At 58.6% G+C, this 57320-nt stretch carries 53 protein-coding genes and 1 tRNA gene (2 of these 54 cut by a window edge); 27 read left to right on the forward strand and 27 right to left on the reverse strand.

The annotated features are described in order from the left end of the window. Window positions 1–258, forward strand: partial view of a YoaK family protein gene (locus HNR55_RS04530; protein WP_166111934.1) — the 3' end only. It extends 417 nt beyond the left edge of the window; only the last 258 of its 675 coding nucleotides appear in the window; its start codon lies off the left edge, out of view; the stop codon is at window positions 256–258. A 584-nt stretch (window positions 259–842) separates the two neighbouring features. Continuing rightward, window positions 843–1019: a hypothetical protein gene (locus HNR55_RS04535; RefSeq protein ID WP_166111937.1), complete on the forward strand. Its 177-nt coding sequence runs from the start codon at window positions 843–845 to the stop codon at window positions 1017–1019. A gap of 71 nt (window positions 1020–1090) precedes the next feature. Here the strand turns inward: HNR55_RS04535 and HNR55_RS04540 are convergent, their stop codons facing one another. Further along, window positions 1091–1393 carry a YggT family protein gene (locus HNR55_RS04540; protein ID WP_253545796.1) on the reverse strand — a complete coding sequence of 101 codons (303 nt, stop codon included), beginning with the start codon at window positions 1391–1393 and terminating at the stop codon, window positions 1091–1093. Window positions 1394–1514: 121 nt separating this feature from the next. On the opposite strand from HNR55_RS04540, the gene HNR55_RS04545 reads away from it, so the two are divergent. Continuing rightward, window positions 1515–1590: transfer RNA gene (locus HNR55_RS04545), tRNA-Ala, on the forward strand. A gap of 123 nt (window positions 1591–1713) precedes the next feature. On the opposite strand, the gene HNR55_RS04550 is transcribed toward HNR55_RS04545, so the two are convergent. After that, window positions 1714–2103 (reverse strand): hypothetical protein, encoded by a 390-nt coding sequence (locus HNR55_RS04550; protein WP_166111940.1) that lies wholly within the window; start codon window positions 2101–2103, stop codon window positions 1714–1716. A 269-nt stretch (window positions 2104–2372) separates the two neighbouring features. Here HNR55_RS04550 and HNR55_RS04555 point away from each other — a divergent pair, with 269 nt between their 5' ends. Genes HNR55_RS04555 through HNR55_RS04565 form a run of 3 tightly spaced genes read left to right on the forward strand, consistent with a single transcriptional unit; the run spans window position 2373 to window position 6351 of the window. Beyond that, complete coding sequence (locus HNR55_RS04555) at window positions 2373–2834, forward strand: (2Fe-2S)-binding protein (protein ID WP_166111942.1); 462 nt, start codon at window positions 2373–2375, stop codon at window positions 2832–2834. Further along, entirely contained in the window at window positions 2831–5041 is a 2211-nt protein-coding gene (locus tag HNR55_RS04560; protein ID WP_166111945.1) for a xanthine dehydrogenase family protein molybdopterin-binding subunit, read from the forward strand. Before HNR55_RS04555 ends, HNR55_RS04560 begins: the two co-directional genes overlap by 4 nt. Further along, window positions 5041–6351 (forward strand): cytochrome c, encoded by a 1311-nt coding sequence (locus HNR55_RS04565; protein ID WP_242005433.1) that lies wholly within the window; start codon window positions 5041–5043, stop codon window positions 6349–6351. The genes HNR55_RS04560 and HNR55_RS04565 overlap by 1 nt, the downstream gene beginning before the upstream one ends. 298 nt (window positions 6352–6649) lie before the next feature. On the opposite strand, the gene HNR55_RS04570 is transcribed toward HNR55_RS04565, so the two are convergent. Beyond that, on the reverse strand, window positions 6650–7813 hold the full coding sequence (locus HNR55_RS04570) for a helix-turn-helix transcriptional regulator (RefSeq protein WP_166111948.1): 1164 nt from the start codon (window positions 7811–7813) through the stop codon (window positions 6650–6652). Between the two features lie 323 nt (window positions 7814–8136). Continuing rightward, a complete protein-coding gene (locus HNR55_RS04575) occupies window positions 8137–8391 on the reverse strand; it encodes a hypothetical protein (protein ID WP_166111951.1) in 255 nt (84 codons plus the stop codon). 37 nt (window positions 8392–8428) lie between these two features. On the opposite strand from HNR55_RS04575, the gene HNR55_RS04580 reads away from it, so the two are divergent. Continuing rightward, window positions 8429–12592: an autotransporter outer membrane beta-barrel domain-containing protein gene (locus tag HNR55_RS04580; RefSeq protein ID WP_166111955.1), complete on the forward strand. Its 4164-nt coding sequence runs from the start codon at window positions 8429–8431 to the stop codon at window positions 12590–12592. A gap of 103 nt (window positions 12593–12695) precedes the next feature. Here HNR55_RS04580 and HNR55_RS04585 read toward each other — a convergent pair whose 3' ends face one another. From HNR55_RS04585 to HNR55_RS04625, 9 genes are all read right to left on the reverse strand, one after another. Then, window positions 12696–13532: an aldo/keto reductase gene (locus HNR55_RS04585; protein WP_166111958.1), complete on the reverse strand. Its 837-nt coding sequence runs from the start codon at window positions 13530–13532 to the stop codon at window positions 12696–12698. 169 nt (window positions 13533–13701) lie between these two features. Further along, window positions 13702–14316 (reverse strand): thioredoxin domain-containing protein, encoded by a 615-nt coding sequence (locus HNR55_RS04590; protein WP_242005434.1) that lies wholly within the window; start codon window positions 14314–14316, stop codon window positions 13702–13704. Window positions 14317–14346: 30 nt separating this feature from the next. After that, the gene (locus HNR55_RS04595) at window positions 14347–15708 is read right to left on the reverse strand and encodes an outer membrane beta-barrel protein (protein ID WP_166111962.1); all 1362 of its coding nucleotides are present in this window, start codon (window positions 15706–15708) and stop codon (window positions 14347–14349) included. 192 nt (window positions 15709–15900) lie between these two features. Further along, the gene (locus HNR55_RS04600; protein WP_166111965.1) at window positions 15901–16398 is read right to left on the reverse strand and encodes a c-type cytochrome; all 498 of its coding nucleotides are present in this window, start codon (window positions 16396–16398) and stop codon (window positions 15901–15903) included. 2 nt (window positions 16399–16400) lie between these two features. Beyond that, entirely contained in the window at window positions 16401–16991 is a 591-nt protein-coding gene (gene mauA, locus HNR55_RS04605) for a methylamine dehydrogenase (amicyanin) small subunit (protein WP_166111968.1), read from the reverse strand. Continuing rightward, entirely contained in the window at window positions 16978–17583 is a 606-nt protein-coding gene (locus tag HNR55_RS04610) for a redoxin family protein (RefSeq protein WP_166111971.1), read from the reverse strand. Before HNR55_RS04610 ends, mauA begins: the two co-directional genes overlap by 14 nt. Beyond that, window positions 17580–18170 (reverse strand): MauE/DoxX family redox-associated membrane protein, encoded by a 591-nt coding sequence (locus HNR55_RS04615; RefSeq protein ID WP_166111974.1) that lies wholly within the window; start codon window positions 18168–18170, stop codon window positions 17580–17582. Before HNR55_RS04615 ends, HNR55_RS04610 begins: the two co-directional genes overlap by 4 nt. After that, entirely contained in the window at window positions 18167–19363 is a 1197-nt protein-coding gene (locus HNR55_RS04620; RefSeq protein WP_166111977.1) for an amine dehydrogenase large subunit, read from the reverse strand. Before HNR55_RS04620 ends, HNR55_RS04615 begins: the two co-directional genes overlap by 4 nt. Window positions 19364–19503: 140 nt before the next feature. Then, entirely contained in the window at window positions 19504–20391 is an 888-nt protein-coding gene (locus HNR55_RS04625; RefSeq protein ID WP_166111980.1) for a LysR family transcriptional regulator, read from the reverse strand. Window positions 20392–20452: 61 nt separating this feature from the next. Between HNR55_RS04625 and HNR55_RS04630 the strand changes: the two genes are divergently transcribed. The 3 genes from HNR55_RS04630 to HNR55_RS04640 all read left to right on the forward strand — a co-directional run bounded on the left by HNR55_RS04630 (window position 20453) and on the right by HNR55_RS04640 (window position 22644). Next, window positions 20453–20971, forward strand: coding sequence for a PACE efflux transporter (locus tag HNR55_RS04630; protein ID WP_242005435.1), 519 nt, complete (start codon window positions 20453–20455; stop codon window positions 20969–20971). Window positions 20972–21280: 309 nt separating this feature from the next. Further along, the gene (locus tag HNR55_RS04635) at window positions 21281–21856 is read left to right on the forward strand and encodes an acyl-homoserine-lactone synthase (protein WP_166111983.1); all 576 of its coding nucleotides are present in this window, start codon (window positions 21281–21283) and stop codon (window positions 21854–21856) included. 8 nt (window positions 21857–21864) lie between these two features. Continuing rightward, window positions 21865–22644 carry a LuxR family transcriptional regulator gene (locus HNR55_RS04640; RefSeq protein ID WP_166111986.1) on the forward strand — a complete coding sequence of 260 codons (780 nt, stop codon included), beginning with the start codon at window positions 21865–21867 and terminating at the stop codon, window positions 22642–22644. Here HNR55_RS04640 and HNR55_RS04645 read toward each other — a convergent pair. Continuing rightward, entirely contained in the window at window positions 22625–23269 is a 645-nt protein-coding gene (locus HNR55_RS04645) for a hypothetical protein (RefSeq protein ID WP_166111991.1), read from the reverse strand. The genes HNR55_RS04640 and HNR55_RS04645 overlap by 20 nt on opposite strands. Window positions 23270–23888: 619 nt before the next feature. Here HNR55_RS04645 and HNR55_RS04650 point away from each other — a divergent pair. From HNR55_RS04650 to HNR55_RS04665, 4 genes are all read left to right on the forward strand, one after another. Further along, entirely contained in the window at window positions 23889–24416 is a 528-nt protein-coding gene (locus HNR55_RS04650) for an immunity 42 family protein (RefSeq protein WP_264814042.1), read from the forward strand. Window positions 24417–25138: 722 nt separating this feature from the next. Then, on the forward strand, window positions 25139–25375 hold the full coding sequence (locus tag HNR55_RS04655; RefSeq protein WP_086646664.1) for a (2Fe-2S)-binding protein: 237 nt from the start codon (window positions 25139–25141) through the stop codon (window positions 25373–25375). Between the two features lie 76 nt (window positions 25376–25451). Next, complete coding sequence (locus HNR55_RS04660; protein ID WP_166111994.1) at window positions 25452–26414, forward strand: NAD(P)H-dependent glycerol-3-phosphate dehydrogenase; 963 nt, start codon at window positions 25452–25454, stop codon at window positions 26412–26414. Between the two features lie 270 nt (window positions 26415–26684). Further along, a complete protein-coding gene (locus HNR55_RS04665; RefSeq protein WP_166111997.1) occupies window positions 26685–27218 on the forward strand; it encodes a Dps family protein in 534 nt (177 codons plus the stop codon). A 109-nt stretch (window positions 27219–27327) separates the two neighbouring features. On the opposite strand, the gene HNR55_RS04670 is transcribed toward HNR55_RS04665, so the two are convergent. After that, window positions 27328–28968, reverse strand: coding sequence for a bifunctional aspartate transaminase/aspartate 4-decarboxylase (locus HNR55_RS04670; RefSeq protein WP_166112000.1), 1641 nt, complete (start codon window positions 28966–28968; stop codon window positions 27328–27330). 134 nt (window positions 28969–29102) lie between these two features. Further along, entirely contained in the window at window positions 29103–30311 is a 1209-nt protein-coding gene (locus HNR55_RS04675; protein ID WP_253545804.1) for an AI-2E family transporter, read from the reverse strand. A 215-nt stretch (window positions 30312–30526) separates the two neighbouring features. On the opposite strand from HNR55_RS04675, the gene HNR55_RS04680 reads away from it, so the two are divergent. Beyond that, on the forward strand, window positions 30527–31288 hold the full coding sequence (locus HNR55_RS04680) for a TetR/AcrR family transcriptional regulator (protein WP_166112003.1): 762 nt from the start codon (window positions 30527–30529) through the stop codon (window positions 31286–31288). A gap of 42 nt (window positions 31289–31330) precedes the next feature. Here the strand turns inward: HNR55_RS04680 and msrB are convergent, their stop codons facing one another. Beyond that, complete coding sequence (gene msrB, locus HNR55_RS04685; protein WP_166112006.1) at window positions 31331–31741, reverse strand: peptide-methionine (R)-S-oxide reductase MsrB; 411 nt, start codon at window positions 31739–31741, stop codon at window positions 31331–31333. A gap of 285 nt (window positions 31742–32026) precedes the next feature. Between msrB and HNR55_RS04690 the strand changes: the two genes are divergently transcribed. Genes HNR55_RS04690 through HNR55_RS04705 form a run of 4 tightly spaced genes read left to right on the forward strand, consistent with a single transcriptional unit; the run spans window position 32027 to window position 37771 of the window. Then, on the forward strand, window positions 32027–33523 hold the full coding sequence (locus HNR55_RS04690) for a sodium:solute symporter (RefSeq protein WP_166112151.1): 1497 nt from the start codon (window positions 32027–32029) through the stop codon (window positions 33521–33523). Further along, a complete protein-coding gene (locus HNR55_RS04695; RefSeq protein ID WP_166112009.1) occupies window positions 33520–34497 on the forward strand; it encodes an N-acetylmuramic acid 6-phosphate etherase in 978 nt (325 codons plus the stop codon). The genes HNR55_RS04690 and HNR55_RS04695 overlap by 4 nt, the downstream gene beginning before the upstream one ends. Further along, window positions 34497–35513 carry an N-acetylglucosamine kinase gene (locus tag HNR55_RS04700; protein WP_166112012.1) on the forward strand — a complete coding sequence of 339 codons (1017 nt, stop codon included), beginning with the start codon at window positions 34497–34499 and terminating at the stop codon, window positions 35511–35513. Before HNR55_RS04695 ends, HNR55_RS04700 begins: the two co-directional genes overlap by 1 nt. Continuing rightward, window positions 35510–37771 (forward strand): beta-N-acetylhexosaminidase, encoded by a 2262-nt coding sequence (locus HNR55_RS04705; protein ID WP_242005437.1) that lies wholly within the window; start codon window positions 35510–35512, stop codon window positions 37769–37771. The genes HNR55_RS04700 and HNR55_RS04705 overlap by 4 nt, the downstream gene beginning before the upstream one ends. A gap of 33 nt (window positions 37772–37804) precedes the next feature. Here the strand turns inward: HNR55_RS04705 and HNR55_RS04710 are convergent, their stop codons facing one another. Together HNR55_RS04710 and HNR55_RS04715 are read right to left on the reverse strand one after the other, a co-directional pair. Continuing rightward, window positions 37805–39502 carry a Na+/H+ antiporter gene (locus HNR55_RS04710; RefSeq protein ID WP_166112015.1) on the reverse strand — a complete coding sequence of 566 codons (1698 nt, stop codon included), beginning with the start codon at window positions 39500–39502 and terminating at the stop codon, window positions 37805–37807. A 93-nt stretch (window positions 39503–39595) separates the two neighbouring features. Next, window positions 39596–40141 carry a DUF4142 domain-containing protein gene (locus HNR55_RS04715; RefSeq protein WP_166112020.1) on the reverse strand — a complete coding sequence of 182 codons (546 nt, stop codon included), beginning with the start codon at window positions 40139–40141 and terminating at the stop codon, window positions 39596–39598. 496 nt (window positions 40142–40637) lie between these two features. Between HNR55_RS04715 and HNR55_RS04720 the strand changes: the two genes are divergently transcribed. Next, a complete protein-coding gene (locus HNR55_RS04720) occupies window positions 40638–41135 on the forward strand; it encodes a hypothetical protein (protein WP_166112156.1) in 498 nt (165 codons plus the stop codon). Window positions 41136–41167: 32 nt separating this feature from the next. On the opposite strand, the gene HNR55_RS04725 is transcribed toward HNR55_RS04720, so the two are convergent. After that, complete coding sequence (locus HNR55_RS04725) at window positions 41168–42073, reverse strand: LysR family transcriptional regulator (protein WP_166112023.1); 906 nt, start codon at window positions 42071–42073, stop codon at window positions 41168–41170. Window positions 42074–42224: 151 nt separating this feature from the next. Between HNR55_RS04725 and HNR55_RS04730 the strand changes: the two genes are divergently transcribed. Next, a complete protein-coding gene (locus HNR55_RS04730; RefSeq protein ID WP_166112026.1) occupies window positions 42225–42998 on the forward strand; it encodes an SDR family oxidoreductase in 774 nt (257 codons plus the stop codon). Between the two features lie 237 nt (window positions 42999–43235). Next, window positions 43236–45530, forward strand: a complete 2295-nt coding sequence (locus HNR55_RS04735) for a TonB-dependent receptor (protein ID WP_166112029.1) — start codon at window positions 43236–43238, stop codon at window positions 45528–45530. A 28-nt stretch (window positions 45531–45558) separates the two neighbouring features. Here HNR55_RS04735 and HNR55_RS04740 read toward each other — a convergent pair whose 3' ends face one another. Beyond that, entirely contained in the window at window positions 45559–46698 is a 1140-nt protein-coding gene (locus HNR55_RS04740; protein ID WP_166112031.1) for an MFS transporter, read from the reverse strand. Between the two features lie 200 nt (window positions 46699–46898). Beyond that, a complete protein-coding gene (locus HNR55_RS04745) occupies window positions 46899–47438 on the reverse strand; it encodes a DUF1269 domain-containing protein (protein WP_166112034.1) in 540 nt (179 codons plus the stop codon). A gap of 201 nt (window positions 47439–47639) precedes the next feature. Here HNR55_RS04745 and HNR55_RS04750 point away from each other — a divergent pair, with 201 nt between their 5' ends. Then, entirely contained in the window at window positions 47640–48038 is a 399-nt protein-coding gene (locus HNR55_RS04750; RefSeq protein WP_166112037.1) for a hypothetical protein, read from the forward strand. Between the two features lie 138 nt (window positions 48039–48176). Here HNR55_RS04750 and HNR55_RS04755 read toward each other — a convergent pair whose 3' ends face one another. Together HNR55_RS04755 and HNR55_RS04760 are read right to left on the reverse strand one after the other, a co-directional pair. After that, window positions 48177–48773 (reverse strand): histidine phosphatase family protein, encoded by a 597-nt coding sequence (locus tag HNR55_RS04755; RefSeq protein ID WP_166112040.1) that lies wholly within the window; start codon window positions 48771–48773, stop codon window positions 48177–48179. A 7-nt stretch (window positions 48774–48780) separates the two neighbouring features. Beyond that, window positions 48781–49713: a ribose-phosphate pyrophosphokinase gene (locus HNR55_RS04760; protein WP_086647231.1), complete on the reverse strand. Its 933-nt coding sequence runs from the start codon at window positions 49711–49713 to the stop codon at window positions 48781–48783. A 694-nt stretch (window positions 49714–50407) separates the two neighbouring features. On the opposite strand from HNR55_RS04760, the gene HNR55_RS04765 reads away from it, so the two are divergent. From HNR55_RS04765 to HNR55_RS04780, 4 genes are all read left to right on the forward strand, one after another. Next, a complete protein-coding gene (locus HNR55_RS04765) occupies window positions 50408–51871 on the forward strand; it encodes an MATE family efflux transporter (RefSeq protein WP_242005438.1) in 1464 nt (487 codons plus the stop codon). A 22-nt stretch (window positions 51872–51893) separates the two neighbouring features. Further along, window positions 51894–52103 carry a hypothetical protein gene (locus HNR55_RS04770; protein WP_086647229.1) on the forward strand — a complete coding sequence of 70 codons (210 nt, stop codon included), beginning with the start codon at window positions 51894–51896 and terminating at the stop codon, window positions 52101–52103. A 9-nt stretch (window positions 52104–52112) separates the two neighbouring features. Next, window positions 52113–52691 carry a YqaA family protein gene (locus HNR55_RS04775; protein ID WP_166112043.1) on the forward strand — a complete coding sequence of 193 codons (579 nt, stop codon included), beginning with the start codon at window positions 52113–52115 and terminating at the stop codon, window positions 52689–52691. Window positions 52692–52844: 153 nt separating this feature from the next. Next, entirely contained in the window at window positions 52845–53852 is a 1008-nt protein-coding gene (locus tag HNR55_RS04780; protein WP_166112046.1) for an SDR family oxidoreductase, read from the forward strand. A gap of 128 nt (window positions 53853–53980) precedes the next feature. Here the strand turns inward: HNR55_RS04780 and HNR55_RS04785 are convergent, their stop codons facing one another. The 3 genes from HNR55_RS04785 to HNR55_RS04795 all read right to left on the reverse strand — a co-directional run. Further along, window positions 53981–55861 (reverse strand): Hint domain-containing protein, encoded by a 1881-nt coding sequence (locus HNR55_RS04785; protein WP_166112049.1) that lies wholly within the window; start codon window positions 55859–55861, stop codon window positions 53981–53983. A gap of 122 nt (window positions 55862–55983) precedes the next feature. Next, window positions 55984–56889 carry a 4-(cytidine 5'-diphospho)-2-C-methyl-D-erythritol kinase gene (locus HNR55_RS04790; RefSeq protein WP_166112052.1) on the reverse strand — a complete coding sequence of 302 codons (906 nt, stop codon included), beginning with the start codon at window positions 56887–56889 and terminating at the stop codon, window positions 55984–55986. Beyond that, window positions 56886–57320: the final stretch of a tetratricopeptide repeat protein gene (locus HNR55_RS04795; RefSeq protein WP_242005439.1), read on the reverse strand. It continues 1416 nt past the right edge of the window; only the last 435 of its 1851 coding nucleotides appear in the window; the start codon falls outside the window, past its right edge; the stop codon is at window positions 56886–56888. Before HNR55_RS04795 ends, HNR55_RS04790 begins: the two co-directional genes overlap by 4 nt.

Raw genomic sequence — 57320 nt, forward strand, 5'->3', positions numbered from 1 at the left:
GTGGTCATCACCAGCAACATACTCAAATGCGCATCAGCTCTGGCCAGCACTCTGGCCATGCGCTGCGGGACCAGTCGGGGACCGGCATTGCCTGCGGGGGCCATTCTGCTGCCCGGTCTTTCCTGGGTCGGATTTGCCAGCGGGGCCATGCTTGGCGCACTGGCATTGCTATGGCATGCCCCCCTGCCTTTTTTGTGGCCCCTGCCATGGCTTGCCATTCTGTATGGTGATATTGCCTCTGCAAAACCGGATAGCTGAAGCATAAACCTGCCCGCTACCGGCGATTCGGCGTCCCCTGCCGACACACTGCACAACCTGAACCAGACGCCCCTTGTCTAGGACGAGCCCCCCTGTGTTGCGTCCTCCCGGCTCATGGATGACAGGATAACAGGCATGCATTCCTGCGGTAACAACGCCCCGAGGGATGACAGCGTTGGTGTGCGCATCCCCCTTATCATGAGAGGGGTCTGAACACCCCAGACCTTCCGCGCGCCAAGATGTCGGGGACGACTTCTGGTCCGGCTTGCGCCTGCCATGCGCTTGATATTGACGGTTTTACCCATCCCCTGCATCGCACGGGCTTCACCACGCCTGAGGTGCGGATGGCCCGCACTCACGGCCCGAATCTCCTGTTCCGCCCCCACCCTCCCAGTACCCCGGCAGGCAGGCCCCGCCCGAAAATGCCACAACGCCATGCGACAGATAGCAGTTGACCCCCAAAACCAAAGGAGTAGTGTGACGCTGTCAGATTTGTGAATGAATCCGGCAGGTTCTGCACAGTAGGCATTCCGCGCCAGAACACCAGCAGCTCCTGCCTTACAGGCTACAAAAGGGTTTTTGGAATGGGCATTTATCTGTGCGTAACACTTCTGGGTCTTGACCTGATCGCTTACCTGCTCGGCGGTAACACCGCTGTCATCGGCGTTGCGCTCGTGGCGTTCCTGGTGCCGGTTGTCATTATGAGCAGCTACACGCTGACCCACATTGAAAAAGACGGCACTCCGAGCGCTCATCACTGAGCTTTGGTGGATTATCCGTTAAAAAAAACCGCCAGCCTGAACGGTCTGGCGGTTTTTTTGTATCCACTCGCCTAGTGCATGATCAGTGCGCTGAACACATCGGCCAGCAAGGGCTGAATAACGTACTGAATACCCAGCAGCACCACCATGGGGCTAAAATCGATCCCGCCCGGTGTTGGCAGCACCCGTCGGACGGGAGCCAGAACCGGCTCGGTCAACCGTTCCAGGAACATGCCAATCTTCCAGACAAGCTGGTTGCGGCTGTCCAGTATGCCAAACGCATACAGATTGACAAAAATACAGGATATAAGGAGAATCCAGCAATAAATCTCCAGTATCCGCGTCAGCACCATGAAGAGCGAAAACACAAACACGATATAAAACCAGCTCCTTAAGATTGCAGGCCCGGCAGGGGTACCCTGTGGTTATAGCCCCTACAATACAACTTGACAGAAAAATCGTAAGCCCTGTAAACCACTGCCTGACAGATCAGGCGGGGCTGTAGCTCAGATGGGAGAGCGCCTCGTTCGCAATGAGGAGGTCAGGGGTTCGATCCCCCTCAGCTCCACCAACCGCCTGAACATACTGTTGTTTTCCTCAAAAATCTTTGCTTGTTGTACATTCCCGGCTCCCGTGTTGAGACGAAGGGCGCGGCCATCGACATCATGTGGCGATCACACGCTTCCCTGGCGCATTAACCTGCCGTCAGCGCGCCCGGCTCCACAGGGCTTTCCATGCCAATGCTGCGCACACCCGCAGTTGTCGCCGTGCCTAGCAGAGCGCTTTTCAGGCTTTCCACGGCATCCCTGACGAGTTGCACAACCGCATCCCGGCCCTGATACCCCCCAAGCTCAAGTGCATTCTGGTACAAGCTCCAGACCGTGGACCAGATAATGCCCGGTGTAAGGTAGAGTGACCATTCATTATCCGCAGGCAATGCGCTTTTGATCTCCTGCAGAATCTGCGCGATTTCTTTCAGATCGAAGGAAATCGCCGTATCTTCACAGGCCTTGTTTTCAACATCCGCGGCAAGACGTGCCAGCTTCCACAAAAGTGCATCCGGTGTGCCGGGGGTGGTGTTCATGGGGAATCGCCCTCCTGATTGCTGTCTATTCGCACATGATGAACGCAGGAACAGGCTTGTAGCAACACACCACATCCCGGCGTGGTGGTCTTTCCCGCACGCTGCAAGGCGCTCTCATCCCTGCATCGGGTCTGCGCGGAGATGCTAATATATTCTTTTGTATACAGATAACTTTTCAAAAAAACCGAACACATTCTTCATCCCTCCCATTTCGGAAACAAACCAGTTCCATTACATTACAAGACCCAGACCCACCCCAAGGAGCGACCATGCTGAGCCTGAACATAAACGGACAATCCCATCAGGTGGATGTCGATCCAGACACCCCCCTCCTGTGGGTTCTGCGCGATGTTCTGGGCATGAACGCCACCAAGTTCGGCTGCGGCATAGCCCAGTGCGGTGCCTGCACCGTGCATATGGATGGCCGGGCCGTGCGGGCGTGTAACCTGCCGGTGGGGCTGATCGGGGAGCAGCACATCAGCACGCTGGAAGGGCTGAACCCCGCAGACCCCGTAACCAAAGCCGTGCAGGATGCATGGGTGGCTCTGGATGTGGTACAGTGCGGTTACTGCCAGCCGGGGCAGATCATGGCGGCCATTGCACTCCTGCGTGCAGTCCCTCACCCCACGGATGAGCAGATAGACAGCGCCATGTCGGCCAATCTGTGCCGTTGCGGCACGTATGTGCGTATTCGCGCAGCCATTCACCATGCGGCGGGAGCACTGGCATGAGCACACCAGCACCACGCCCCACACTGGCCAGCCGCAGGCAGATGCTGGGGGCCGGGGGCGCCCTTCTGCTGGCTACGTTCTGGCCCACGCCACGCCAGAGCCGGGCGCAGGGCGCGTCCGTGCCCGCAGGCATGGCCCCCGAACAGGGTCTGCTGGTAGAAAACGCACAGGGAGCCTTTGCCCCCAACGCCTATATCCGCATAGCAACGGACAACCGCATCACCCTTATTCTGCCCAATGTGGAAATGGGACAGGGCATTTACACATCCTCCGTCATGCTGATTGCCGAAGAACTGGGCATAGACATGGCGCAGGTGGAAATTGAAGCCGCTCCCCCCGGTGGCGGGGCCGAAATTACGGGCGGCTCCACCTCGGTCATGACCGAGTGGCTCCCGCTCCGGCAGGCCGGAGCCGCGGCGCGCAGCATGCTGGTACAGGCCGCAGCCACCCACTGGCAGGTGCCGGTGGCGGAGTGCACAACCCGCTCGGCCACAATTATCCACGTGCCTACAGGGCGTTCCCTGCCCTTTGGTGCGGTTGCCGCTCAGGCAGCCACGCTGCCCGTGCCACAAAAAACCACACTCAAGGACCCTGCCACCTACACCCTTCTGGGCAGGCCCCAGCACCGCATAGATAGCGCGGTCAAGGTGCAGGGCCACGCCATTTTTGGCATGGACGTACAGGTGCCGGGGCAAAAAATCGGCACCGTGGCCGCCTGCCCGGTGGTCGGTGGCACGCTTGCGGGCATGAACAAGGCCGCAGCCCTTGCCATACGGGGTGTACAGGCCGTGCTGGTCAACACGACCAACACCACCGTGTGCGTTGTAGCCGACCATTACTGGGCTGCGCGCAAGGGCCTGCGCGCGCTCAAGCCCCAATGGCACGATGGCCCCAACGCCCATGTGACGACCCAGACCATCTATGACCAGTTGCATGATGGCCTGAATGGCCCCGCCATTGTGGCCAACACAAAGGGCGATGCCCCAGCCGTTATTGCCCACGCAGCGGCCACGCATACCGCCACCTACCAGCAGCCCCTGCTGGCCCATGCCACCATGGAACCCATAAACTGCACCGCCCATGTACGCCCCGATGGATGCGACATATGGACCGGCACACAAATTGCCGACCGCGCGCGCGACACGGCGATAGAACTGACCGGCCTGCCCAAAGACAAGGTTCATGTGCACTGCCAGTATATTGGCGGGGGTTTTGGCCGCAGGCTGGAGCATGAATACGTTACCCAGTGCGTAGAGTTCGCCCGGCAGGTGCCCTACCCTCTCAAGATCATATGGAGCCGCGAGGAGGACCTGACGCACGACCGCTACCGCCCCGCCTACGTGGACCAGATGACCGCCGCACTGGACAGCAAGGGCTTTATAACCGCGCTGACCCACCGCATTGTCGGCCCCGCCGTGGTTGCCCGCTGGGACCCGCCGGAACTGACCAAGGACGGGTATGACGAAGATCTTTCCGTCGCTACCGTTATTACGCCTTACACCTACCCCGCCTACCGGCTGGAATTTGCCCGGCGTGAAGCCCCCGGCGTTGTTACCGCATGGTGGCGCGGTGTAGGCGGCACACGCGGCCTGTTTGTGGTGGAAGGTTTTATTGACGAGCTGGCCCACCGCGCAGGCGCGGACCCCGTAGCCTACCGGCGCGCCATGCTGGCCCAGAACCCCCGCGCTCTGGCCGTGCTGGACAAGGCCGCACAGGCCGCAGGCTGGAACACCCCCCTGCCACCGGGCCGCGCACGCGGTGTGGCCGTGCAGTTTGCCTTTGGCTCCTACATGGCCAGCATTGCAGAGGTGGAAATGCCCGAGCCCGATAACGTGATTATCCACCGCGTAACCGCAGTGGTGGATTGCGGGCGGGTACTCAACCCCGATCAGGTCATCTCGCAGATCGAAGGGGGGCTGATCTTTGGCTTTAGCGCGGCCCTTTATAACGAAATCACGCTCGAAGGGGGCCGTGTGCAGCAAAGCAACTTCAACACATGGCGCGTCATGCGCATGAACGAAGCGCCTTGCAAAATTGATGTCCTGCTCATGCCCAGCACGGAAGACCCCGGCGGCATTGGCGAGGTTGGCACCGCAGCCGCAGCCCCCGTTCTGGCCAACGCCATGGCAGCGGCACAGGGGCGGCGCTACCGCACATTACCACTCCTTTCCCCCCGCAATGGGGCAGACCACAAGGAGCAGGGCTGATGCGTAACCCCATGTCCTTCCCCTTTATTTCCACCTGTGTGCAGGGCACACGGGTAAAGTTCTCCCGGGTGGGTGGCGTCCTGTCTGGCGTGGTCCTTGGCGGGGCAGCCCTGCTGGCCACCACAGCACATGCCCATGCAGCGGCCTCTGCCCCCAGTGTGGAAAACGGACGCTATCTGGCCCGCGCGGCCGACTGCGAGGTCTGCCACACAGCCGAAGGCGGAACACCCTATGCAGGCGGGCGGGCCTTCAGCCTGCCGGGGGTGGGGGTTATGTACGCCCCCAACATTACGCCGGACAAAACCGCAGGTATTGGCGCATGGACCGACCAGCAGTTTGTAGATGCCGTGCGCAAAGGTATATCCCCCCACTGGAAGCACCTTTACCCCGCCATGCCCTACCCTGCCTATGCCCGCATGAGCGACGCAGAAGTGCGGGACATACGCGCCTATCTGGCGACCCTTCCACCATCTGCGCAGAAAACACCTGAAAACTCGGTCAAATTTCCGTTCTCCATCCGCGGCCTCATGGTTTTCTGGAACATGCTCAACGGCCCTGCCGCCAGCTATGCCGATGACCCGGACAAACCAGCGGAATGGAACCGTGGCCGCTATCTGGTGGAAGGTCCGGGCCATTGTGCGGACTGTCACTCCCCGCGCACACGAACCTTCGGGCTTGATAACAGCCGCGCACTGGGCGGCAATGTGGTCAATGGCTGGCGTGCATATAACCTGACATCGGACAAACAGAGCGGGCTTGGCGCGTGGAGTGATGAGGCCCTCGCCCAGTACCTTTCCACCGGCCATGCCGATGGCCATGGCACAGCGGCAGGAGACATGGCCGATGTTATTGGCCATAGCCTGCGCTACCTGAGCGCACCCGACATCCATGCCATGGTTGTGTATTTGCGCAGCATTGCCCCCCTGCACACGGCGGAAGATACGGTGGACGCCCGAACCCCCGCAGCGGGTGATGCCAGCCTGCCCCAGAGCACACGCGGCGCACGCCTGTATGCATCTGCCTGTGCCGGGTGCCACATGCCCGATGGCACGGGCCGCCAGTCCAGCTTTGGCACCATTACAGGCGCGCGCTCCCTTGGGGCGGATAATGGGCGCAACCTTGTGCAACTGCTGGTGCAGGGGAGCGGCATGCAAACCACGACAGGTGTGCAGATCATGCCGCATTTTGCCGGTGGCGGGCTGAGCGAGCGGGACCTGGCCGACATTGCCAGTTTTGTCATGACCCACTTTACCACAGCCACCCCGCACAACATGGAACAGGCAGTGCATGATGCCAGACAGGCTGAATAAACCCACATCTCCATAAAATATCCTGACAGAACAGGGTTTATACGAAAAAGACAAAAGGCTGCGGAACGTTCTGGTTCCGCAGCCTTTGCTTTAACACCCGCTCCGCAGATGGGCTTTTAGTCCATGCGCCCCTCTTCCACCCCGCCTAAACCACCACTCCCCTATCCGCGGCTGGCAGGACCACCAGAACGCCAGAACCAGAGCACTGGAAAGAGAGTTCGTCTACCAGACAGGATTTCGAAAAGACCTTTCCTCACGGACATACGGCAAAGCTACAAGGGCTGTTTTGTTACATCCTCTAGCCATCACACATTGGTGGACCCTGTGTTTTCTGGGTTGACCCGATGACGGAGAGCGTCCCGACATAGGTTGCAAGCTGGCTCTGACTATTGACATTCAGTTTACGGAATATCTCCTTGAGCTTGGTTCTTGCATATTGTTCCGATATTCCGGTTAATTCCGCCGCCGTTTTGGGAGGAGTACCCGTACCAACATATCCGGCAAAACGTGCTTCTGATCGTGTAAGATTACAATTAAGCAGTGCCTGAGAGACATCGAAGGCAACCTCACCGGGCTTGCACGCCAGAAGAAGAAGGGCAGACTGCCTGTTCAAGGCTGATCCCTTTGTATCTATTTTTGGCAGCCTTATAATTTTTACAATAATTTTTTTATTTGCCGTGCAGTTTACAGAGACAGTTTTGTCTATTTGCATATTGCTGTCGATGGAAAGAACATAATCGATAAGTGAAGACATTTGCTGCTTGTTTTCACGGTTGGTGAAAGAGAGCTTTCCGTCTTTATAAGCAAATGCCTCACCAATCAGGGCTTTGCACTTCTCGTTCATCATGACAACAGTAGCGTCGTTCCCCAGCAACGCGGCCGCACACGTCATATTGTGACATAATCCTGAAAAACCATCACGCATGAGATGATATTTTCTATTTCCGATTGAAAATGCAAGTGATCGGCAGATATGTCTGGAAATGATCTTACGAATCTCGCGCTCCTGTGGCGTTTCGTTCCGTTTTCCATAATAGCGTTGTACGGTTATTTTGGCGTTAACCAGAACAGGGTCTTTATGGATAAATGCGCTGGTGCGACCCCACTCATATTTTTTCAGGAACTCCTGATAATAAACGTCATGCGCGATCTCATGATCACTTAGAAAATCCACATCGGAAAAATCACCAATCAGATTTGTTTTATCTTCATAAAATCTATTATAGGGGCTGAGTTTATAATACGGGGATTCAATATGGAAATAGTCATTGAATACTGCATCATGCTCATCTTTATTGAGCGAGCTTAACGGCAGGCTTTCTGTTTCAGGCTCAAGAGGCACAATGGCAGTTGATGCAACATCCATGATCCTGGCAAACTCTTTCAGAACTTCTGGCCACATATTTTCATCAGTGGCGCAATAATAAATTCTTTCTATAAGAGCATTGATTTTATGAAACATGATTTAACTACTTTCCCTGCCAAATATAGAGCGACAGGTTCCTATGGTAGTTGACGGCAGACTCACCTCACCAATACGGACGATTTATTATTACAGGCAGTTCATTAGCATGAAGTCATACGGCATACAGCCTCCCATATGGGAGGGGTAATCTCATAAAATAGCTGTATATATCGTGTAACTTGGAATTTTAAATTTTTATTCATCACCTCCCATATGGGGGCTTAGGTCTGACGTTCATCCATGCAATGCAGCACGCCACATAACTTCATCTGGATGAAGGAGGTGGAAAAGTGAAAGGCAATTTGACTTCGGACGTCAGGTCAGGAAACGCCGGACTGTTCTGGCGTCTCCTGTTGCGCGGTCGCAGAGAACTGGGCCAATTCAAAGTGAATATCGCCGGAAACGAAGGCGACTCCCAGCGGCTCTGATGTTGGGCAGGCGAGATACTGTCTGGTCGCTCTCATACGCGCACGCGGCGCTTTACCTGATGACAGTGAAGCCAATACTTCCTGTAATACTTTATTAATTTTCAAAGTTTTGCAGAAAAACAGGTCATTCCGCAGTGAAGTGGCCAATTTTTCATGCAGGCACGCAAATGCGGGAAAAATGGAAATGGTTGCTATTTCGCGGAACCGGAAAAATCCGGTTGCATCCTATTGTGGTGCGGTGAAGATTGGGTTTCTGACAACTCTTTTATGCGGAGTAGCGGCTCAGGCTTTTTCTCCCGCCTATGCACAGACCGCATACCCAAACACTGTCACGTTTTCTCCTTCCGGCTCGTCCAGTTTATCGACCATTATTGCGGATACCGTCTCTGGCCCCGTGTCCGTGCTCATGAATGGTACAGGCGTACAGAGTCTGTCGGACGTGAATACCTACACAGGGGCCACCACCATCAGTAACGGCACCCTTGCCCTGATTGGCAGTGGTTCCATTGCCTCCTCCGCCGGGGTGCATAACAACGCGACACTGGATATTTCGGGGAGTACACAAAGCTCTGTATCCATTCAGTCTCTGGATGGAACGGGAAATATTGTCACTGGCAGTAACACGGATAGTCATAATTCAGATATTACCATTACAAATGGGAACAGTACATTCGGCAATACATTTTCTGGATATATTTCTGGCAGTGGCGGTCTGCTGATTTCAGGTGGTTCGGAAACACTCACCGGGGATAATGTCTACAGCGGATCCACAGGTGTTGCATCAGGAGCCACGTTGACTGTTTCCGATGGTGCTTCCCTGGATGGCACAAACAACATCCAAAATGACGGAACAATCGTTGTTGATAATGCTTACATCACCGTTCCAGACAACACGGGAGCAAACTGGACAGGTGTTATCGCGACTGGCTTTGATAGCGGTTCCACCGCAAATATGACGTTACAAAATGGAAGTATCATTAATTCGACCTGGGGTACTTTGACAACAGGTTTTGGGTCCGGTAGTTCCGGCACCGTGACAGTCGATAACTCCAGTATCACAGAAAGTGTTGTTGTCGCCGGGGAGCATGGCAGTGGCGCCATCTCGATCCAGAACGGAGGTTCCGTGGCTGCGAACCGTGTTATACTGGGCAATCAGAGCACAGGAAGTGGCCGTCTTGCTGTAACGGGGGCTGGTTCACAATTAAACATTGGTTCTGACGGCCTGTACGTGAACGCTGATGGTTCCGGTACGATTTCCATCCAGGATGGAGGCATAATCAGTTCCGCCGGGCCTATGTCTTTCGGGGATGGCAGCACAGTTGCCTCTGGCAGCACTGGTACCCTGACCGTTGCTCAGGGAGGCACGCTGGAAGTAGGCGGCACGAATGGTATTGTCGATAACGAAGGGGCTAGTGGTCGTTATGCGTTCAATCTGGCAGGTGGCACGCTGGAGGTTGACAATACGGACCTGACAACCTCCGTAAACATGACACTGGTTGATGGCACGAACTCGACGGTTAATAGCCTGAACACGACAACCCTGTCCGGCGTCCTGTCAGGTAACGGCAGCTTGACCGCAGCAGGTGGGGGCTCGCTTGTTTTAACGGGAGCGAACACCTACACGGGAAATACGCTGGTGACCGGAAACCTGACTGTTTCTGGCGGTGGTTCCCTGAATGGCACAAACAGTATCATGGACGAAGCCGCAGTCGTTCTTGATAATGGTCACGTCACTATTCCAGCCAACACGGGAGCAAACGGGACTGGTGTTGTCGCCGTTGGGGTCAATAACAAGAACGGTAGCATGACTTTGGAAAATGGCAGCACCATTGTTTCACCAACAGGTACGCTGGCAACAGGTTGGGACGCGTCCAACAGCGGCTCGGTGACTGTAGATAATTCCAGTATCCAGGAAGGCAGTGTTGTCGTTGGAGAGGCGGGAAATGGCACTATCACGATCAAGAACGGTAGCACGGTAACCGCGGACAAGGTTGTTCTGGGCAATCAGGCTGGCACAAGTAGTGGCCTTCTTGAGGTCACCGGAACCGGGTCACAGTTAAATGCCGGTTCCGGTGGCGTGTATGTGAATGCAGGCGGGACTGGTACCATTTATGTTGATGAAGGTGGCACGCTCAACTCCGCCGGACCGATTTCTTTTGGAGATGGTTCCACCGACACATCTGGCAGTTGGGGTGTTCTGGCGGTTGGCGCGGGTAGTACAATCGCAGTTGGCGGCACAAATGGTATTGTTGATAATGAGGGAAGTGCTGGTAGTTATGCATTCTACCTGGCAGGCGGCACACTGAAGGATACGGGCTCCGACCTGACAAGCGCGGTCAATATCTCATTACTCTTTAGCTCGAACTCAACCGTTGATACGAATGGCCTGAACACGACCCTGTCCGGTGTTCTTTCTGGTGATGGCTCCAGTCTGACAAAGGCCGGTTCGGGCACACTGCTTCTGTCCGGTCAGAATACCTATACCGGGGGCACGGACATTACGGGGGGAACTCTGCTCGGAACGACTTCCAGCTTCGGTTCGGGCGGGATCGTGGATGACGCCGCGCTGGAAGTCGCGCAGGAGACATCTGGCATTCTGGAAAACCCCCTTTCAGGAAATGGGTCTTTTACGAAATCCGGATCAGGTTCAGTCGGGATCGAAGGGGATGACAGCGCCTTTACCGGAGCGACCAGTATTGTCGGGGGCACACTGGACGTAGGTGGCTCCCTGGCCAACTCGGCTGTCAGCGTCAGTAACGGCGGCACGCTGGCCGGTACGGGTACGGTCGGAAACACGCAGATTATCGCAGGGGGTATTCTTGCACCGGCCAGTAGCGGCCAGATCGGCACCATGACTGTCAATGGCAATCTGGGCATGACAGCCGGATCGACCCTCGCCATTGACGCGGCCGGAACACCCACAGGTGCAGGCCTGTCCGTGAATGGCACGTCCTATCAGCGGATGAGCAGTGATCTGGTGAATGTCATGGGAGCAGTCACCCTTTCTGGTGGAACAGTGCGCCTGAATGTGGCTGGCGCGCCGACACTGCAATATGGTCAGGCTTACCAGATTGTTTCGTCAGCGCAGGGCGTGTCCGGTCGCTATGACGGATTGACCACCAATCTGGGCAATACGTACACATTCCTGACGCCCTCTCTGGTTTATGGAGCGGAGAGTGTCGATGTCATGCAGGCCCGCAACGCTGTTACCTTCGCCTCTGTGGGGCATAGCCGTAATGAACGGACGACAGGCGGGGCGCTGGACAGCCTGCCAGCGGATAACCCCGTGGCTGATGCTGTTTCGCAGTTAGGTGCGCAGGGTGCGCGCACGGCTTTTAACGCCCTGTCGGGCGAGGTTCATGCTTCGGCCCGTACAGCGCTTATTCAGGACAGTTTCTTTGTCAGGCAGGCAGCGCTGGACCGGCTGGGTAATGCCGGGTGCGACAGCGCCTCGGCCGATGGCACCATCCGCACGGCGGACCTGCGCACCCAGCGTGATGACGGATGCCACGCGGACAGGGCCATGCTGTGGGGCGAAGCCTATGGCAGCCTTGGCCATAACGCGGGCGATGGCAACGCCGCGACCATGCAACATTCAACCGCGGGTTTTGTCATGGGGGTGGATGCGCCGGTCATGGAAACATGGCGCGTGGGGGGGCTGGTCAGCTATGGCCGCTCCATGTTTGATATCGGAACCGGGCGCGCCTCATCTGGGCATAGTAACAATGTCTCGGTTGGCGGCTATGCGGGCACACACTGGGGGCGTCTCAACCTGCGGCTGGGGGCGACCTATACGTGGGACATGCTCAGCACGAGCCGGACGGTAGCAATTCCGGGGCTGGGTGAGCGTCTGAGCAGCGGCTATCTGGGCGGCACGGCGCAAGGCTTTGGCGAACTCAGCTACAGGCTGCACGCAGGCAGAAGCATTATCGAACCTTTTGGCAATGTCGCCTATGTCAACCTGCATACCGACAGTTATCATGAACATGGCAATGCGGGGGCGGTGAACGGAAAAGCCACGGATACCGGGGTCACGTTCTCCACATTCGGTCTGCGTGTTTCTTCGGCCATACGGGTAGGAAAGCTGGTGCTGGTGCCCCACGGCATGCTGGCCTACCGCCACGCCTTCGGGCTGACGGTGCCGACCCAGCGCCAGACCTTCGCCAGCATGGGGAGCGCTGGAATGGACATTGCCGGGGTTGCCCTGTCCACCAATGCCGCAGTGCTGGATACGGGGCTGACTGCGCGCCTGACAGACCGGATTGATGTCGGGCTTTCCTATATTGGCCAATATGGCAACCAGTCCGTGGAAAGCGGCGCCAAGGCCCATGTCCGCTTTCAGTTCTGATCTTATGTGACTACCGTGTGGTCTGCTCGGAAAGGCTGGCAGACCACACGGCTGATGGGGTCTGGAGGATCAGCCTGAGGCTGCTCCCCTGCCCCTACCGCTCTTAAAACTCCTCGTATGTCGCGGGGTCCTGCCCGAAGGAGCGCCCATCGGGGCGGGCCAGAGTGGCGATGTCCTTCATGTCCTGATCCGTCAGTTCAAAATCGAACACGGACATGTTCTCCACCTGCCGCTCACGGTGCGATGCCTTGGGAATGGGCACGGAACCAACCTGCACATGCCAGCGCAGCACAATCTGGGCCGGGGTTTTGCCCAGCCGTCTGGCTATGCCTGCTATCAGCTCATCAGACAGGATTTTGCCACCCCGGCCAATCGGGCTCCAGCCTTCGGTCACAATACCGTGCTTCTGGTGGTAGGCCCGCATATCGTCCTGTGGAAAGTAGGGCGAAAGCTCGATCTGGTTGATGGTGGGCAGCACGCCTGTTTCGGCATGCAGCCTGTCCAGATGTTCAGCCAGAAAGTTGCATACGGCAATGGAGCGCACATAACCGCGCTTTTGCGCCTCGATCAGGGCCTGCCATGCCTCCACATACAGGCCCTGCTTGGGGTTGGGCCAGTGGATGAAATACTGATCATAATAATCCAGCCCGGCGCGGTAGAGGGATTCCTCAATACAGGCAAGGGCTTCATCATATTTCTGGTGGCGGCCGGGCAGTTTGGAGGCAATGCTCAATTCCTCGCGTGCGCGCCCGCTTTTGCGTATGGCCTCACCCACGGCCCCTTCGTTTTCGTAATTAAATGCACTGTCCAGCGCACGGTAGCCGACATCAAGCGCACTGAGCATGCTCTGCACGCCTGCCGCACCATTTAATTTGTATGTACCAAAAGCTATAACAGGAAAGCTCCGGCCATCGTTCAGGGTTAGTTCAGGAATGCTCACGCCTGCGTTCTCCTTGAGTATGGATGGACCCCGCGCAGTCCCCCGCACGGATTAACTTCAACACGTCTGTGTGCATGAAGGTTCCGCCATCCACAAGGCCGGAACAGGCAGGCCGGGTACGCATGGTACGCTGGCACACGGCACAAAGGACCGTGCGCCAGCACTCCTTTTACGTGCTGGCGTGGGCTGCTTTGCGGTTATGGGCGATATAGGCCTGCACCGTGTCAAACCCGCTCTCCCACGCATTAAGCAGGCTTTCAAGATGTTCACGGTTGTTCACCAGCCCGCGTGCGATCAGCACCCCCTGCTGATCGAGCAGGAAGGCGGCTGGCAGCTTGTCCACTTCCAGCGCACGGCCCAAGGCAGGGTCGTTTATGAACAGGGCGGGTGGTGTGGCGGTCTGCTGAGCAAAAAGGGTTTGTGCTGCTGCGTTATCATCCCCCGCCAGAACCAGTTCCAACTGCTCCTTGGCGCAGAAGCTGCGCGCAATGGGTATGACCTTGCGCGAGATCGGGCAGGTCGCCGACACAAACAGCAGCAGGCGGGGCATGGCCCCACCAGCCAGAGCCATGGCCTGCCCATCCAGCGTTGCAAAGGAGCCTGCGGGGGCCATATCCCCCGGCTGGGGGCCGCGTGTATTTGTCAGCGCACCCACAGGTGCGATTTCCTGAAAAAGCCTGCGCAGCCTGAGCACCATGCGATACGCCACAAAAAACGCGACACACAGCAGCAGGCTCAGCATGGCGTTTGCAAGGACTAGCGTTTGCAGGCTGGCCTGTGTCATGCCTGCGCCTTCCCCCCCGGTACGGGCATATCAGTAAGACCAGATGGCATCGCAACTGAACCAGAACATGTTGTTGGTGCCGTTATTGGCCAAATTGACGTTTGGATCATCCGTGGGAGAAACACGGTTGAACGGACGGGTGCCATTGAGCGACTTGTCCAGCCGCACTTCGGGGCGAAGGGAAAAGCTGCCGCGTGGCAGCTTGAGGAACTCCGGCCGGTAGGTCACGCCCACGGTCAGTTCCCCATACGTCGTGCCGGGCGCCTGATCGTAGGAGTAAGGCCGCCCGCGCAGTTCGTTCACGTAGGACATGGGGGAGGTATTCGCCCCCACAAGCTGGCCGTTATTGTCACGGAAGATTTCACCACGCGCGTTAAAGGTCAGCGAGGGGGAGAAATCATGGGCAAAATAGGTGGTCACGCCATACACGTCATCCTGCAAATAGTCGTCGTGGTAATAGGTGCCATTGAGCGTGATGGAGGTGGTGGTGTTCAGTTTGTACGTAGCCAGAATATCGCCGACATATTCCATTTTCTGGTTGGCCAGATTGCCAATGGCATACACGCTCTGCTGCGGGCCAAGATAGGCAATGGCCGCCACATCCAGATTGCCATCGGCCAGGCCGGTAAGCTGCACGCCAAAATACCCTTTGGGGCGTTTGTTGTTTTTGGCACCGCCAAATGTGGTGGAGTTACCCGCATTAACCCCCATGACCCAGGCAACCGTGTCGGTCATATGCCATGTGGCCAGCACGCCCACGGTTTCAAACGGCACAATATAATCGGATGAATAGTTGTAGGAATAAAAAGGACGTTCCAGCGCATCCGTCCCCTCAAAGCCCTGAATACCGTATTGCTGGCCAATCTGCAGGTCTATGCCGCCCTTGCTCAGCCAGGGAAGATGCGCATCAATATGGGCCTGTGTCGGCGCCCACTGGTATATGCCCGTCAGATTGCCATCGCCCATGCCAATGGTCGGGTTAAAGCGGGCGTCCGAACCGTACAGCACCTCGAACACAAACCCGATGCCATAACCGCCGCCGATGTCGGTCGTGGGGTGGGAGAGTGTACCCGTAATCTGGTTCAGGGTAGCCGTGTTGGCGCGGTCCACGTAGGACTGTGCCCAGTTACGGCCTGTATGTGTCCACGGGTTGCCGTTTACGCCAGCTTCGACCACAAGGTGGCCTTCCAGATCATCAAACCATGTATGGTTCTTGGAGGTTTTAAGATTAACCTCCTCCTTGTCCGCCTGTGCTTTTTCCGCAGGAGTTTCTTCCAGCACCAGCGGGCGTGCGGAATCACCGGGAATTACTTTTTCCTGCGCCAGAGCGGGCAGCGCCGCCAGTTGCATGGTCAGCCACATCCCAACGGGCAAAGGGCGGCGAAGAAACATTCTTTTTTTGCTCCACAGATCAGAACCAAATTATTCAGTAAAACCCGGCCGGACAAGAGTAACAGGTCGCACCGGATACAGGCTGGATAAGAAGCAACCCGAAGTCACTTTAAGTTTTCATGTCATCCACCAGACCTGCCACAACCCGGGCCTGCTCCCTGTTGCCGCACCACCACAGGGAATACGCCGCACTCACCCTTTGCCGGGTGTATGCGCGCAGGCCGCAAGCGAGCGTTCGAGCACATGCGCACGCAGGCTCATGAAGTCCGGCCCAGAAAGCGGATGCGCACGCCATGTGTGCACCTCCGCTGCCGTGTAGGGCCTGAAGCTGGGCGGTGTGCTGGCCCCACCCAGTGTGATCAGCACAAAATTCATGACATCCGCCAGGGTCTGGTCATCACGGATCAGGGACATAGACACACCTGGCACACGCACCAGATAGGACCGCCCCTCCTCCGTGCAGGCAAAACTGCCGACAGTGTTGCGCAGCATGGGCACAAAGGTCGGGCCGGATATGCCCTCAATCCCGTGGCACCCACCACAATGCGAAACATACACAGACTGCGTATGGCTCAGGGCCGTTGCACCCGGCACGGCGTCTGGCACCGCATGGGCGCGCACGGCACCGGCCATAAGGGCCAGCACCGTAACGCAGGCAGGCAGAACACAACGCAACAACGCCATGCGCATGCTCAGGAAGCTTTCCCGACCACGGCGGCGGTAGAGCAGTTGTACATTTCCGACGTCCCTGTGCCAAAGCACCAGATGATGTCGTTATTGGCCATGGGGCGGTAGGAGGGCTGGTCCCCGTCCGTGCCAAGGCAGGTTACTTCGTTACACGAATCCTGACCACAGCAGTCGCGGTAGGCAATCATGTAGGAATTGCCATCCTGCGGGTTGTAGCAGCTCCCGATCCACGATGTGGGGGACGGAGCCGTGCCGGGCGGGCAGCTATGAACCCCACCGCCACAGGACGTGCACAGGTTGCCGTCAATGGCGCAATAACGCCAGTAATCGCATGCATTGGCATCCTTGACCTGCGCCTTGGCGCCAAAAGGGGTCGGAGCCTTGGAGGCAGCCTTGCCCGCAGCAGGCGCTGCTGCCGAAGCCCGGCTGACCGGCAGCAGCGGGAACAGCGGCACAGCCGCCGCAAGCCCGCCCAGACGGGCCACCACACCACGGCGGGACGTACGCCCCGCAAAGTGGCGCAGCACGGATTCAGTCATACGGTCGAACAGGGAGACATCCTGTTCCGTTTTTTGAGTGTGTTCAGAAGGCAACATGCGCATTCGCTCCTGTATCGGCTGACGCTGCGGAGTGTGTGGGGGCCACGCCATCCAACACCCCTTCAATCTGCCGCCGCGTATTAACTAGGTCTTTGGCCAGTATGGTGCCGCGCTCATCAAGCAGTACCACCGCTGGCATACGGTTGATTTGAAGAACCAGAGCCAGTTCAACCCCGGTTATAAGTGGAACACCCTGCATTTCTGGCCGGGCCAGTTGCATGGCTTTCAGTTCGGGCTCGGGGCCATCCCCTACAAACACAAGGTCCAGCCCACGTTCGGCAGCAATCTGGCGCGCAATGGGGGAGACACGCTTGCATACAGGGCACTCCGCCGCCACAAACAGCAGAAGCTGCCTGCGACCTGCGGGAAGAACATCCCCCACGGTAAAGGGCTGGCCGTCCAGCGTATGCAGGATCAGGCGCGGGACCACCTGCCCAACGTCCAGTCCGGGCTTGACCTCCTGATTACCCAGCGGTGCCAGCCGCTCGTGCAGCACACCAATCTGGCGGGCCAGTGCAACCAGCACAACGGCCAGCACAAGCACCAGAACAACCAGAACAGCCTGCCAGAGACACAACAGCATAATCATGCGCCGTGCTCCTGCATGCCGGACCCGGGCACATGCACCGGAGGCAATACCTGCATGGCCTGCCACAGCAGATACAGGCACACGCCCCCTGCAACACCCTGCCCCCACAGTACGGGAGCAACCCCATCCCCAAAGGCAAGGCCCAGACAGGGCACAAGAGCCAGCATGGCACAGGCCAGAGTACGCAGGACAACTGCCCAGGAGAGCTTTTGACCAGCCACCCCCGGTGTGCACCCGCACGACAGGTCCTTACGGCCGCGCAACACATTCACGCCCATGGCGCAGGCAAACACGACCAGAAGCACCGCAGCAACAATGCTGCCAGCACCTGCCCCAATACCGGAAAACAGCAGAACAGAGACCCCGATTTCGGCTACAGCCAGTGCCCAGGCCGCACTTTCGTACGACCATGCGGGCAACAGGCGGTAAGCGGCAAGCGTGCCCAAAAACGTGTCATGCGCCCGCAGTTTGGCAATACCGGCCACCATAAACAGGGCACCAATACCACCAGCACACAAAGCCGCTACCAGCTGCCCTGCCTCAGCACACCATGCAGGCACCAGAAAGAACGAAGCCTGCAGGCTCATCCTTCACCCGGCGCAACCGTGAAAATCAGAGACGTACCAAGTCCCTTCATGGTCCGCAACAGCTTGCCGGTGCGGGCGTCGGAGATGAAGAAGTCGCCACTGTCATCCGTAGTAAACATCAGCGGACTTGCATCCTGCGTGACACCGACCATGGTGCTGGCCACCTTGAGCGGCATACGGCGAATACGCTTGTGCGTGTCTGTATTGTACACCCAGACTTCCGCCCCCGCATCCTTGTGGGTCCAGAACGTACCACGGTGCATGAGAACATACAGTTCATGCGTATCTTTATGCAGGGCGGACATCTGCCACCCACCCGGACGCCAGGTGACCTCAAACGGTGCGGTGGCATCGGATGCCGGTTTGAGCCCGGCTCCTTCCTGCAAGGACCATGCAGGCTGCACAACGCTATTGGCGGACAGGATGGTTGGATAAACCTTGCCGCTATAACTGATGAAATACGTAGCACCGTCTTTGGCGACACTGGGGCTCTGTTCAAAAATGCCATCTTTGTCAGGTGCAAAGAACGCAGCACTATGGGTCACACTGGCCTTGCCATCCGCTTCGACGCTGACATTGCTCAGAGTCCCATCACCACACAGGGAGGAAAAACCGGCATTGCCCCACGCATACGCAAGGGCGCAGCCGGGAATTTCCACCGTATGGGTAACCTTGTGTTCCTTTGTGTCCACCACCTGCACCGCGTTGGCGGGGCTCATCTGGTACACATAAACCCGTGCGCCATCGGCACTGATGGCCATGTCGTTCCGCTTGGGGGTCACCAGCGCACGGGAGGGCAGTTTTTCATCCGCAGTCAGCTTGAGTGTCTGGGAATCGTATTCGGCCAGAAGGTCGTTGCGTGCGCCACGGTTGCCGCGCTCCCATGTGGTTTCACCCACATAAAAATGGCTGGCATCGGGGCTGAGCACCATGTTGGGGTTGTAGGCAGCCTGCACCATACCCAGCAGGACACCACGATCGGCGTCCACCACATCAACACGGCCATCCTTGTTATGGGTGTAAACCGCGTCTTCCACCAGAATGGTGTGGGGGCTGTAAGGTTTTAGGGTGACCACGTCGCTCTGCTCGGTTTGCAGGACGGGTTCGGCGGCCTGAACGGTGGCTGCTGAAAAAAAGGCCGCACTGCCAAGAAGCAGGCCAAGCCATGATTTGCGGGGGCTAAGAAGGGACATGCAGACCTGTTTTTCTCTCGTTTTCCTTCAGGGTTTTCATATCATAGTCGTTACTGTTGCCTTTTCAACACAAAACTTGCACACACATGTCAACAACCCGACACAACCGGAAACCGCCTGTGGAAATCCGGTGGTTGATTTTAAAAATTCCCTTCTTTTTTAAAAAATCGTTGCAAAAGCCACCGCGCGGCAACCCCGTGGGAACCCTTGGCGTGCCAGACCACGGCAAGGGGCACCAGACGGTTGCCTGCATCAAATTGTTGCTCCAGCACCACAATGTCTGGTGCGGCGGGGGATGCCGCCAGAACATGGTCGGACACAAAGGCCCAGCCTATGCCGTGGCGCACCAGTTCCAGAATGACCCAGTGGCTTTCCACCCACCAGACCTCCCCCGCCAGACGCAGGTAATGCCGCTCGCGCTCCTGCCCACGGGCAGCAACCAGAATCTGGCGGTAGCGTTTGAGGTCCTCCCACGCTACGGGACCACCCTGTGCCAACGGGTGGTTACGCCCGCAGACCAGCTTGAGCGGTACCCGCCCTATGGTGCGGAAGGCCAGTTCGGGCGGCATGCGGTGCTGCTGCCACATCACCCCAAGCTGGGCGGTACCATCACGCACCAACTGGCCGACATCCTCCATGAGTGGAAACAGGATTTCCATTTCCACATGCGGAAAAACCTGCGCAAATTCTGCAAAGACCGGGCCAAGGGCATGCTCGGGATACAATTCGTCTATAGCGACAACCAGCTTGTTCTCCACCCCGCTTTCCAAAGAGCGGGCAACACCAATCAGGTGCTCACGCCGCTCCAGCACCACGCGGGCTTCGCGCAGCAGGCGCTCACCATCCACGCTCAGCACGGGGGTGCGCCCCGTGCGCACAAACAGAACCACCCCAAGGTCCACCTCCAGATTGGCCACATGCGTACTAATGGCCGACTGGGCACGCCCCAGCGCCCGCGCCGCCGCGGAAAAAGACCCGGCATCCACCGTGGCCACAAAGGCTTCAAGCTGTTCGAGAGAAACGTTCATCCATCTGTTTTTCTGATAGGTTCCATCTTTCCTTTCCTATCAGGCTCGATAGATTGCCGCTATGTCAATGTCCCCTTCCAGCCAGCCCCCGGCCCTGAGCGCGGCAGGGCGACCTGCACCCCCTGTGGTTCCCATGCGTTCGGGCATGGACCGCCTGCGCCATGTTCTGCTGTTCGAACTTATCGCACTCGCCATTACCATTCCGGCAGGCAGCACCCTGTTTGGCCTGCACGAATCCGCAATGGGCATGATTGGCCTTGGCAGCGCCATAACCGCCATGGTGTGGAACTACCTGTACAATCTGATTTTTGACCGGGTCATGACCCATCTTTACCGCACAACGCACAAAACCATGCGCGGGCGGCTGGTGCATACCATACTGTTCGAAGCCGGGCTGCAGGTGGCCCTTGTGCCGGGGATTGCCCTGTACACCCATGCCCCGCTGATGGAGACATTCTCGCTCTCGCTCTCCCTTGCGCTGTTTTATCTGGTTTACGCTTTTGTCTTCAACATGGCGTATGACCGGGCCTTCCCCCTCCCCCACCAGAGCCTGTCCACAATCAACGTAACCAAGTCATAGCGCACGCGAAACAGACGAAGACGTCTTGAGCGACTGACCCACCCCTATGCCTGCGGGTGGACTTTGTGCATGCGGTTCGCTATCGGCCACGCTTCAACCTCACGCTGTGGTCGTGCGGAGCAACAGGCTGCGCATGGATGTTCTTCGGGTAAAAACGATATGCACAGTCATGAATCCCTGAAACCCGGAAGATCACGATAAAATTTCAGAACTATACAGATAATATTCATATTGATAATCTATCAATATTAACTAATTACAATGAATTGTGCGATGCAATAGATCAGAATCTCCAGAAAGGAGACTCCGATGATAAAAGTATTCAGCCACAACCAGCGTCATATTCATTGCCAAACGTACACACAAATGCTTCAGGCTCGTGCTATTGTTTTTGGAGACCGCCTGAAATGGGACGTTAATGTCGTCGATGGGAAAGAAGAAGACGAATACGATAGAGAACATAATCCTCTTTATTTTGTAGCCGAGAGACCTGACGGTTCCCACGCAACATCCATGCGTATTATTCCAACCACGGGACCGACTATGTTGCGTGACAAATTTCATTCCTTTTTTCCAGACTGCCCGGATATTTATAGTTCAACAATATGGGAAAGCACCCGTTACTGTGCAACACTACAGCCGGGTGAGTTACACTATACAGGAGAATTGGCGCGTTCTCTTTGTCAGACATGCCTGGAAAACGGCATAACGCATCTTACAGGTATTTTTTTTCGACCAATGCTACGGATCTATGAACGCGCAGGCTGGCCACCTGAACCCATTATGAGCGCCAACCTCGAAGGGAAGATGATTACACTGGCAACGTTTGATGTTTCACAGGCACGTCTTGAAGAAATTAATAAAAAGTTTGCATTGGCAGCTTAAAATCTTATATGCCAGCCAAGAACACCTTGGCTGGCCTTATCGCAATGGTTCCTGATACACATAATGCACTGCTTCCCTTAGGGGATACTCTTCTCGAACGCATCCAGTCATGCGAAAGCATTTCCACGATGCAGGAACTGGCATTTGAGATCAGGGATAACAGTGGCGCAGCCCACCTGACCTATCACTTTCTTTCCAACCCCTGGGTAAGGGAAGGCGGAGAACTGGGGGTCACGACATATCCACTCTCCTGGCAAATTCTGTATACCGACAAAAATCTCGTTCACTCAGATCCGGTGGTTCGTACTGCATTAAGCAGCGCGCTTCCGTTTTTATGGTCAGAAATCAAGTTACTTTCCCACAAAGAAAAGCGGGTCATGCAACTTTTTTACCAACAGAATCTGGGTAAAGATGGAATGTCCATTCCGTTGAGAGGGCTACGTGGCGAAGTCGGCCTCCTGACCATAACCAGTCGTAATATCAATGACTTCGGACAGGAACGACGGAGAGTTTATGCCGCGACATTTGCCCAGATTGGGGCTTACATGCATGAGTGGTTTGCCAACTATGCGGGTCGGCGGGAGCCTTTGACGCCTCCCCGGCTATCCGTTCGTGAACGAGAATGCCTCGCTTATCATGGCGAAGGTTTAATGACGCAGGAAGTTTCGTTCAGGCTGAATATCTCTGAAGCAACAGTAAGACTGTACCTTGCCACGGCCCGGCATAAACTTTGTGCACAGACAACCTGTGGAGCCGTGGCGAAAGCAATCAAATTCGGGCTGATATGATTTTAACCTGTTTATAGATTTTATCAAATACAGATGACACCCCGGACAGGACATTGATTGACTCAATACAACCATAAAAAAAGAGTTGGTTTATAACATTTTTACTTTCACGTCCTCCGGGGCACAGGATGCCAGATACATCATACTCCAGATTCACGGATAGCATACACGTCCAGCTGGCAATACAGTTTGCCGCAAGATATTCCCCAACCTGAAACCCAAGCGATGTATTTGCCGTATTATCATTATACGAAGCAATATTAAGATCAGAATACGAAACTTTATTATTATCATACAATGCGCTGGCATAAAGTAATTGCCCTGTACTAATTGTTCCAATCCCGAGATCCGGGCTTAATTGAACAATACAGCCAGCTACTGCACCCGCATCCGGGGGTGAAATTTTACCCACTTCGTACATTACGGCAGTTGCAAGCTTGAGTGCAAATGCCCCTCTACGATTAGTATCATGATAAATCATATCTATAAAATGTCTGCGACCGGCGATATCTGTATTTCCAACAACAGATGCAAGAACCTCAATGGATTCAAGAAGAAAAGGCCGGATAATTTCTGTATAAATATCTTTCTCAATATCAAACTGGGGATGTAACTGAGCGCTCATCGATATTCTCTCTACAGAAATACTGAATAAATATATAATTTTTATACTGTTAAGGCATCCCATTCAAAATGACCTATCGATATTGATAGGTCGTCAGACGATCGAAAGTGGTTTAAAAATAAAATTTGTTTCCGTACTGTTCTCATTGCCCCCTGTTTCGAGCAGACATTGCGAGAACACGTGACAGATGTCTTAACAGAAGATGCTGAAATGTTCTCATTATCGTCATTTCTGTGAAGAAAATTCCTCAAAGACGTTCATTCACAAACGATGCAGGGTTCTGGTATTGACTAATCCTATAAAATTGGAATTTACTTAAATTCATTTACAAATTATTGTATATGAAATTTGACTTGTGAAATTACACTTTTATTCTTGTTTTTTATTTGTAGTGCCTCAGTTTTCGCTCATACAACTCCAACTGCAAAACATTACGAACACACAGTGCGTAGTGGATATACTTCGACGAATTAAAAAGTATGGGATGATGCTAACAAAGGTGAGTATTATAGATATTTCGATGACAATGCTGAAAAAACTTAATTTTTCAAGAACTATAAATCCTGAAAAATAAAAACAGGAACAAGAAGTAAATACGATATCAAAAAATAGCGCAAAAATATTTGGAGATCTCAATATATTTTTAATTATTCTAAAATTATATGAAGATTATTTTGGATTGTGGTTAAATGGGGAACTCTGTTATGTTGTGAATGGATGTGTTCTGGGAGAATTTAAAGGAGGCGTCTCTTTACGCGATGCATGGAGTATATTGCTTGATATAATTCAGAAAAAGAAAAATAGAATTAATCTTGAGATATACGAAATGGATTATGAAACCATTTTTTCAATTATAAATGACGCCATTTATTCTAATGATTTCAGAATATATAATATCATTGAAGAGAAAAAATTTGCTGCCGACTTTAGTGTTTTAATAAATGTAAAGTCAATGCTTGATTGGACAATATATTGTGTCTCTGATGGGAATATGAACAAATTAGTCTATAAAAAACACAACTGTCACAAAGTTCATGGTGTTTTAATGCCCGATAACCTTGTGGAGAAAACATTGAATGATACTTTTTTATATTTAGATTTTTTATACAATTCTGAGTTGAGTAAAAATCAGAAAAATATTCCCTAATGAATGATAAAAATTTTTAACATCACGACAGTTCAAAAAACCGAAGGATGCCTGATGTCGGGCGCGCGGAATGATGCTTTCCGTGTAACATTTTCGGCCGCTGTTTTCCATTCCCAGCGCTTTCAGCCGACTGTATCTTCCCCGATCTGCCTTTCCTTTAAAAGGGTTCCATTTTTGGAAGGCAAGTCAATATGCCTGCCCATTTTCCCCAAATCACTGTCTTCCCACTTACATGTACGGCTTATGGGAAAACCCACACTGTAAACCGCCTCGATGCGATAACGTCGCATTGCCTCCACAGTATCATTTTAATGAATACATAGCCCACCAATCTGGAGGGGGCGCAGGACTGCTGCTTGAGGGGCACCACCAGTGTTGCGTTCAGGTTCTGGCCTGATATCGGGAGAAACCCGGCACACCTTTCATATGGCATTGAACCGGTCAAACAGCGGACGGTCCGTCTTCCACCCATCCGAACAGACCGCAGCTCTGTCCATATCTGCTCGGAGCAGTTCAAAACATAGTCCTGAGAAAAATGCTGCAAGCTGATCGCCAAAACCACTCAGCCGCGTCAGATGCTCCTCTGTGGCGGCATGGCTGGCGCATCGCCCGTGCGATTATTTTTCTGGTCCATATCAAGGCCGCCATGCACGGAAACTATTGCGACTAATTATCATTTATGGTTCAGTAAGGTCAGACTCGTAACCATGAGGTGCAAAGTAATGGTTGTCTGCTCCTGCAACCTGCTGACTCATAAAGATGTTGAAGCCGCCGTGGCTGATGGCGCAAACCATCCGCGCGAGATTTATGCCGCCCGTGGGTGCAAGGCCCAGTGCGGCAACTGCGTTAAAGGCGTTGTGTGCCTGCTGCGCGAGGCCAAGATGAGGCACATGCAGCAGGCTGAACTGGCCGCCCACGCCGCCCGCCAGCAGAGCGTGGCCATGGCTGCTTCTGCCTGAACACCTGCCAGCCGGGCCTGTCCCGGCCTTTTTACCGCGCTTGCACTCTCCTCCGGCTTCTGGCACCGAAGCAGGTATGAGCGATCCAGTTTTTGTACTTGGCGGCGGTGCATGGGGCACTGCACTGGCCCTGCATGCTGCCCGCACCGGAGCACAGGTGCATTTATGGGCACGTAACGCGCAAACCCTGCCCAACGGGGCGATGCCGCGCCTGCCGGACTACCCGCTCCCCCCGACCGTTCACCCCTGCTCCACATTGCCACAGGTTACGCCGCGCTGTGTGATGGTCGCTGTGCCCACGCAGTATCTGGCCTCTGTTCTACCCCTGCTACCTTCTGGTGTTGCTGCCATTTTGTGCTGCAAGGGCATAGAACGCCAGACACTGGCTTTTCCGCTGGACATTCTCGCACGGGAACGGGCAGATGTACCCGGTGCCGTGCTGTGTGGCCCCAATTTTGCGCGCGAGATTGCCGCTGGCCTGCCTGCGGCCGCCGTACTGGCTGCCCCGGACGCCACACGCGCGCAAAACCTGAGCACGCAGCTTTCCACCCCCCTGTTCCGCCTTTACGCCAGCACGGACTGCGTGGGAGTGCAGCTTGGGGCAGCAGCCAAAAACGTGATTGCCGTAGCCTCGGGCGTGACCATAGGTGCGGGTCTGGGCGAAAATGCACGCGCAGCCCTGATCACCCGTGGACTGGCCGAAATAACCCGGCTGGCCACAGCCCTTGGCGGGCAGGCCGCAACACTGGCGGGCCTTGCAGGGCTGGGGGATCTGCTGCTGACCTGCACGGGTGCATCCTCGCGTAATTATCAGATGGGGCTTGCCCTTGGGCAGGGCATGAGTACGCAAACCGCCCTGAACAGCCTGCCCGGCGTGGCCGAGGGGGTAACAACGGCTGCCGCCCTGCAAAGCCTTGCCCGCACCCATGGGGTGGAAACCCCCATAACCGACTGCATTGCCGCTTTTATGGAAGGGCGGATCACCCTGCCGCAGGCTACGCACAGCCTGCTCAGCCGCCCGCTTAAAAGCGAGGCGTAACATCCCCTGAACCTGCAAACAGCAAACAGCAAACAGCAAACAGCAAACAGCAAACAGCAAACAGCAAACAGCAAACAGCAAACAGCAAACAGGTTACGGCAGACCACACAACTGGCACTGCCTGCACTCCGCCTTTGTCACGTTCGTGTGAGGTCTGGAGTCTTTACCCGTGTGGGGTTGTATCCCTTCATTCACTTTCCACGTTTGATGCAGAGGTGGGGGAACACCCCGCACCGCAGACTGACATTTATTGGAAAGGCTGGCATTCCCATGACCAAACCCAATGCTTCAGAACGTCACATCAAGGAATATCTTGGCACGCCCACAGACCTGAAGGCCGAAAAGGTCAGGGCTGTGGCCGCAGGTCTGGCCGAGGTTCTGGCGGATGTATTCGCCCTTTACATCAAAACCAAGAACTTTCACTGGCATATGAGTGGCCGCCACTTCCGCGATTACCACCTGCTGCTGGACGAGCAGAGCCAGCAGATTTTTGCCATGACCGACCCTCTGGCCGAGCGCGCACGCAAGATTGGCGGCACCACGCTGCACTCCGTTGGGGAAATCAGCCGCAAAACGACCATTCTGGATAACGATGCCCTGTACGTCACCCCCGAGGACATGCTGGCCGAACTGCGCGAAGACAACCTGACACTGACCAAACGCCTGCGCGCGGTGCATGACATCTGTGATGATGCCCACGACGTTGCCACCGCCAGCCTGCTGGAAAACTGGATTGATGAAACAGAACGCCGCACATGGTTCCTGTTTGAAACCACCCGTCCGGTTTTTGGCAAAAACGACTGACGCCCGCAGAAGCTAACTCCCCCACGCCCCCAGTCCCACGCAGGTCATGCGGGGCAATACCGGGCAGGCTGGAGCAGGGTTTACTCCCTACCCCGGCCCTTGCCCGGCTTTAGTGCGCCGGGTGTGCCGCAGGTGCGGGGGCTGCGGCCTTAACCCCTTTTTCCGTGCAGTAGCGGGCATAATATTCATCCGCCATGCGCCGCAGGGCCGCGCCTATGGCGGCGTACTGGTACTCGTTCAGATTGGCGAGCGAGGCCCGGGCCGATGGACGTTTAACGGCAAAGCCATCACCGGGCAGCAGCACCACGCCAGTTTCCTCCGCAATGCGGAACAGGATGGTCTGGTAGTCCACCTTGGTCATCAACCACCGGGCAAAGCGGCGGCCATAAAGCTGCGTGACCACATTGGCCAGATCAATCAGCGTGTAATAGTGGGTACTGCCATCATCATCCGGCGCTTTTACGCCCAGATCGCGGTACAGCGCCAGTTCGCGCCGGTGTAGCAGGCGTTTGAGCGCGTTTTTATACGCATCCCGCCCATCCATAAGGGCAAACAGGGCAAACAGCACCATCTGCACCTGCTGGGGAGTGGACAGGCCCGCCGTGTGGTTAAGGGCCACGGTGCGGCTATCGGCCACCAGCCGGTCAATAAACTTCAGGCCACGCACGTCGGGGGTGAGCGAGGCGTAGCGCTTGTCCAGTTCCTGTTTTTCGGCTTCGGGCAGGGCTGCCAGCGCATGGTCCAGCACGTTGTTCTGGTGCATGGCCACAACACCAAGCCGCCAGCCCGTGGAACCGAAATACTTGGAGAAGGAATAAACCAGCACCGTATTGTACGGGCAAATGGCGTAAATGGACCGGAAATCATCGGCAAAAGTGCCGTACACATCATCGGTGACAATAATCAGGTCCGGGCGTTTTTTGACAATTTCGGCAATGCGGGCAAGCCCTGCATCGCTCATACGGACCGATGGCGGGTTGCTGGGGTTCACCACCAGAAAAATCTTGACCGAAGGATCAAGCAGTTTGTCCAGTTCCTCTGGCGGGTACTGCCACCCGGCTTCGGGGTCGGCATTGATGGCCACTTCCTGCAACTGGTAGTCCCGCAGTTCCGGGATTTCCACGTACGGGGTAAAGACCGGCATGCCAATGGCGGCCTTGTCCCCCGGCCGGATCAGCCCGTTCTCCCGCAGGGAGGCAAAAATATAGCTGATGGCAGCCGTCCCCCCTTCCAGCGCAAACAGGTCTGTCGTGCTTTCGGGCATGGTGCCGCCTGCCATTTCGTGCAGCAGGTAGTGGCGCACCACCTGTTCGGCATAGCGGAGCATGCGGGGCGGGGTCGGGTAGTCGCACCCCAGAATACCCGCCGTGGCTTCGAGCAGAAACGCATCGGCTGGCAGGCCCATCTGGTCGCGCACATAGGACAGGGCGCGACGCAGGAAGGCCACACCGGGCACATCCTTGTTGGCTGCCAGAAATGCCTCAAACCGTGCCTCCATCCCTGCGCGGCGGGGCATACCCCCCACCCCTTCAGCCATATAGGAGAATGTGAGAGCAGAATCGGCTGCGGCAAACATGCCAAGCTGAAAAAAGCCCTGCCGGGGCAGGGTCGCCAGAAAGTTGGGATTGCCGCGCCCTGCATCCAGCATGGCCCGCTGCGCCCGCCCCGAGGCCAGCCGGATGAGCTGGTCCTTGAGTTCAAACGGGCTGAGGTGCCGGTATTTCTGAAAATCGTCGGCTGGGCTGGACATCCCGTGTTTCCTTCAAGCGGATATTCTTGTTGCGTGGAATGTGCATGCACACAAGCGGGAAAACCACCCCAAAAAACGCAGATCGCACCTGTTTTGTCCTGTTTTTTACCCTTTTATGCCAAAAAGATGCGCTGTCAGACCTGCTCTTCCTCCGGCAGGGGAGCGGTCAGGTGGTCGATCACCGCCAGCAGCACGGCGGTAATGGGGGAGGCAAAGGCAAAACCCCACATCCCCAGAAAAGCACCAAATATGGTCTGGGAGAGAATGGTCAGCGCAGGCGGCATGCTGACCGCCCTTTTCTGAATGAAGGGGGACATCACATACCCTTCAAACGCCTGAATAAAGGCATACAGCCCCGCCACCATAAGGGCTTCACGCGGGCTGATGGACAGGGCGATCAGCACGGCAGGCACAGCCCCGATAAACGTCCCCAGATAGGGAATGAAGTTGGCCGTACCCGCAACCAGCCCGAGCGGAAAAGCAAGCGGCATGCCCAGCAGGGACAGGCCACCCCATGTCAGCACGCCCACCACGGTCATATCCAGCAACTGCCCTGCAACCCAGGCGGACAGCACATGGGCTGTTGTGCGGATCAGCTCACGCGCGGTGCCGCGGTAGCGCGTGGGCACCAGCCGCAGCAGGCCATTGGCATACAGGTGGGGGGAGAGCGCAAAATATACCCCCGCAATCACAATAACCACCAGCGTACCTGCCGACCCGAAGGTGGAGGTCAGCACATTGGTCATGGACCCAGCAAAGTCCATCCCACTCGTCCCCTCCGACCCAAGAGGGCCGGATGTCTGGTTGCCGCCCAGAAAGCGGGGAATATGGTTAAGCACCGAATGTCCAACCGGATTCTCATCCAGAGTGGCATGCAGGGCATCACGTTCATGGGTCAGGGCCGCGTACAGGTGGGAAAGCTGGGTTACCAGCTCGGGGCCGGACACATGCACAACAAACGAAACACCCCCCACAAGGGCGGCAAGGAACAGCACCACCGCCACCCACTGCCGTATGGGCAGCACCCGGCAGATCAACCGTGCAGCACCATGCAGGACCACCGCCACAAGGGCTGCGGCAAACACCACCATAACCACAGCCCCACCAGCGTAAATGAACAGCCCCACGCACAGGGCCGCCACCACGGCTATGGCAAGCTGGTAAAAACGGCGCAGGATACGCCCCAGTTTCTGCACGTTCAGGGCCAGAAGAGCTATCTGCTCCGCGCTGGCGGTCCCTGCCGTATGCGCAAGGGGGGTGGGGGACAACCTTTTGTTCGCACTGGTCTGGCCGGGCTGGTCTGGTGCGGAGGCCTGTTCGCCCTCAAACATCTGCTGTTCCACTGGGGTTATTTCCTGACATGATCGTGCGCCACGTGGTATGTGTGTTTTGTGTGTGGCGGAAAAAGGCGGCCGCAACACCCCCTTTTCTTGCAACACATTCTTGCGTCGCACGGAAAGACCTCGAAATAAAAACACGACACGGGTATAAAACCGCCACATTGCAGATGTGTTGTCCTCCCCCTGCCCTACACCAGCTAACACAAAGCGGATAATCGTTGTCTGAGCCCCCAGCCCCCCGTTCACCCAAAGGTTACCTGAGCAAGGCCCTTACCTTTGCCACCCGTCCTCTGGACATGGCAAACCCTTGCCTGCAGGGGCGTAAACGGCGCTGTGGGCGACCCACGACCGATGTTACGGAAGACCTTGACCAGTATCTGCTGGAAATAGCGGCGGGCCTGTTTGTGCAGCATGGCTATGCGGGCACCTCCATCGACCAGATCGCCCGCAAGGCCTGCGCCAGCAAACAGACAATCTACCGCCGCTATTCCTCCAAGGAAGCGCTGTTCATAGCCGTGGTCACCAACCTGACCGGCTCGGTACTGCGAGCCATGGAAGAGACCCCCCTGACCAACCCGCTGGAGGAACTGCGCCACATCAGCCGCCTGATGCTGGATCTGACCCTCCGCCCCGATGCACTGGGCACGTACCGGATTCTCATAGCCGACGGGCACCGCCACCCTTCCCTGCAACAGCAGGCGGTGGCGGCCATTGGCCAGCCTTTTCACAATAATTTTGTGCGCCTGCTCAAAGCCGCGGAACAGAAGGGCCAGATCAACCCCGGCCATGCCACGGACACCACGGCCCGCCTGCTGACCGGCATGGTCACAGGCTGGCCAATGGAAGACAGTCTTTTTGGCCTTGATCCGCTCAAGACCGAGGAAGAGCGCGATGCTTTTTTTAGCGAAGCATGGTCTTTTTTCCTCAATGCCGTAGGGGGACGGCAGATAGCTCTGGCCCCGCAGCAGGTGCCGGGCTGAGCACAGGCGGCCTGCACGCCCCGCCGCACCGGGGCTGAGTGTTTATCCGCCGCTGCCCGTAGCACTGGGCCGGAAGTCCAGTGCAAGCCCGTTCATGCAGTACCGCAGCCCGGTAGGAGGTGGCCCGTCGTTAAAGACATGGCCCAGATGGCCCTCGCACTGCGCGCAGTGGGCCTCCTCCCTGACCATGCCGTGGCTTGTATCGCGCCGGGTGGCAACGCCCTGCGGCTCCGCCGCCCAGAAGGATGGCCACCCGCTGCCGCTCTCATACTTGGTGGTGGAGGAAAACAGCAGCGTACCACACGCCGCGCAATGGTAGGTGCCAGGGCGTTTTTCCCCGTTCAGGGGGCTGGAGCCGGGGTATTCCGTGCCATGGCCGAGCAGAATCTGCTCCTGTTCGGGGGTCAGGGGGGCACGTGGGCCACACCCGCCAGAACTGCAACTGCTGGTCATAACGGTTCCTTTCTGCCTCCAGCCGGTGCGGTGCACCAGCCACCCTGCACCGGGGCAATACCTGCCGTCCAGACTACCGCGCACAAGCCCGCCGCGCCAAGCCCTCGGCCTGTCACACTCGGGCGAGCCCGCCACGCGGGCAATGGAATAGAGACTTGCTGCCCGCGCGGGCTGTTCCTAAAGTTCGTGTGCGCCATGCCAGCCTTGCCCCGCCCTCGGGCTGGTCTGCCCGGTATGGCGTTTTCCCACCTTGGCCCTGCCCCACGGCATGAACAGGACCACACCATGAGCCTTACCGATCTGCTGGTCATGCTGGCCTATCTGGCAGCCATGCCGGTTGTGGCCCTTATGCTGGCGGGCCGCCAGTCCTCCCCCACCGCGTATCTGGAAGGGCACAGGGACCTGCCATGGTGGGCGCTGTGCCTGTCCCTTGTTGCAACGGAAACCTCTACCCTGACCGTCATCAGCGTGCCGGGCATTGCCTATGGGTCGGGCATGGTTTTTGTGGGGCTGGCCCTTGGCTACCTTGTGGGCCGGGCCATTGTTGCGTGGTGGTTCCTGCCCCTTTACCAGCAGGGGCAGATGCTCAGCGCCTATGACTGGCTGGGCCAGTGCTTTGGCCCCACCATGCAGCGGCTGGCCTCCGCCACATTCCTGACCACCCGCCTGCTGGCAGAGGCCGTGCGCCTGTTTGCAGGCATGCTCCCCCTGGCCACCATGCTGGCGGCCCTGCACATACACCTGCCCCAGCCCGTGCTGCTGGGGGGCATTATGCTGCTGACCCTGTTCTACACTGTTTGTGGCGGCCTGCGCGCAGTGGTCTGGTCAGACAGTATCCAGTTCGGTCTGTACCTGTTCGGAGCGACAGCCTGTGCACTGCTGTTATGGCATGGCGCACCCGCGGGCACATGGCACAGCCTGCAACAGGCCGGGCGGCTGCACCTGTTTGCCCATGATGCCCCGTTGCTGAACAGCCCGTTTACCCCCCTTGCCGCCCTTGCCGGGGGGGCTTTGCTCTCGGTTGCATCCCACGGTACCGACCAGCTTATGGTCCAGCGTGTGCTGGCCGCACGCAGCCTGCGGGATGCGCGGCTGGCCCTTATGGGCAGCGCGCTGGGGGTGGGCGTGCTGTTTGCCCTGCTCAGCCTGACCGGCGTGCTGCTCTGGGCGCGCAATGGCGGGCTCACACCTGCGCAGGCGGGCTATGCCAGCCCGGATGCCATTTTTCCCGCATATATTGTGCGTGACCTGCCACCGGGCCTGCGCGGGCTTATGCTGGCGGGTATTCTGGCCGCCACCATGGGCTCACTCTCGGCCACCCTGTCGGCCATGACTGCGGCCAGCGTGGGGGATTTTGCCCCCCTGTGCGCGCACGCCACACGCAGGCTGCGCTGCTCCGCGCTGGGCTTTGCCCGGCTGGTTAGCGTGGTGTGGGCCTGCGCGCTGGTGGCATGTGCGGGGCTGTTTGCCCATGCCAGCCAGTCCGCCATTCTGCTTGGCCTGTCCATTGCCGCGTGCGGGTATGGCCCCATGCTGGGCACGTTTGTTGCGGGCATGGCCATGCCCCGTGTGCAGGCGCGCACACTCGCACCTGCTTTTGCACTGAGCGTGCCATGCATGGTCTGGGCCATGCTGGCCCTGCACCCCAACGGGCACCCCCTTGCCTTTGCGTGGCTGATCGTGCTGGGCATGATGGTCCTGTTCGGGCTAGCCGGCCTGCTCCATATCATGCACCTTAGTCCGTACCCCCTGCCCGCCCGCAACCGGAGGCCAAAATCATGACCACCCAGTACACACCAAACCGGCCCCCCCGCACGGAAATGCAGGACCCGCGTTATGACGGACTGGACACATGGCCCACCGCCACCGTGCTGGAAAGCCTGCTGGAAAGCCAGCTCGCGGCCACGGCGGCAGTGCGCTCCGCCCTGACGGACATGGAGGCCGCCATTGCGCAGGCAGTGCCGCGACTGGAGCGCGGCGGGCGGCTGTTTTACGTAGGGGCAGGCACATCGGGACGGATTGGCTTGCAGGATGGTGTGGAACTGATCCCGACCTATGGCTGGCCGTCGGAGCGGCTGGTGCTGCTGCTGGCAGGTGGGGAGGCCGCCCTGTTCAGCCCCGTGGAGGGCGCTGAAGATGATGAGGACGAAGCCCAGCGCGCCATAACCCGCCACACCCCCACGGCTGATGATGTGGTGATCGGCATTGCCGCAAGCGGGAACACGCCCTACACCTGCGCAGCCCTTGCCAGCGCCCGCTTTTGCGGCAGCCTGACCATTGGCCTGTCCTGCACCCCCGCAGCCCGCCTGCTGGCCGAAACCGACATAGGTATCCTGACCGAAACCGGGCCGGAAGTCGTGGCAGGCTCCACCCGCATGAAGGCAGGCACTGCGCAGAAAATCTGCCTCAACCTGCTTTCCACCACACTTATGATCCGCCTTGGCCATACATGGCGGGGGCATATGGTGGACATGCGCATTGTCAACACCAAACTGGTGCACCGCGCACTGCGGATGATTACCCAGTTGACCGACTGCTCGGACACGCAGGCGCAGGCCGCCCTGCTCAAGGCGGATGGGTCCATCAAACTGGCTATTCTGCTGCGTCAGGGGCTGGAACCCGCACAGGGGCGTATGCTGCTCCGCCTGTGCGACGGGCACCTGCGCCGGGCACTGGACCTGCTGGCCGTGCAGGCAGCACGTGGTGTGAGCCCCACCTCCCATAACCCACCCGCACCCGAACAGATCCTGTATTAATGCCCCCGGCCCAGACCCTTCTTGCACTCGATGGCGGGGGCACCCATACCCGCGTCGCCCTGATCACGCGGGATGCCTGCCTGCTGGCTCACACCACCGGCCCCGGCTGCAACCCCTATGACCGGCCAGACTGGGCCGAACATCTGCATGCCCTGCTGCGCGCACTCCCCCATAACGGCCTGTGCGCGGCCGTACTGGGCATGGCCGGATATGACGGGGCGCGCCCTTCCTCCCACCAGCAAGTAAACGTCGCCCGCGCAGCCCTTGGGCCAGACATCCCGCTGGAACTGGAAAACGATGTGCAGACCGCCCACCGGGCTGCCTTTGCCGGAGGAGCGGGGGTTTTTGTGCTGGCGGGCACAGGCTCCGTAGCGCAGGCGCGCGCACAAGATGGGCACACCACCCGCGCAGGCGGCTGGGGCTGGCTGTTTGGAGATGAAGGGGGCGGCTACTGGATTGGCTGCCAGGCCCTTAACCACGCCGCCCGTTTTCTGGATGACCCCACAACACCCTTTGCGCCCTTTGCGTGCGCCGTGCTGCATGCGCTGGAACTGCCCAGCCACGGCCCCCACGCCTCCGATGCCCTGCGCGAGTGGCTGCGCACCCGCCCCCACCCACGCTCCGCCGTGGGAGATGTAGCCCCCATAATCCATGCACTGGCCCAGACGCATGACCCCCACGCTCTGGCCATACTGCATGCGGCGGGCACGCATCTGGCCGATCTGGCGCACACGGCCTGCCGCGGCCTTGCGCCGCCAGCCCCTGCTGCCTCCGCCACACCCCCGGCTGCACAGCCTCTGATGGGACTGCCGTGGAGCTATGGCGGGAGTGTGATGAGCAGCGCGGTCGTCCGTGCGCGCGTGAGCACACTGCTGGGCCAGCCCGCAACCCCTCCTGCCCTGCCCCCACTGGGCGGGGCCGCCCTGCGCGCGGCCCAGCTGGCAGGCTGGGAAGTGGACGCGGCATGGGTACACAGGCTTGCAACCTCACTTTCGGTGCAAAACACACAGCCATGATTGCTCACTTTTTCAAATCCATCCCGGCCAGAACACTGCTCCTGTGTGGCCTTACTCTGGCTGGGGGCACACCTTGTGTGACCATGGCGCAAAATGCGCTGGACACATCCCCCGGCACGCCCCAACTGGCTTTTGTGCGCAATAGCGTGCGCCTGCCGCTGGTCATGCCAGCACCGGCTGTTCTACAGGCATCGGGGGCTGCCTTTGCCTTACCCCAAAGCCTGACTCTGCACTGGAACAGCCCACCAACCCCGCTGTTGCTCCGGGCTGTAGAGCGGTTGCGTACCCGGCTTTGCATACTGGCAAGCAGGCCCATTATGTTCACTCAGGCTCCACCTCCACCGGGTGGACTTGTGCTGAACATCAACACCCCCAGGGACATCACATTCCCCAGCCCCACCATGCGTGAGGGCTATACGCTGGATGTTGCCCCCACCGGCATAACCCTGAATGCACAAGGAGTGGCCGGAGTGCTGCATGGCCTGACCAGCCTGAGCCAGCTTGTACGGCAGGAGCGCGATGGGCCTGTGCTGGCACAAGCCCATATTGAGGATACCCCGCGCTTTGCCTGGCGTGGGCTTATGCTGGACACCAGCAGGCACTTCATGCCCCTGCCCGACCTGCTACGCCAGCTGGACGCCATGGAAATGGTCAAGCTGAACGCGCTGCACATCCACCTGTCCGATGGTGCCGCCTTCAGGGTGGAAAGCAGGGTTTTCCCGCGCCTGCACACACTTGGCAGCCATGGGCAGTATTACACGCAGGAACAGGTTCACCAGCTTGTGCGTGAGGCTGCGGACAGGGGTATCCGTGTGGTGCCCGAGTTTGATACACCCGGCCACAGCTACGCCATGCTGCTGGCATACCCGCGCTATGCGGCCAACGCCCCGCTCAACACCACCGACCGGGCCGAGATCAACCGCGCAGCCCTGGACCCCACCAACCCGGCTACACTCAGCTTTGTAAACGCCGTGTACGCAGAAATGGCGGGCCTGTTCCCCGACCCCGTTTTTCACATCGGAGGGGACGAGGTGGTGGCAAAGCAATGGGCGCAATCCCCTCATATTGCCGCGTATATGAAGCAGCACCACATAGCCTCGGTTGCGGCCTTGCAGGCGGATTACACCCGCCACGTGGCCCACGCCCTGCGCCAGCGTGGCAAAACCGTTATGGGCTGGGATGAAGTCCAGGAAGCCGATATTCCCCCAGACACCATTATAGAAAGCTGGCGTGGCCCCGCGCATACCGCACAGGCCACGGCCGCTGGCCATGACACGGTTATTTCCGGCCCCTATTATCTGGACCGCCTGCTCCCCGCGAGCGCCTACTACACCACAGACCCGCTGGACATGCGCAAGGACGCGGCGGAGGCACAGGCAGCCGCCCAGACCACCGGCCCCAACCCGCCCGACACCCCACCAACACCCCCCACCGCCACGGCAAAGGCGGAGGACGCCCCTCCACCACCCCTGAATGACGCACAGAAAGCCCATGTGCTGGGTGCGGAGGCCGTCTTGTGGACCGAGGTTGTCTCCCCCGACATGCTGGATGCGCGCATATGGCCACGGGCAGCGGCACTGGCCGAACGGTTCTGGTCCGCGCAGGACCGGTGCGATGCCACAACCCTGTACCCCAGACTGGCCATTATGGCAGACCGGCTGGACCTGCTGGGGCTGGAAGCCCATGCCAACACTGGGCGCATGCTTGAGCGCCTGGCTCCGGGGGAGACGGAGGCCGCCGCCGTGCTGCTTCAGACGGTCTCACCCGTGCGTAATTACGCCCATAATCATGAATTTCTGCAAATCCGGCACAAACAGACCGCCACCTTGCAGCAGCTCGGCACCCCGGCGGATATTGCCAGCCCGGACAGCTTCGAGGCTGAAACCTTTAACGCCGAAGCCAGAGCCTTTATTGCCGGTCATACCGAACTGCGCCATGATCTGGAAAACAGGCTCACCCGCTGGGCCGATAATGACAGCGCCTTCGCCCGCGCGGCAGCCCATAACGCGGGGCTGACCCCGGCACTGGCGGCCTCGGCCCAACTGGCCGATCTGGCCCGTGCGGGGCTGGCCGCCCTTGGCACAGGGCGCACACTAAACTGGCGCGAAAACGCCCGTACTGCCCTTCTTGCCGCCAAAAAAGACATAGCAGCCTCGGCCAGTATCCATGTCGTGACCAATACCCCCCAGCCCGAAGGGGACCTGATCCAGCGGATCGTACCCGGGGTGGAAGTCCTGCTTGATCAGGCCATGCCCTAGGCAGCCCTGCCGCACCGAGCATGGCCTGCTGGATCAGACCTCCTTTGGCAGGCGCTGGGCGAGGGCGTGAATCACTTCTTCCTCGTAATCCAGCTCCTGCTGTAGCTTCCACTCCGTCTGGTCATTAATGTCCTGCTGGGCCACCAGTTCACGCATGGTCTGGCGCTCCGCGCGCAGAATCTGCAGGCGCAGGGCGAGTTCCATACGGGCATGTCTTATGGCGTTGCGCCTGTCGGCCCGGGCAATGCGCGGGGTAGCGTCCTCCTGCTCCAGCCGGGTCTGGTAGAGCTTGGTCAGGCGGGCAATGACCTCCATCCGGGCAGCCTCTATGGCCGCCCTGTCCTCTTCCGTTTCAGGCAGGGTTTCTATGGCAGGCATGGTTTCGGCCTTGCGCAGCAGGTCCAGTGCGGCACGCAGCAGCCGCTGGCGGGCCATGTTTTCCTCCTGCGCACTTTTATCCACCAGCTCGGCCGGGATAAACTTCAGGCACAGGGGAATAATCACGCTGGCAACCAGAAGGGAAAGAATAATAACCCCCGTAGCAATCACCACCACCGCTTCACGCGTGGGGAAGGACATTGTGCCATCCTCCCCCGTTGGCAGGGACAGCACCGCCGCCAGCGTAACCGCGCCACGCACCCCGGCAAAACTCAGCAGCAGGCTGGCGGCAAGGCCTGTAGCCTCGAACGGAACATGGTTGATCCGCGCGGAAGCCCAGCGGCAGGCAATGGACAGCCACACCCCCATAAACCGCATGACCAGCATGATGCAGTAAATCTGCACCACAAGCAGGCCCAGACGCCACATGCCCACATGCTGGGCCAGCACCAGTGTATGCGCACTTTGCAGAAGACTGGGGAGCTGCAAGCCGAGGAACAGAAAGATCAGCGCGTTAAACACGTAGCTGACCATGGTCCATACCGTGGCGGATTGCAGGCGGGTACTGGTGGAGGCATCCTCCACAATTCCTGAAAGCTTGACCACCATGCAGCCCGCAACAGCGGCCAGAATACCCGAGCACCCCATGGCTTCGGCCAGAGCATACATTAAAAATGGCAGCAGCAGCACCAGCACGATCTGGGACTGGGTCTCATCATACCCGGAGCGGGTGAGCATCTTGTTCAGGCGGGCAGCAACCCAGGCGACAATCCCTCCAATGGCCAGCCCCCCGAACGCCACCAGCAGAAACGTGCCAAACGCCTGCTGGTAGGAGAACTCGCCCGTAAGCGCATCGGCCATGGCAAAACGGAAGCAGACAAGGCCCGAGGCATCGTTAAACAGCGCCTCGCCCGACAAAAGCTGCAACAGCCGGGTAGGCACCCGCCTGCCCTTGATCAGGCTGGACACGGCAACCGTATCGGTAGGCGACAGGGCGGCCGAGAGCGTAAAGCAGACCGGCAGGCTCATGACCGGCAAAATCCAGTGAATGGCATAGCCACACAGCAGGGTGCTGAGCACCACCAGCCCAAAGGCCAGAAACAGGATTGGCCCACGCAGCTCCCCGAACTCGCGCAGGGGCATACGAAACGCATCCGCGAACAGAAGAGGCGGCAGAAACACGAACATGAACAGTTCGGGGTGCAACTGCACATGCATGCCCGCAAGCCCGGCGCACACGCCCAGAGCGATCAGAATAACGGGCTGCGGCACCTTCTGTCTGAACCGCAGTGTTATCAGGCTGCTCACAGCGGTCAGCAGTAAAAGCAGCAAAATGAATTCGATTGTCAGCATGGTGCATGCCCTTTGCGGGGCTTCATGTTTTTGTGCAAGCCATTATCAACTCACACCCGCATAAAAGACTGAGTACACCTGCCGCGCAGGCTCCTAACGCATGACGGCCTGATACTCCGCCAGCCGGGTCTGCACATCCCGCGCGATTGCAACCAGATCAGGGTTTTTGGAAAAGGCGATCTGGCTGGCAAGCACAGGCTTAATTCTGGCATGCGCGGCCGTAAAATAGCGGATGTAATGCCTGTCAAACGCCGCACCCTGCCAGCGTTGCAAGCGCTCGATCTGTTTTTGTTCGGAGCCAGATGGCCGGGCTGGCAGGGTCAGCCCATGGGCTGTGGCCACCTTGGCCAGCCGGGCCTGTAGCGCGCTCATATCCTTGGAGATACTCTCCCCCACAAGGGCAATATCGTTCCGGGCGGCATGGGTTCTGGCTATGGTGGCCATGCCAATCTGGGCAAGGTCCATGGTGTTGAGCTTTTGCACAAAAACCGCATCCGCCGCGCTGAACGGGGCGGGCTTTTCCAGAGCAGGCAGGGGCGGAACCACAGGCCGGGCGGGCGTAACATAGCCACACCCGCCCAGCAGCAGAAGCGTGAAGAGGGAGAGCGCAACCACCTTATGGCGGAACAAAAACAACATGACCGGCAGTTCTCCCTGACAGGGGCCAGAAGCGGGACGGCAAGCGCACCCAGTATTAAAAACAATGTTCGCAATACGCAAACGACAAACATCCCCTGTGAATTTTATATCCACAACAGAGACCACATCCAATAACCACAAACCTTATGATGAAAGCATATAACACGGAAAGCAAGATTGAGACGGACGCCTTGATTAGCCATACCCCCCACAGGACGAGACTGTCCTGTGCCCGGTTTATAGCAGAGGGCATGGCATATTTTACTGGTACGGTTTTATTTTACACTTGGTTTGCGCCTTGCATCAGACACACGGAACACAGTAGGCTGGGTGCGGAATGTGTGCCATGCGAGGGCATGCGCCGGGTCTGGCTCTTGGGATATGCCTTTATATGAACTGTCGTCTTTTAAACGTTCTTACCCTCTCATCCCTCTGTCTGGGGTTGAGCGGGTGCGGTTATTTTGACTCGCGTGCCGCGCATAAGGCGCAGATCACCATGATCGGTATGACATCATACGACCTGCAGGCTTGTGCCGGGCTACCCTCCGCCACAAAGCAGTTAAACGACACAACACAGATTTTTACCTATAGCGGTACACAGCCTCAGCCCAGCTATGGGGGCTCCACGCTTATTCCCGTGGGGGATATCATAACCACCATCAACCAGCTTGGCGGTGGGGGCGGCACCACCTGCTCCGCCGTGATCCGGCTGGACCATGACCGGGTGTCCGATGTGCATTACACCGGCAATAATGATGAACTGATCGGCACGGACGGTATCTGCTCCATTATTACCCGTGGCTGCTCCCGCCAGCCTGAAAGCACTATGAACAAAAACACGGGCAGCCTGCTGTTTGGCCCTGTTTCCGCCTTCCATGAACCCAAAGGCCCCAACCAGTCCACCGGGGCCACCTATTCCTCCCAGGCGGGCACGGTTGAGCTCAACTCCGACCCCAGTTCCAAAAATCCGGTTATTATCCCCCGCATGCCCTGAGCCCCTGCGCACCGGCCCGCAGCCAGAGCGGGTCAGGCCAGATGCGCTGCCAGAAGCCCTTCCAGCCATCTGGCAAAAGCCTGCAGGCGGGAAGAAAGATGCCGCCTGTGCGGGTAAAGCAGGCTCACCGGCAGAGCGGGCGCGCACCAGTGCGGCAACACCACACATAACTGTCCGCTCTGCACCAGTGCCTTCACATCATACTGCGGTACCTGAATAAGCCCCAGCCCGGCCAGACAGCAGGCAATCTGGGTTTCAGCACTGTTCACGGTCACGGGGCCGGGCAGGTCCAGCGTATGGAGGGTTCCATTTTCCTCCCACTCCCATGCCTCCACCCGCCCGTTGGCGGGGGACATGTACCGCACGGCGACATGCCCATCACGCGCCAGAGCAGCCGGAATACGGGGAACACCGTGGCGGGCAAGATAGATGGGGCTGGCTACGTTGAGCAGGCGCATCCGCCCCATGCGCCGCGCGATCAGCCCTGAATCAGGCAATGCGCCTACCCTGAGCACACAGTCCAGCCCCTCCTCCATCAGGTTTACCGGTTTGTCCGTGACCCCCAGTTCCAGTTGGATGCCCGGATGGGCGGCAACAAACTCCGGCAGGGCGGGAGCAACAATCAGCCGACCAATCCGCGCGGGCAGGTTAACCCGCAGCACCCCGCGCACATGCCCGCGCTTGCGGCGGAAGAGGTCTTCCGCCTCATCCATATCCACAACGAGCCTTACGCAGTGCTCATAAAACGCAAGCCCATCCGGAGTGGGGGTGACGGAGCGGGTGGTCCGCGCCAGCAACCGGGCCCCCACGCGCGCCTCCAGCGCCTGCACGGCGGTCGATACGGTGGAGCGTGGCTGACCCAGTGTTTCTGCCGCACGGGTGAAACTGCCCGTTTCCACCACCCGCGTAAACATGCGGCACTGATCTATACGGTCCATTGGCTTCCCCCCAGCCTTATCCCGGATTGTTCGTAAAAGCTGACAGGTCTTATCATATTCCCAAGCTTTATTGGTATTTTACAAATGATACTATACCCGGACAGAGAAAGACGGGCCCGCGCCTGTTTGCACCAGTCAAAGGAGCAACGACATGACAACACACAGCGTGACCGGCAAGACCGTTCTGATCACAGGTGGCGCCAAGAACCTTGGCGGAATGGTCGCCCGTGATCTGGCAAGGCATGGTGCCCAGACAATTGTCATTCACTATCACAGCCCCGAAACCGAGGAGGAAGCCAAGGCAACCGCGCAAGTCATACGCAACGTCGGGGCTAAAGCCTTTGTCATGCAGGCGGACCTGACCCAGACCGGAGCCATGGCGGATCTGTTTGAAAAAACCCTGCAGGCAACAGGCGGTCTGGATATAGCGATCAACACCGTCGGCAAAGTGCTCAAAAAGCCCATAGCCGACACGACCGATGAAGAATACGACGCCATGTTCGCCATCAATACAAAAGTGGCGTTCCAGTTTATCCGCGAAGCTGGCAAACACCTGAACGATAACGGCAAGCTGCTCAGCATTGTCACCTCCCTGCTTGGGGCTTACACGCCGTTTTACAGCACCTATGCCGGGGCCAAGGCGGCCGTGGAGCACTTTACCCGTGCCGCTTCCAAGGAACTGGGGGCGCGCGGTATTTCGGTCAACGCCATTGGGCCGGGCCCCATGGATACATCGTTCTTTTACGGGCAGGAGGAACCCGAAGCCGTCGCCTACCACAAGAGTGCTGCGGCACTTTCCCCCTTCAGCCAGACGGGGCTGACGGATGTGGAAGATATTGTGCCCCATGTGCGCTTTATGGTGTCCGATGGCTGGTGGATGACCGGACAGACCATTCTGGTCAATGGGGGTTACACAACAAAATAACCCTTTTACACACACTGTTTTTTGCAAACACCTCTCCTCCGCCGGCCTGCGGGGAGAGGTGTTTTTGTATGGCAGGGCGCTGTGTGGGCAGCGTTTCAGGGATGTCAGTCACGCGTTGCACAAATACAACAGAGGTTGGTCCTGTTTGCGGCACGGCGCATAATTTGATTGTTATGTTATAATATAACTAATAGCTATGCGGCCCTTGGCTCACTCCAATTCAGGCGGCATGCAATCATGACCTACCGACCCTCTGGTCTTCTCCTCTGCTCTTCTTTTTTGAGCAGCCTGCTGGCAACAGGCCATGCAGCAGCAGCCCAGACGGCCACGACCACCACGCAGGTCACAGCCACAACAACCACAGGTGCAGGCACAGGCGCGAACACGGCAAACACAGCCAAAAAGCCCGTGCGCAAAGGGGCGGAAACCGTGCAGGTTATCCCCCGCTCCACCACGCATGAGGCGGAACAGGTTATTGTAACCGCCCATCTGGACCGTGCCCGCTCCGAGCTGTCGCCCACCACGGGGGCCAGCGTGTACCATTTCAGCCGTCGGGCGCTGGAGAATATTCCCGGTGGGGATAATGCCCCGCTTAATCAGGTTCTTTTGCAGGCTCCGGGGGTTGCGCAGGACAGTTACGGCCAGATCCATGTCCGCGGTGACCATAACGAAGTGCAGTTCCGCCTTGATGGCGTGCAGCTACCCGAAGGGCTGAGTGTCTTCGGGCAGGCACTGATGACCCGCTTTGCCGATAACATGTCCCTGACCACAGGCGCGTTGCCCAGCCAGTTTGGCTTCCTGCAGGCTGCCGTGGTGGATATTACCACCAAAAACGGCACGACCAACGCAGGGGGGAACCTGTCCATTTACGGTGGGGCTCGGGATTACTTTTTCCCTTCCCTGCAATATGGTTTTCACAAAGGAAAGTGGGATTTTTTTGCCACGGCGGACTTTGTGCATGACCGCGTGGGCATAGAAAACACCACAAGCTCATTTAACGCCCCGCATGACCTGAGCAACCAGTACCACTTTTTGGGCCATGCCCGTTACACGGTGGATGAAGAGACGCGGATCAGCCTGATTGCAGGCATTTCCAACGCGGAATACCAGCTACCCAACAACCCCGGCCTAACCCCCGATAGCTGGAGCCAAAACTACACACCCCCCGCAGGGGCCACCACCAGCAGCGACAGCCTGAACGAACACCAGAAGCAGATTACCGACTTTGCCGTGCTGGCCCTGCAAAAGGAAATCGGGGCCTTTAGCCTACAGGATTCCGTTTTTACCCGCTACAGCTCCCTGCGCTACTCCCCCGACCCAACGGGGGACCTGCTCTACCTTGGCAATGCCCAGCGGGCCGCGCGCTCGGTCTTTTCCACCGGCACCCAGCACGACGTAACCTGGCGCGCAGCACGCGACCATACCGTGCGCTTCGGGTTTCAGGTTTTTGTGGAACGCAATGTTTCGAGCACGACATCAACCGTTTTCCCACAAACCAATATTGGCGGCACCCCGCCCACATACGGCCCCACCCCCTTTAATGTGTATGACAGCAGCGGCAAAACCGGCATGGTTTATGGTGTGTACGCACAGGACGAATGGCGTCCCCTGCGTAACCTGACTATCAATTACGGCCTGCGTTTTGATGGCGTGAGCGAATACACAGCCGAACACCAGTTTAGCCCACGTGTAAACCTTGTGTGGAAACCATGGAAAAACGGCACCCTGCATGCAGGGTATTCGCGCTATTTTACGCCCCCACCGTTTGAAATTGTCAGCGGGGCATCCCTTACCCATCTGTACGGCACCAGTGGCGCGCCCAATTCGCTCACAAACAGCAAAGTGCGTGCCGAGCGCGACCATTATTTTGATGCAGGGTTTGAGCAGACCATCCTGCCCGGCTGGCATATTGCCTTTGACGCCTATTACAAACTGGCCAAGAACCTGATTGATGAGGGCCAGTTTGGCGCCCCCATTATTCTGAGCGGCTTTAACTACCGCCATGGGCAGGTAAACGGGTACGAAGTCAGCACCTCCTACGACCGTGGCCCACTCTCCCTTTACGGCAATTTCGCATGGTCGCGCGCCATTGGTAAAAAAATTACCAGTGCGCAGTTCAATTTTGATCAAGACGAGCTGGACTACATCAGCAGCCGCTGGGTCCATCTGGACCATGACCAGCGCTGGACCGCATCGGCTGGGGCGGCGTACACATTTTTCCACAAAACCCGAGCTCCGCTGCGCCTGTCCGCCACACTGGTCTATGGCAGTGGCCTGCGCGCGGATGATGATGCAGATGGCATCCCCAACGGGCTTGCATTAACGCCTTATGCCACCGTTAATTTTTCTGCCGTGCAGACCATTCACAACACCTTTGGCGCGGCATGGCAGGGGGATACGCAGCTAAGGCTGGATGTGATCAATCTGGGAGACCACACCTACATGTTGCGTGATGGTTCGGGCATTGGCGTGACCGCACCCCAATACGGCCTGCGCAGAACCATACTGTGCGGTATATCCCAAGGGTTTTAACAACCGGGGCTGAAGGGGCACACCCCGTTCAGCCCTGTTTTCTGCCCCCCACCACAAACCGTCCGGCCCACAGTACCAGCAGGGCAAGCAGAGCAATGCCTGCACTCCATGCCAGAACCGCATAAGGACCGGCGGCACCCAGCACAACCCCACCACACAAAGCGCCCCCACCAATACCGGCATTAAAGCCGGTCACGCTAAAGGAGCATGCGGCCTCGCGCTCATCGGGGGCCAGTTCCATGGCGTAACTCTGGGGGGCCATGTTCATGACCGCGCCAACAATCCCCCACACGACCATATCCACCCAGACCAGACCGGGCCACCAGCCAGCCGCCACCATAACGCCGTGGCTGGCCACAAGAGCCGCCGTTGCCATACCAATCAGCCGCCCGGCGGAACAGGGCAGCCGCCCCCCCACCCAGTTGCCGCCAACCCCCGCAACGCCATACACCAGCAGCAGAACGGGAATAAGCCGTTCAGGACTATGCGGAATGGTTTGCAGGAGCGGGATGATATACGTGTAGGCCGTAAAATGCGCGATAATCACCAGCATTGTCAGCACGGCAATATAAACGAACACGGGCTGGCGGAGTAGGCGCAACAGGTCCAGCCGCCGCCGCTGGGCAGGCATGGCGGGCAACAGCATCAGAGCTGCGGCAAACACCGCCAGAGCCCCTGCCCCGCAGGTTAAAAAAGCCGCGCGCCAGCCCAGCCATTGCCCAATGGCGGACACAAGGGGAATACCCCCGGCAAATCCCACCGCAACCCCTGTAAAAGCCCAGCCCGTGGCCCGTGCCACGGGTATGTCCGGGGCCAGACGAACCGCAACCCCCGCAATAACCGACCAGAAAATACCATGCCCCAATGCCAGCATGATGCGCAGCACGGCCATAAGCGCATAATTGGTGACAAAAGCGCAGGCTACGTCCACCCCGCCAGCCAGCAGCAGCAGGCTGGCCACAAGGACCCGCCGGTCCACGCCAGAAGTCAGCAATGTTAGCGGAATAGCCGTTAACGCCACCAGCCAGGCATAGCCTGTAACCAGCAGCCCAACCTGAGCAGGGGATACATGCAGCCCCTGTGCAATATCGGTCAGCAGCCCAATGGGCATGACCTCGGTTACAAGCCATATGAACGCCCCGACCGACAGCATGACAAGACGTACCATGACAGCATAACCCGACAGAATGGAAAAGTAGGCAGACGTGCCCCTACTATGCCAGCCCCGCCTGCACAACCACGCAGAAAACCGTAGGGCCGGCACGCTCTACTCAGACACGGCAAGCCCGATACACCTGCCCATAAAAACAGGGGGTGGCGGGCATATGCCCGCCACCCCCTGCATGCACTGCATCAAAACGCTGGTGTTCAGGCCACAGGCTGAGCCGGGGCTGAAGTATCGCCCAGAGCCGCCTTGAGCCGGGCTTCTGCCTCGGGGGAGAGGGACGTCTGCAAAATACGGGCATGGCCCTTGAACTGTTGCAGATCGGCCAGAACCTTATCCGGCTGGGATTTGCGCACCAGCACAAACAGGGCAGAGGTGTTGGGGGGAATGGTGTCGCTCAGTTTGGTAATAAACCCGTCATCAATCCCGTAATCGGACATCTTGCCCGCCAGAGCGCCTGCACCGGCCCCAACGGCACTGCCAATAACAAAACCTGCCAGCGGGTTAAGGCACAGAAGCCCGACCACCGCACCCCAGAACCCGCCAGAGAACAGCCCCCAGGATGCACCCGCTTTTTCCAGATTAACGCTCTGGTGCAGACGCGCCTTGCCTGTGGCATCCCGCGTGACCACAACGGCATCTTCAAGGTCCAGCAGGTATTCCTTCTGCAGAGTGCGACATTCGCTCAGCACCTTGGCGGCGTCATCAATATGGTCAAAGCCCAGCACGATCAGATCAGACATGGTATTTCCTTGCTTTTGCGGCTTTCCCCCAAACGGGGCCAACCACGTTAACCCTGTGTCATGTAGGGAGCGGACAAGACCTTTGCCAGAGGACTGCGCACAGGAGAGCCAGATGTTTTTTATTTAACATTCCGCCCTGCAACTCTGCCGCGTTGCGGCCCGTTGCACCTGTATCTCCTTTTTTAACAACAGGAGGCTACCATGACATTCCTTAACACCGTCACCAATGCCATCACGCATGTGGGAGATTTTATTACCGGCGCCACGGGCGACAGGTCGGGCCTGATGACCGCACTGAACGAAGTGCTCGGCCCCGTCCCCCGGCCAGACATGCCCAGCAAGCTGGAAAAACGCGCGCAGGCCATGGGTATGATCAGCACCATCCGCCGCTGGCAGAGCGCGCCACACAGCCCGCCCGCAACCGAAGCTGAAGTGCGGGGATTCTTTTTGCAAGAAGAACTGGACTGGTTTTCTGAACAGACAGGCCTTTCCGACCTGGCAACCATGAAGATGATCCGCAAGATGCTGCCGCAATGCGTCAGGCTGCGGGCCATCCATGACCCGTCCCTTTTCCCGCAGCCCCCCACGGTTCAGGAATGAGCCGCCAACCCGCCTGACCTGATGTGGCAGGCACACGATGCCCCACATCAGGCACGGCCCTACTTTACCGCACCATGCGGGCACTCTGGCCCAGCGCAGCTAACAGGTGCAAAAAACCTCCTGGTCAGAGGCGTAATATCAGGGGAGTTCGCTCAGATTCCACCCGGTCTGTGCATCATGCACCGCACTGAGCGGAATGGCGTTGGGCAGGCGCACATTGGCTGGCAGGGCCATAACCGCACGCAAGGCCCGGAACAGCGCCCCGTGGGCCACCACCAGCGCCAAACCATCTGCCGCCGTGGCGCGGTTGAGCGCACGTGCGGCCCGGCTTTTAAGCTCGGCAAACGGTTCCGCCCCCGGTGGGGTGTACTGCTCGGCGATCCAGTCATCATACCAGTCGGCAATAGGCTGGCCTTCCTGCTCGCCAAAGCAGACCTCGGCCAGATCCTCATCCACGCTCAGGGGGAGTTGCGGCAGGCCGTAGGCGACCAGTTCATCCCGCACAATCTGGGCCGTGCGGTGGGCACGTTCGAGGGGGGAACACACAATGCGTGTAATGGCTCCCGCCCCTTGCGCGCGTATGGCCTGCTCGATCAGCCTGCCAGCCTCCACCGCCTGATCAATCCCGGTCTCGTTCAGCGGTACATCCGTACGCCCCTGAGAAAGACCGGCCCTGTTCCAGTCCGTCTGACCGTGCCGCAGATACCAGTATGGACGGGGGAGAAGCACGGTCATGGCACCTTCAGTCAAACAGGGACGATACGGAGCTTTCGTCCGATACGGCACGCATGGCGCGCGCCAGCAGGCCGGAAATGGTGATCTGGCGGATATTGCTGGCCGCCATGACCGGCGCTGTTGCCTGAATACTGTCTGTCAGGGTCAGCATTTCAATCGGGGACTCGGCAATACGGGGCACGGCCTGCCCGGTGAGCACACCGTGGGTAACGTATGCACCAACCGATGCCGCACCCTGCTGGGCAATGGCGCGGGCTGCGTTGCACAGTGACCCACCGCTATCCACAATATCATCTACCAGCAGGCAGTGACGCCCCTTGACGTCGCCAATCACGTTCATGACCTCGGACACGCCTGCGCGCTCACGCCGCTTGTCAATAATGGCCAGATCGGTGTTCAGGCGCTGGGCAAGCTGGCGCGCGCGCACCACCCCACCCACATCGGGGGAGACAATCATAAGGTCGCGGTCACCGTACTGGGCGCGAATGTCGCGCACAAACAGGGGGGCTGCGTACAGATTGTCCACCGGAATATCAAAAAAGCCCTGAATCTGCATGGCGTGCAGGTCCAGTGTCAGCACACGGCTGGCCCCTGCTTCCACCAGCAGGTTGGCAACCAGCTTGGCGCTGATGGGCGTACGGGGGCCGGATTTGCGGTCCTGACGGGCATACCCGAAATACGGAATAACTGCCGTGATCCGTTTGGCCGACCCGCGACGCAGGGCGTCCAGCATGATCAGCAGTTCCATCAGGTTGTCATTCGTGGGCGTGCAGGTGCTCTGGATGACAAAAACATCCTCACCGCGCACGTTTTCATGAATTTCAACAAACACTTCCATGTCCGCAAAGCGGCGCACGGTTACGTTACACAGGGGCAGGTTCAGCTCTGCTGCAACGGCCTGGGCCAGTGGCAGGTTGCTATTACAGGCGACGATTTTCATGACAAGGACGGTTCCCGGCCTCAGCTGTTACACGAATTAGGAAGGAAGACTGCAGCGAGGGGGGGTTTAGCAACCGCGCGCCCCATTGTCATCCACCCTTCGGCCTGCCTGATGCGTCCGGCGTGCAGGCGTGGCCTAAAAGCCGCGCCTCTCCGCCCTGTCCATGATCCTTAACTTGCGCAAATCCGCCCTTTTCTCTAAGGGGGAGCGTTGCGGTCGGGCCGGGTAGCGGCCTGAGTTCCGGACAGCCAACCCCCACGAATGGGCTCACCCGGCAGGTGCAGCCCTTACCCCTCTGATGCCAAACACCCTGCTACTGGCTGTTTACCGTCACCGAGGTCTTGCCCATCCCTCCTGCACGCACGTGTTCCCACGCCAGCCAGCCCCCGGCAGGCCGCCGCAGGCCCCGTGCTGGTAGGGCATGTCTTCACGTCACTTTTAGCATACCTGATATGTGTAAAACGCATACATTCCCCGGCAATTCACGGGCTGGCAAATGCCTGTTCGGGCACATGCCCGCATCCCCCGCATCTGTGGCCCCACGGGACTCACGCCCCCACGGCACAGATCAGCCGTGCCATGCGGTTTAATCCACGAACAGGTTATTCGCAGCACAGCCCGGACGTGACATACTATGCGCCGTCCATTCGCCCGAGCGTGCCCATACGCAAGGAGCAGCCCCAACGGAGCCCGCATGACCCGGCCACCCTCGTCCGGAAGCCGCCATAAAGCCTGTTTCACAACAGGCAGCATCATGCGGCACGTGCTGGTCATGGCCGGGACGGGGGCCATCGGACTTATGGCCGTGTTTGCGGTTGATATGCTCAACATGGTGTATATCAGCCACCTCAACAGCACCGCCATGACCGCGGCCATCGGCTTTGCCAGTGCTGTTATTGGCCTGCAGATTGCCATTTCCATCGGCCTGACCATTGGCATAAGTGCTGCCACCGCGCGGGAGATCGGGGCCGGACGGCATGAGGAAGCCCGCTGCCTTGCCACCTCCGCCATGATTGTCATGACCGTGGTTACGGGGATTCTCGGCCTTGCCACGGCCATGGAGGCCGCCCCCATCCTCAGCCTGTTTGGCGCACGGGGGCCAACCCTGACCGAAGCCACAGCCTACCTGCGTATTCTCAGCGTTGCCCTGCCCCTGATCTGCATTGGCATGGGCTGCTCGGCCCTTATGCGGGTGGTGGGAGACGCCAAAGGCTCCATGCATATTACCCTTATGGGGGCCGTGGTGGCGGCGGTGCTGGACCCACTGTTTATTTTCGGCCTGCATGAAGGGCTTATGGGGGCTGCTATCAGCACCACCTTCTCCCGCATTGTGGTCGCCGGAGCCGGGCTGCGTGGCGCCCTGCGGCACAGCATGCTGGCCCGCCCCTGCCTGCACCGCATTGTGCCCGACACCCGCCGGGTGGCTGGCATATCGCTCCCCGCTATCCTGACCAATCTGGCAACACCCGCAGGGGGGGTGTACGTCACACGCGCCATGTCCGGTTTCGGGCTGGAGGCCGTGGCGGGGCAGGCCTCGATCGAGCGCATGGTGCCAGTGCTGTTCTCGCTTGTGTTTGCACTGACCGGCTCGGTCGGCCCGATCATGGGCCAGAATGTGGGCGCAGGCCGCCCCGACCGCGTGTGCCAGACCCTGACCGCCGCCCTTAAACTGGTGGTGCTCAGCGTGGGTCTGACGTGGGTCGCACTCTACTTTGCGCAGGACCTGATTATCGCCATGTACAACGCACATGGTGATGCCGCAGCACTTCTGCACCTGTTCTGCACATGGACCATTGGCAGCTACCTGTTTGTTGGCATGCTGTTTGTCGCCAACGCCGCGTTCAACAACCTTGGCTTTCCCCTGTATTCCACCGCGTTCAACTGGGGGCGGGCAACGCTGGGCACCATTCCGTTTGTTCTGCTATGCGCGCATTATGGCCCGCAGGGGGTCCAGGTGGGGCAGGCCATGGGTGCGGTGCTGTTTGGATCATTTGCGGTCTTGACTGCATTCCGTGTCACGCAAACACTCACATTGTCTCCCGCGTCGCACCCTCCGGCGCAGGATATGCGGAGCACGCCAGTTTCTGACGTGCCAACCACCAGTGCAGAAGCCGCCATGGCGGAACTGGACGAAGTGGAAAGTGCCTCCGACCTTTAACCGAGGGGACAGGAATACGCACATGTCCAAGCTGACCACGCAAGAACGCAATGCCCTGCCCGATAGCGCCTTTGCCCTACCCGGCCGCCGTTACCCCATACCAGACGCCACCCATGCAAGGGATGCCCTTGCCCGCGCGAGCGAAATGCTGCATCGGGGCAACCTGACACAGGCCGAATACGACCTGATCCACAGCAAGGCCGAAGCCGTGCTGCGCCAAGAACGACTGTAACGGACCTGAATGCTCGATAAACTCTACGCCCGCGTTCTGCGGCATGCCGCCAGCCCCCACGCGCCTTTATGGCTGGCGGCACTGGCTTTTGCAGAAGCCAGCTTTTTCCCCCTCCCGCCGGAAACGCTGCTTGTCCCCATGGTGCTGGCACAAAAGGACAAGGCATGGCGGTACGCCGCCATCTGCACCGTGGCCAGTGTGGCCGGTGGCCTGCTGGGCTGGCTGATTGGCGCGCTGCTGCTGGATACGCTGGCAAAACCCATTGTGCATTTTTACCATGCCGAACACACACTGGTCTCCTTGCAGGAAAAATTCCGCCAGTGGGGGGTATGGATCATTCTGTTCAAGGGGCTGACCCCCATCCCCTACAAGTTTGTGACCATTGCCAGCGGCATGGCGCATTTTGCCATTCTACCCTTTATGTGCGCGAGCCTTGTAACCCGTGGCGTGCGTTTTGCGCTGGTGGCGGGCCTGCTGCGCCGCTTTGGCCCAAGCATTCAGGATTTTCTGGAAACCCGCCTGCCGCTGGTTACTGGCGTATTCGCCCTTGCCCTGCTTGGCGGCTTTTTGGCGCTGCGCTACCTGTAACCCCTTAACGGGACCATACGGTCCCCTGCGGCGCACAAGGCTGGCGCGCTCTGGCATGCCTTGCGCTCCACCCCCTGCTCGCGCAGGGAGAAAGACCCGGTTTTTTAACACCCCATCCACACCACCAGAACCAACGCGGGAGGCACATCAGGCATGGCAACTCAGATTGCGGTCATTACAGGAGCAGGTTCGGGCATTGGCCGTGCAGCAGCCCGCGCACTGGGGCGAGCAGGGTTTGATGTCGCCCTGCTGGGGCGTGACAGGGAACGCCTGGACGCCACAGCCCGGAATCTGGCCCAGCATTCCGTCCGCTCCCTTGTCATCAGCGTGGACGTGGCCGACGCACAGGCCGTGCAGGACGCCGCCAACCGGGTTGAAAGCGAACTCGGCCCCATTTCTGTCTGGGCCAACTGCGCGGGGGCCACTGTTGTCGGTCAGGTTGCAGCCCTGAATGCACAGGATATCGCCCGGGCCACACAAGTTACCTACCTTGGCAGCGTTAACGGCACACTGGCGGCCCTGAGCGTTATGCGGCGCAGGGGACAGGGGGCGATTATCAACCTCGATCTGGCCCCCACCCTGCGTGACCTGCCCCTACAGGCGGCAGAAAACGGCTCCCGCGCGGCCCTGCGCGGCTTTTGCAGCAGCCTGCGCACGGAACTGCGGCATGATGCGGACCATATCCGCATTGTTATGGTGGACCTGCCCGCCATTAACACCCCGCATTATGGCTGGACCCGCAACCTGACCGGCAAACGGCTCAAACCCTTCGGCCCGGTTTACGAACCAGAAGTTGCGGCAGAGGCCATCTGCCGCGCGGCCTTTACCACCAGCCGCTCCATTTCCATCGGCTGGGCCAACAGCTTTGCCGCTCTCTGGCGTCTGGCTGGCCGTAGCTGCCGTGAGGCCCGGCTGGCCAGCCACGGCTACAAGGCCCAGATGAGCCATGACTGGGCCGAGGGCATCCAGCCAGATGACCTGTACAACCCGGTACCCGGCGCTTACGGCGCAGAAGGTCCGTTTGAAGCCAAGGCCCGCAGGCTGAACAGCCCGTTTACGGTTTTTGTTTCATCCAGTCTGCGGGCCAGCCTGTTTGGTGCGCTCGCAGCCATGGGGCTGAGTGCGGCATACAACCACATACGCCGGAGCCGTAAACCCTGATTTTACACCGTCGGGGTCTTTAAGCCCCTGCCCCCCCCTGTGCATCATGTCACTGGACCAGAAGCGCACAGGGGGAGGAAGCTGAGTTGTGAAAAATATCTTCTTTATAAGGGATTTTACTTTTTTACTCAGGCCCGTAACCTGCTTTCCTCCACATCAGCCGCGGAAGCCGCGACAAGCGCCCCCTCCATGTGGACCTGAATGATCAGCAGTCCGATCGCCCCCTCTTTTACGCCTTTGAGCGGCAGTTCGGCATAACCCGTGGTCCAGCGGCCCGCTCCATTGGCCTCCAGACCATGCCAGCCGGCCCATGTCGCTCCCTCCGCCCGCAAATGGCTCAGCTGCGGCACGTGGCGGCTGCCACTAAACAGGGTTATGCTCCCTACTCTTACCCCAAGAGTACGCCTGTCATCGGTATAAGAGCCCGAAGCGGCTACGGGCTGGGAGGTGCGCGAGGTCAGGAAAACTTTTTTCACGCCAACAGGCAGCATGTAAAAACATCTGTCCCCCTCACGCCGCAGCAGCCTGATGCGCTGACCCAGATCCGTAACCAGAAACAGGTCAGGGTCCTTGCTCAACTCCGGCACTGTCACAAATGGCCTGCACCCCGGCACACCGGGAGCCCGTACGCGTAACTGGGCAAAAATGGCTGCCAGTGCGCCCCGCTCCACCTGTGGGGATGGCAGAACCTCCTTCTCCCATGCATGAGGAGCCGCATGGCCCACGCGCACGACCCCACCGGCCCATGCGTCCACCTGACCTGCCTCCTGCGCCAGATAAAACTCGGCTGGCACACCATTGGCGACAAGAACAGCATGTGTTTCTGTTTGCATAAGAATGTAATTATAGCTGGTAATACTGTGGTCATAAAAAATACTGCCACCATTCACCAGCAGGCGCACGGGTACAAAGCGCCCGTTATACAGTACGGTATGCCGGGGGGTTAGCAGCAGGTCCCGATCCGGCAGATTCTGCCCCAGCGCATGACGCAAAATGCGGATGGGGTAACCCGCCTCATCCTCCGGGTGGCCGGGGCGGGCCTGCACATGCCCATGCGCAACCCATAGCAGCCGCTGGGTTGTCATGCCGCCCTTGCTCCACACATCCACAAGACTACCGGCCTGCAACGCTTCCACCTCGGTTGGAGCATTTGCGATATGGATGTCCGTGCCTTCAATAAAGCAGGCTCTGGTGCGGGTCTGGTCTTTTTCGGCAGTAATGCGTAGCGGGCAGTGCGTGTCCGCCACATGGTATTCCCCGGCTTCCAGCACGGCACCCTGAGCCAGTTCCACCATAAAGCGCCCGACTTCCTCCCGACCCCGACCGTACAGAACAACACTGCGGCAACGGTGGTCCGCGCTGATATGACAGGTGACGACAGGCTGGGCGATATGGCGGACCTCGATCATGGTCTGCTCGGGGTTGTAATCCATGATCGCGGTCCCAGACAGGTCAAACGGTGCATAATCCGCATTGACCACCACAGTACCGCCCCCAGGCCCAAAACGCACCGTAGCCCCGCACAGCACGTCGGCCAGCCCTGCCCCGCAGGAGAACACACCGCCATAGGCAATGCTCAGTTCCGCCCCGTCCAGTGTCGCGTTGGGTTCCGTGGCGACAAACATGGCGTACCCACCCGCCACACAGACCCGCAAGCCCGCAGGCGCACCAAGGGCCACGCCCAGCAGGGCATTGCCACCAATATAAAACGCGCTGCCCGATGGGGCATGCCCGGTGGCGGGAGCAATGCCAAACGTGGCGTACACGCCCGGTGGCACAATATAGGTTCCACCCGCAGGGGCTGGTACGGCGCCGGGTTGCCAGCATGTGCCCAGAAACACATTTCCGTTGCCCTGACCGCCGAAAATGGCGGGATGAATGACCCCGGCATAAATCCGCGCACCATCGGGACCGGTCATGGCCACATGATAACCATCACGCACCCCCAGAAAACCCTGATGGTCCGTAATGACGCAGGTTACGCCATTGGTATTGACATAATGCACCATCGCCAACGCCCCTCCCTTGCAAGATACCCCGAAGAAGAAGGCTTACTGGTCGAGTTATAAAAAAGGGTTAATAAATTTTTATAGGCTCTCTGCGTTGACGATAAATTAACTCCACAGACGGGCTATACCAGTCCGCCACCCCATACCCACCATGCGGAGTGCGCATCTTCCAGCCTGTCTGCCGCCTGCCGTGCGGCCTGCGGTGTGGCAAACAGCCCGAAGCATGTTGCGCCGGACCCGCTCATGCGCGCCATAAGGCAGCCCTCCTGCCCGCCAATATCAGCCAGAACATGGCCAACAGGGGGGCAGACAGCACAGGCGGCCTCTTCCAGACTGTTCCCCTGCTGTTTGAGAAACGCCACAACATCGGCAATATCGGCCCACTTCTCGGGCAGGGGAGCGCGCGGCAGAAAAGCCCCATCCCGGCGACGGAACACCTCGGGGGTGGAAACAGCCTGCCCGCAATTCACCAGAACCATTCCGCATTCGGGCAGGTGGGCGGCGGGGGTCAGGTTTTCACCTATCCCCTCCATCCGCATTGTCTGGCTCAGCAGGCAGACAGGCACATCCGCGCCCAGTGTCTGGGCCAGCGCAAGCAGATCTGCGCGGCTGGCCTGCACGTTCCATGCCCGGTCCAGCAGGCGCAGGGCAGCAGCCGCATCGGCCGAGCCTCCACCAATGCCAGAGGCTACGGGCAGCTTTTTTTCCAGCACCAGTGTCCCGCCCGGCAGCCGGGTCTGTCCGCCGCGCAACCCCTGCAGGGCATGGGCGGCACGAAGCACAAGGTTGTCCGCCCCCGTGGAGGCAGCATCCAGCACACGGCCAAAACGGCCGGTAACATGCAGGCTCAGCGGTTCGGGGCCGGGCTGGTAATGCAGTACATCGCCCGCCCCGGCAAACACCACCAGACTGTCCAGCAGGTGGTACCCATCTGCCCGGCGGCCGGTAACATGCAGATACAGGTTAACCTTGGCGGGAGCTGCCTCTGTAAATGCAAAGGTGGAGACATCCAGTGCTGCAACGGTCACGGCGTGTGCTTTCCTTGTTCCTGAACGGATTGTACGGCAGCGGGTTGCGCGGCGGCATCCGGTTGTGGCGCGGGGTTATCCGGCCCGGCTGGAGCCATGAGGGGAGGAACACCCGCTTTTAGCAAAGCCGCACGGATAAGGCTCTCATCCGCAGGGCTGGGATGCAGCCCCAGCGCCATGTTCCACTGGTCAACGGCTTCGGTCCTGCGGCCCACGCGCCAGTAGGCCTCGCCCAGATGGTAGTTGACCTCCGGGTCCTCCGGTGTCTGCTCGGCGGCTTTTTCCAGCAGGGGAATCCCTCCGACCAGATCGCCCTGCTCCACACGCACCCAGCCCAGACTGTCTGTTATGGCGGCATCCTGATCATCCAGCGCATGGGCCTTGCGCAAAAGCTGCTCGGCTTCGGCCAGGTCTTCATGCTGTTCGACCAT

It is taken from the genome of Acetobacter lovaniensis (assembly GCF_014207635.1).
In the GTDB taxonomy this organism is placed as follows: Bacteria; Pseudomonadota; Alphaproteobacteria; order Acetobacterales; family Acetobacteraceae; genus Acetobacter; species Acetobacter lovaniensis.

What these genes read in the sequence shown, in the direction of transcription:
- HNR55_RS04655 (WP_086646664.1), top strand. Translation starts at nt 25,139, where the DNA reads ATGGTTGTCTGCTCCTGCAACCTGCTGACTCATAAAGATGTTGAAGCC.
- HNR55_RS04570 (WP_166111948.1), bottom strand. Translation starts at nt 7,813, where the DNA reads ATGTTTCATAAAATCAATGCTCTTATAGAAAGAATTTATTATTGCGCC.
- HNR55_RS04535 (WP_166111937.1), top strand. Translation starts at nt 843, where the DNA reads ATGGGCATTTATCTGTGCGTAACACTTCTGGGTCTTGACCTGATCGCT.
- HNR55_RS04565 (WP_242005433.1), top strand. Translation starts at nt 5,041, where the DNA reads ATGCGTAACCCCATGTCCTTCCCCTTTATTTCCACCTGTGTGCAGGGC.
- HNR55_RS04600 (WP_166111965.1), bottom strand. Translation starts at nt 16,398, where the DNA reads ATGCGCATGGCGTTGTTGCGTTGTGTTCTGCCTGCCTGCGTTACGGTG.
- HNR55_RS04595 (WP_166111962.1), bottom strand. Translation starts at nt 15,708, where the DNA reads ATGTTTCTTCGCCGCCCTTTGCCCGTTGGGATGTGGCTGACCATGCAA.
- HNR55_RS04780 (WP_166112046.1), top strand. Translation starts at nt 52,845, where the DNA reads ATGGCAACTCAGATTGCGGTCATTACAGGAGCAGGTTCGGGCATTGGC.
- HNR55_RS04765 (WP_242005438.1), top strand. Translation starts at nt 50,408, where the DNA reads ATGACCCGGCCACCCTCGTCCGGAAGCCGCCATAAAGCCTGTTTCACA.
- HNR55_RS04560 (WP_166111945.1), top strand. Translation starts at nt 2,831, where the DNA reads ATGAGCACACCAGCACCACGCCCCACACTGGCCAGCCGCAGGCAGATG.
- HNR55_RS04690 (WP_166112151.1), top strand. Translation starts at nt 32,027, where the DNA reads ATGAGCCTTACCGATCTGCTGGTCATGCTGGCCTATCTGGCAGCCATG.
- HNR55_RS04695 (WP_166112009.1), top strand. Translation starts at nt 33,520, where the DNA reads ATGACCACCCAGTACACACCAAACCGGCCCCCCCGCACGGAAATGCAG.
- HNR55_RS04665 (WP_166111997.1), top strand. Translation starts at nt 26,685, where the DNA reads ATGACCAAACCCAATGCTTCAGAACGTCACATCAAGGAATATCTTGGC.
- HNR55_RS04710 (WP_166112015.1), bottom strand. Translation starts at nt 39,502, where the DNA reads ATGCTGACAATCGAATTCATTTTGCTGCTTTTACTGCTGACCGCTGTG.
- mauA (WP_166111968.1), bottom strand. Translation starts at nt 16,991, where the DNA reads ATGTTGCCTTCTGAACACACTCAAAAAACGGAACAGGATGTCTCCCTG.
- HNR55_RS04700 (WP_166112012.1), top strand. Translation starts at nt 34,497, where the DNA reads ATGCCCCCGGCCCAGACCCTTCTTGCACTCGATGGCGGGGGCACCCAT.
- HNR55_RS04580 (WP_166111955.1), top strand. Translation starts at nt 8,429, where the DNA reads ATGGTTGCTATTTCGCGGAACCGGAAAAATCCGGTTGCATCCTATTGT.
- HNR55_RS04740 (WP_166112031.1), bottom strand. Translation starts at nt 46,698, where the DNA reads ATGGTACGTCTTGTCATGCTGTCGGTCGGGGCGTTCATATGGCTTGTA.
- HNR55_RS04670 (WP_166112000.1), bottom strand. Translation starts at nt 28,968, where the DNA reads ATGTCCAGCCCAGCCGACGATTTTCAGAAATACCGGCACCTCAGCCCG.
- HNR55_RS04760 (WP_086647231.1), bottom strand. Translation starts at nt 49,713, where the DNA reads ATGAAAATCGTCGCCTGTAATAGCAACCTGCCACTGGCCCAGGCCGTT.
- HNR55_RS04770 (WP_086647229.1), top strand. Translation starts at nt 51,894, where the DNA reads ATGTCCAAGCTGACCACGCAAGAACGCAATGCCCTGCCCGATAGCGCC.
- HNR55_RS04715 (WP_166112020.1), bottom strand. Translation starts at nt 40,141, where the DNA reads ATGTTGTTTTTGTTCCGCCATAAGGTGGTTGCGCTCTCCCTCTTCACG.
- HNR55_RS04625 (WP_166111980.1), bottom strand. Translation starts at nt 20,391, where the DNA reads ATGAACGTTTCTCTCGAACAGCTTGAAGCCTTTGTGGCCACGGTGGAT.
- HNR55_RS04645 (WP_166111991.1), bottom strand. Translation starts at nt 23,269, where the DNA reads ATGAGCGCTCAGTTACATCCCCAGTTTGATATTGAGAAAGATATTTAT.
- HNR55_RS04610 (WP_166111971.1), bottom strand. Translation starts at nt 17,583, where the DNA reads ATGATTATGCTGTTGTGTCTCTGGCAGGCTGTTCTGGTTGTTCTGGTG.
- HNR55_RS04750 (WP_166112037.1), top strand. Translation starts at nt 47,640, where the DNA reads ATGACATTCCTTAACACCGTCACCAATGCCATCACGCATGTGGGAGAT.
- HNR55_RS04725 (WP_166112023.1), bottom strand. Translation starts at nt 42,073, where the DNA reads ATGGACCGTATAGATCAGTGCCGCATGTTTACGCGGGTGGTGGAAACG.
- HNR55_RS04785 (WP_166112049.1), bottom strand. Translation starts at nt 55,861, where the DNA reads ATGGTGCATTATGTCAATACCAATGGCGTAACCTGCGTCATTACGGAC.
- HNR55_RS04745 (WP_166112034.1), bottom strand. Translation starts at nt 47,438, where the DNA reads ATGTCTGATCTGATCGTGCTGGGCTTTGACCATATTGATGACGCCGCC.
- HNR55_RS04630 (WP_242005435.1), top strand. Translation starts at nt 20,453, where the DNA reads ATGTCAATGTCCCCTTCCAGCCAGCCCCCGGCCCTGAGCGCGGCAGGG.
- HNR55_RS04640 (WP_166111986.1), top strand. Translation starts at nt 21,865, where the DNA reads ATGCCAGCCAAGAACACCTTGGCTGGCCTTATCGCAATGGTTCCTGAT.
- HNR55_RS04735 (WP_166112029.1), top strand. Translation starts at nt 43,236, where the DNA reads ATGACCTACCGACCCTCTGGTCTTCTCCTCTGCTCTTCTTTTTTGAGC.
- HNR55_RS04705 (WP_242005437.1), top strand. Translation starts at nt 35,510, where the DNA reads ATGATTGCTCACTTTTTCAAATCCATCCCGGCCAGAACACTGCTCCTG.
- HNR55_RS04635 (WP_166111983.1), top strand. Translation starts at nt 21,281, where the DNA reads ATGATAAAAGTATTCAGCCACAACCAGCGTCATATTCATTGCCAAACG.
- HNR55_RS04590 (WP_242005434.1), bottom strand. Translation starts at nt 14,316, where the DNA reads ATGACACAGGCCAGCCTGCAAACGCTAGTCCTTGCAAACGCCATGCTG.
- msrB (WP_166112006.1), bottom strand. Translation starts at nt 31,741, where the DNA reads ATGACCAGCAGTTGCAGTTCTGGCGGGTGTGGCCCACGTGCCCCCCTG.
- HNR55_RS04730 (WP_166112026.1), top strand. Translation starts at nt 42,225, where the DNA reads ATGACAACACACAGCGTGACCGGCAAGACCGTTCTGATCACAGGTGGC.
- HNR55_RS04755 (WP_166112040.1), bottom strand. Translation starts at nt 48,773, where the DNA reads ATGACCGTGCTTCTCCCCCGTCCATACTGGTATCTGCGGCACGGTCAG.
- HNR55_RS04660 (WP_166111994.1), top strand. Translation starts at nt 25,452, where the DNA reads ATGAGCGATCCAGTTTTTGTACTTGGCGGCGGTGCATGGGGCACTGCA.
- HNR55_RS04775 (WP_166112043.1), top strand. Translation starts at nt 52,113, where the DNA reads ATGCTCGATAAACTCTACGCCCGCGTTCTGCGGCATGCCGCCAGCCCC.
- HNR55_RS04615 (WP_166111974.1), bottom strand. Translation starts at nt 18,170, where the DNA reads ATGAGCCTGCAGGCTTCGTTCTTTCTGGTGCCTGCATGGTGTGCTGAG.
- HNR55_RS04620 (WP_166111977.1), bottom strand. Translation starts at nt 19,363, where the DNA reads ATGTCCCTTCTTAGCCCCCGCAAATCATGGCTTGGCCTGCTTCTTGGC.
- HNR55_RS04550 (WP_166111940.1), bottom strand. Translation starts at nt 2,103, where the DNA reads ATGAACACCACCCCCGGCACACCGGATGCACTTTTGTGGAAGCTGGCA.
- HNR55_RS04555 (WP_166111942.1), top strand. Translation starts at nt 2,373, where the DNA reads ATGCTGAGCCTGAACATAAACGGACAATCCCATCAGGTGGATGTCGAT.
- HNR55_RS04720 (WP_166112156.1), top strand. Translation starts at nt 40,638, where the DNA reads ATGATCGGTATGACATCATACGACCTGCAGGCTTGTGCCGGGCTACCC.